The organism is Streptomyces sp. NPDC086554 (assembly GCF_040686095.1).
Classification (GTDB): domain Bacteria; phylum Actinomycetota; class Actinomycetes; order Streptomycetales; family Streptomycetaceae; genus Streptomyces.
This window is the reverse complement of record NZ_JBFBJK010000005.1, coordinates 114920-170022: the sequence shown is the minus strand read 5'-3', so window position 1 is coordinate 170022 and position 55103 is coordinate 114920. Positions and strand designations below refer to the sequence as shown.

Below are 55103 nucleotides of genomic sequence, written 5' to 3'. Positions count from 1 at the left end.
TGAGTATCCACTCACCCTTTCGTCAAGCTTGCTTGGACGGCACATGCAGCTGAAGCCCACCCGGGCCCGCATCCTCGACGCGGCCCATGAACTCATGCTCACCGTCGGCCTCTCCCGTGCCACCACCAAGGAGATCGCCAAAGCGGCGGGCTGCTCCGAAGCGGCGCTCTACAAGCACTTCGCCAGCAAGGAAGAGCTGTTCGTGGGCGTCCTCCAGGAGCGGCTGCCCCGCCTGGGTCCGCTGCTGCACCGCCTCGCCGAGGACCCGGGGGAGCGCACGGTGGAGGAGAACCTCGCCGAGATCGCCCGCCTGGCCAGCCACTTCTACGCCGAGAGCTTCCCGATCGCCGCGTCCCTCTACGCCGAGACCAAGCTCAAGCGCCGCCACGAGGACTCCATGCGGGAGATGGGCACGGGCCCGCACATGCCCATCGAGGCCCTCGACGCCTATCTCCGCGCCGAACGCGACGCCGGCCGCATCGACCCGGGGGCCGACACCTTCGCCGCCGCCTCACTGCTCCTGGGCGCCTGCGCCCAGCGTGCCTTCGCCTACGACTCCACGGTCGGCAAGCGGCCCCCGCAGCCCGTCGACGAATTCGCCGCCGCCCTGGCCCGCACCCTCCTGGCGGGCATCAGCCGCTGAGCCACTCCTGGATCCCGGACAGCAGCTTCTCCTGTACGTCGGCGGGGGCCGCCGAGCCGCGGACCGACTGCCGGGCCAGTTCGGCGAGCTCGGCGTCCGAGAAGTCGTGGTGCCGGCGCGCGATCTCGTACTGGGCGGCGAGCCGCGACCCGAAGAGCAGCGGGTCATCGGCCCCGAGCGCCATCGGCACCCCGGCGTCGAACAGCGTCCGCAGCGGCACGTCCTCGGGCTTCTCGTAGACGCCGAGCGCGACGTTCGACGCCGGGCAGACCTCGCACGTCACGCCTCGGTCCGCGAGCCGCTTCAGGAGCCGCGGGTCCTCGGCGGCCCGCACCCCGTGCCCGATCCGCGCCGCGTGCAGGTCGTCCAGGCAGTCCCGCACTGAAGCGGGCCCGGTCAGCTCACCGCCGTGCGGCGCCGCGAGCAGACCGCCGTCGCGCGCGATCGAGAAGGCCCGGTCGAAGTCCCGTGCCATGCCCCGGCGTTCGTCGTTCGAGAGCCCGAAGCCGACGATGCCCCGGTCCGCGTACCGCACCGCGAGCCGCGCCAGCGTGCGGGCGTCCAGAGGGTGCTTCATGCGGTTCGCGGCGACCAGCACGCGCATTCCGAGGCCGGTCTCCCGCGAGGCGCTCTCGACGGCGTCCAGGATGATTTCCAGGGCCGGGATGAGCCCACCGAGCCGCGGCGCGTACGACGTCGGGTCGACCTGGATCTCCAGCCACCCCGACCCGTCCCGCAGATCCTCCTCGGCGGCCTCCCGCACAAGGCGCCGGATGTCCTCGGGCTCGCGCAGACAGGAGCGCGCGGCGTCATAGAGCCGCTGGAAGCGGAACCAGCCGCGCTCATCGGTAGCCCGGAGCTTCGGCGGCTCCGCGCCGGTCAGCGCCTCCGGGAGCCGCACGCCGTACTTGTCGGCGAGTTCGAGCAGGGTCGTGGGCCGCATCGACCCGGTGAAGTGCAGGTGCAGATGGGCCTTCGGCAGCTCTCTTACGTCTCGTACACGCTCCATCCAAGGATCTTGCCGTACGCACACGGCGTCCCGGTAGCGCCTTTCCACCTTCGGGACCTTCCCCGAACGAAGAAACGGGCCGCCTCTCCCAGAGGAGAGACGGCCCGCACGCGCGCGTGGAGCGCGAAAACCGGCGGCCCCTAGTCGCGGGCCTCGGCCAGCAGCTTCTGGATCCGCGAGACGCCCTCGACGAGGTCCTCGTCACCCAGGGCGTACGAAAGACGCAGGTAACCCGGCGTCCCGAAGGCCTCACCCGGAACGACCGCGACCTCGGCCTCCTCCAGGATCAGCGCGGCAAGATCGACGGAGTTCTGCGGGCGCTTGCCGCGGATCTCCTTGCCGATGAGGCCCTTCACCGAGGGGTACGCGTAGAAGGCGCCCTCGGGCTCCGGGCAGAACACGCCGTCGATCTCGTTCAGCATCCGCACGATGGTCTTGCGGCGCCGGTCGAAGGCCTCGCGCATCTTCTCGACGGCGGTCAGATCACCGGAGACGGCGGCGATGGCGGCCACCTGCGCGACATTGGAGACGTTCGACGTCGCGTGCGACTGGAGGTTCGTCGCGGCCTTCACGACGTCCTTCGGGCCGATGATCCAGCCCACCCGCCAGCCGGTCATCGCATACGTCTTGGCCACGCCGTTGACCACGATGCACTTGTCGCGCAGCTCGGGCAGGAGCGCAGGCAGCGAGGTGAACGTCGCGTCTCCGTAGACGAGGTGTTCGTAGATCTCGTCGGTCAGGACCCACAGGCCGTGCTCGAGGGCCCAGCGGCCGATCGCCTCGGCGTCGGCCCTGTTGTAGACGGCGCCGGTCGGATTGGAGGGCGACACGAAGAGGACGACCTTCGTGCGCTCCGTGCGGGCGGCCTCCAACCGCTCCACCGAGACGCGGTAGCCGGTGGTCTCGTCGGCGACGACCTCGACCGGCACACCGCCCGCGAGACGGATCGACTCCGGGTACGTCGTCCAGTACGGAGCCGGGACGATGACCTCGTCGCCCGGGTCGAGGATCGCGGCGAACGCCTCGTAGATGGCCTGCTTGCCGCCGTTCGTCACCAGGATCTGGGAGACCTCGGGCTCGTACCCGGAGTCGCGCAGCGTCTTCGCGGCGATCGCGGCCTTGAGCTCGGGAAGCCCGCCCGCCGGCGTGTAGCGGTGGTACTTCGGGTTCTTGCAGGCCTCGATGGCGGCCTCGACGATGTAGTCGGGCGTCGGGAAGTCGGGCTCGCCCGCACCGAAGCCGATCACGGGCCGTCCTGCGGCCTTGAGGGCCTTCGCCTTGGCGTCTACGGCGAGGGTCGCGGACTCGGAGATCGCGCCGATGCGGGCGGAGACCCGGCGCTCGGTGGGAGAAGTGGCAGCGCTCATGACCCCATCGTTCCAGACCCGAAACGGCCCCGGCACGCACGTTTCCATGACCACCGGATCTGAAGCTGTTCGACGGAGCGCCGCTGAGCACGTACACTCACTGCTCGTTGGCCCTCACCGGCCGCGCCCTCTCAACGCACTCTGTGCACCGGGACGGATGCGGTAGGTTGGGGGAAATCAAAGGGTCGTAGCTCAATTGGTAGAGCACTGGTCTCCAAAACCAGCGGTTGGGGGTTCAAGTCCCTCCGGCCCTGCTACACACACCTCTCGCCAGGATGTGTGCGCATGTACGTACTGCATTGCACCGCCGTGCGGCTCAACCGGGCGCGGCACGGCCACGACCCGGAATCAGGTGAGGACGAGTGACGGACGCCGTGGGCTCCATCGACATGCCTGATGCCCAGGACGAGGCGCCGGAGTCCAAGAAGAAGGCCCGCAAGGGTGGCAAGCGCGGCAAGAAGGGCCCCTTCGGCCGTCTCGCGCTCTTCTACCGCCAGATCGTCGCGGAACTCCGCAAGGTCGTCTGGCCGACTCGCAGTCAGCTCACGACGTACACCACCGTGGTGATTGTCTTCGTCGTCATCATGATCGGCCTCGTGACCGTGATTGACTATGGGTTCAACCAGGCCGTCAAGTACGTCTTCGGCTGAGCCGAGAGCGAAGGGCGCCGTTCCCGGCGCCCGTTTCGCGCGTTCCACCCCTCTGTATCCAGGAAGAAGCAGCCACCGTGTCTGACCCGAACCTGAACGACGCCATCGAGTCGGCGGAGTCCGTGGAGGACCAGCTCGACATCGTCGAGGCGGCGGACGCCGAGGACCCGGACCAGGCCGAGGCTGCCGACGCCGCCGCGGGCGCACCCGCCGAGGAGGCGGCCCTGCACGTCGAGACCGAGCCCGGTGACGAAGCCGACGCCGAGGTCGACGAGGCCGTCGCCGAGGACGAGACCGAAGAGGCCGGCGAAGCCGCTGAGGCCGCCGAGTCCGTCGAGGACGAGGAGGAGGCCGAGCCGGTCGACCCGATCGTCGCCCTGCGCGAAGAGCTCCGCACCCTCCCCGGCGAGTGGTACGTCATCCACACGTACGCCGGTTACGAGAACCGCGTGAAGACCAACCTCGAGCAGCGTGCCGTCTCGCTGAACGTCGAGGACTTCATCTTCCAGGCCGAGGTGCCGCAGGAAGAGGTCGCGCAGATCAAGAACGGCGAGCGCAAGACGATCCGTCAGAACAAGCTCCCCGGCTACGTCCTGGTGCGCATGGACCTGACGAACGAGTCCTGGGGCGTCGTCCGCAACACCCCCGGCGTCACCGGCTTCGTGGGCAACGCCTACGACCCGTACCCGCTGACCCTGGACGAGATCGTCAAGATGCTCGCCCCGGAGGCCGAGGAGAAGGCCGCCCGCGAGGCCGCCGAGGCCGAGGGCAAGCCCGCTCCGCAGCGCAAGGTCGAGGTCCAGGTCCTGGACTTCGAGGTGGGCGACTCGGTCACCGTCACCGACGGCCCGTTCGCGACGCTGCAGGCGACGATCAACGAGATCAACGCCGACTCGAAGAAGGTCAAGGGCCTCGTCGAGATCTTCGGCCGCGAGACCCCGGTCGAGCTCAGCTTCGACCAGATCCAGAAGAACTAGCCTTCGCGGTTTCCTCTGGAACACACGCTTCCGACCAGGTCAGACGGGCTGTCAAAGCCGGTCTGACCTGCTCGGTTTTTAGCTGCACGACGATACCCGTTATCGTTGTGCGGTATGCCTCCATCCGGATGACCGGACGGCGGCTGAAAACTCTCACTAGGACCCGGAGAGAGCAATGCCTCCCAAGAAGAAGAAGGTCACGGGGCTCATCAAGCTCCAGATCCAGGCCGGCGCCGCCAACCCGGCTCCGCCGGTCGGCCCCGCGCTGGGCCAGCACGGCGTCAACATCATGGAGTTCTGCAAGGCCTACAACGCCGCGACCGAGTCGCAGCGTGGCTGGGTCATCCCGGTGGAGATCACGGTCTACGAAGACCGCTCCTTCACCTTCGTGACCAAGACTCCGCCGGCCGCCAAGATGATCCTCAAGGCCGCGGGTGTCGAGAAGGGCTCCGGCGAGCCGCACAAGACCAAGGTCGCCAAGATCACCGAGGCGCAGGTCCGCGAGATCGCCACCACCAAGATGGAAGACCTCAACGCCAACGACCTGGACGCCGCGTCGAAGATCATCGCCGGCACCGCCCGCTCCATGGGCATCACGGTCGAGGGCTGAGAACCTCCCCCGTCTGACCTTTCTCAGTGGTAGGGCCAAGCGCTGGTCCGCACCACGACTCCATACCTGAACCAACAGGAGCAGAAGTGAAGCGCAGCAAGACTCTCCGCGCTGCGGACGCCAAGATCGACCGGGAGAAGCTGTACGCCCCGCTCGAGGCCGTCCGTCTCGCCAAGGAGACCTCCGCGACCAAGTTCGACGGTACCGTCGAGGTCGCCTTCCGCCTGGGTGTCGACCCGCGCAAGGCCGACCAGATGGTCCGTGGCACCGTGAACCTCCCGCACGGCACCGGCAAGACCGCCCGGGTCCTGGTCTTCGCGACCGGTGACCGTGCTGCGGCCGCGGAAGCCGCTGGGGCCGACATCGTCGGCGCCGACGAGCTGATCGACGAGGTCGCGAAGGGCCGCCTGGACTTCGACGCCGTCGTCGCCACCCCGGACCTCATGGGCAAGGTCGGCCGCCTCGGCCGCGTGCTCGGTCCGCGTGGTCTGATGCCGAACCCGAAGACCGGCACCGTCACCCCCGACGTCGTGAAGGCTGTCAACGACATCAAGGGCGGCAAGATCGAGTTCCGCGTCGACAAGCACTCGAACCTGCACTTCATCATCGGCAAGGTGTCCTTCGACGACACCAAGCTGGTGGAGAACTACGCCGCGGCGCTGGAGGAAGTCCTCCGTCTGAAGCCGTCGGCCGCCAAGGGTCGTTACATCCGGAAGGCCGCCCTCACCACCACGATGGGCCCCGGCATTCCGCTGGACAGCAACCGCACCCGCAACCTCCTCGTCGAGGAGGACCCGGCCGCCGTCTGAAACTGACGGCAGCCGCGTCGCGTACGCGTTCTGTGGACGGGCCCCGCAACCTTTCGAGGTGCGGGGCCCGTCCTCGTATTAGCGCATGTCCGTCAGAGCTGTCAGAGGACTGCGCTAGCGTGCAGGCTTCAGACGAGTACAAGGGGTGGGACGGCATGAACAGCACGACCATGCGACGTGCGGGTCTCTCGATCGCGGTGGCCGCCGCGCTGACCGGGGTCGCGGCCTGCGGCTCCTCCGGCGGCTCCGGGGGCGGTGAAGGCGAAGGCAAGGGCAAGGGGAAGGGCTCGGTGGCCCTCAGCCCGATAGCCGCCCTGCGCACCATCGAGAACAAGACCGACGACGCCGACTCGGCCAAGGTCGAGGGCAAGACGGTGATGGGCACCCAGATGTCGATGGACATGGACGGGGAGATGGCCTGGAAGGACGGCATCACCGGGAACGTCACCGCGACGCTCACGGGTGGCACCCAGGCCGAGCAGATGAAGCAGATGGGGCAGTCGGAGATCGACTACCGCTATCTCAAGAGCGGCTTCTACGCCAACATGGGCGACGAGTTCGCGGCCAAGGCGGGCGGCGGCAAGCACTGGATCGAGTACGACTACGCCACGCTGGCCGAGATGGGCGGCGCCGCGGGCGATGCCTTCAAGGACCAGATGCAGAACACCACCCCGAACCAGTCGGTCAAGATGCTGCTCGCCTCGGGCGACGTGAAGCGCGTGGGCGAGGAGACGGTGCGCGGGACCAGGACGACGCACTACTCCGGAGAGGTCGACGTCGCCGACTTCACCGGCAAGAACGCGGACCTTGACGCGGGTCAACTGGCCGAGCTGAAGAAGCAGTTCAGCCAGGCCGGCATGAGCACCGAGACGATCGACATCTGGGTCAACGACGACGATCTGCTGGTCAAGAAGACCGAGAAGGCCGACATGAAGACCGGCGCCTTCTCCCAGACGGTCTACTACAGCGACTACGGCACCCCGGTCACCGTCGAGAAGCCCCCGGCCTCGGACACGGTGAGCTTCAAGGACCTCATGAACCAGCAGCCGCAGGCCTGACCTCGAAGGTCAGGTAGTCTCGCCACGAAATATGTCGTTCATGTGTTCCTAGGGGTGGGGTCATGACTGTTGTTTCCGTACGTGGGGACAAGGGACGTAAGAGAGTGGCGGGCGCCGTGCTCGCCACCGCGCTGCTCTGCACCGGCGCGGTGGCCTGCCAGGGCTCCGACAGCAGCAAGAAGACCAAGGGGGCGGGCTCGGGGGAGACCCAGTCCCGGTCGCAGGTGACCGAGGTCATCACTGCCGCGTACAAGAAGACGTCGGCTGCCAAGTCGGCCAAGGTCGAGATGACCATGTCGGCGCCGGCCTCGATGGGCGGCGAATCCGGCGAGATGAAGATGTCCGGCGTCATGGGCTGGGACCCGACCGTCATGGATGTGACGATGACGGGCTCCGCGCTCACGGCGGGCGACCCGGACGCTCCGGAGAAGGTCCGGATGCTCTGGCGCGACAACGTGATGTACATGGACATGGGCGAGGCCGCGGCCAAGGGCATGGGCATGGACGGCAAGCGCTGGATGAAGATGGACCTCAACGCCATCGCAGAGCAGGCCGGTGACAAGAAGCTCGCGAAGCAGATGACCGGCGGCCTGGACAGCATGAACCAGGACCCGGCGCAGCAGCTCGCGCTGCTCCTGGACTCGCCGAACCTGAAGCACGTCGGCTCCGCGAAGGTCGACGGCGTACAGACGCAGCGCTACAAGGGCCGGCTCACCGTCAAGGAAATGATGGAGAGCAACAAGGGGCTCGACGACGTGCTCAGCAAGAGCGAGCGCGATGAGCTCTTCAAGGGCATCGAGAAGTCCGGGATCAAGGGGTACGACACCGAGGTCTGGGTCAATGAGGACGACTACCCCGTCCGCATGGACATCGACGTCAAGAGCCCCGAGGGCACGATGAAGACCTCGCAGAAGTTCTCCGACTACGGCTCCGCCGCCAAGGTGACCGCGCCGCCGGCCGGGGAGACCTTCGATCTGATGGAGATGTTCAAGGAGCTCGGCGACCTCGGCAAGGACGGTGCCGGCTCCGGAGCCGACAGCGGCTTCTGAGCGAGCTTCTGACCGATTTGCTTGACGCGAACCCGTTCGCGTACTCTTCCACAGAAGCCAAAGACCGCTGGTCGTTGCCGTGCGCTCGCAAGAGAGTGCGGTGGCCGAAGGATCCGCTGAAACTGCGGACGACCCGCGCAGGTGACTGTGGAAGTGCTCCCGGACGGGATTCCGTCAGGTCGAGCTCACGCCCCGTGCACCTGTGCCGGGGCGTTTTGTTTTGTCAGCCCCTTCTGAGCGGTCCTCATCACCCGGAAGGAGGCCGACGCTCTATGCCGACGCCCGACAAGGCTGCCGCGGTAGCCGAGCTCACGGACAAGTTCCGCAGCTCGAACGCCGCCGTGCTGACCGAGTACCGGGGTCTCACCGTGGCCCAGCTCAAGCAGCTGCGCCGTTCGCTCGGTGAGAACTCCGAGTACGCCGTGGTGAAGAACACGCTGACCAAGATCGCGGCCAACGCTGCCGGGATCACCACGCTCGACGACCAGTTCAACGGTCCGACGGCGGTTGCCTTCGTCACCGGTGACCCGGTGGAGTCGGCGAAGGGTCTTCGTGACTTCGCCAAGGAGAACCCCAACCTCATCATCAAGGGCGGTGTCCTTGACGGTAAGGCGCTGACCGCCGATGAGATCAAGAAGCTCGCGGACCTCGAGTCCCGCGAGGTTCTGCTCGCCAAGCTGGCGGGCGCCATGAAGGCCAAGCAGTCCCAGGCTGCCGCGGTCTTCCAGGCGCTTCCCTCGAAGTTCGTCCGCACCGCGGAGGCGCTTCGTGCCAAGCAGGCCGAGCAGGGCGGTGCCGAGTAATTCGGCTCGCGCATTGATCGACGCCCGCTAGGGCGCCGGTCGCAGCGGGCCCAACGTACGCCCGCCTTCATATACACCCGGCACCAGCCGAATTAGTGGAAGGATCGCCCATCATGGCGAAGCTCAGCACCGAAGACCTGCTTGCCCAGTTCGAGGAGCTCACCCTCCTTGAGCTCTCCGAGTTCGTGAAGGCGTTCGAGGAGAAGTTCGACGTCACCGCCGCCGCTCCGGCCGCCGTTGCCATCCAGGGTGGCGCTGCCGCTCCGGCCGAGGCCGAGGCCGAGCAGGACGAGTTCGACGTCATCCTCACGGGCGCCGGCGAGAAGAAGATCCAGGTCATCAAGGTCGTGCGCGAGCTGACCTCCCTGGGTCTGAAGGAGGCCAAGGACCTCGTCGACGGCACCCCGAAGCCGGTCCTCGAGAAGGTCGCCAAGGACGCCGCGGAGAAGGCCGCCGAGGCCCTCAAGGGCGCCGGCGCCTCCGTCGAGGTCAAGTGACCTCGCGAGTCGTCTGACTCCTTTTGAGCGTCGCTCAGGCGACGCTTGCCAAGGGCGATCACCCATCTGGGTGGTCGCCCTTCGGCGTTCCCCGGCGCACCCCGACGGCTACCTTGCGCTGCCCGTCGCGACGAGTATGGTGATCTTCGTTGTGCCTCGGGACAGCCGTGACGGTGACGCCCTGAGAGCCAAGTCTGGGCAGGGGGGCCTTGACGAACCGCACGCAGCGCGCAATTCTCAGGACGCGTCGTCACAACGATCCGCATCCGAGGCATGGATCGGCGACGAAGAGGGCAGTATCGATGTGCGTTGAGGACGTGGCTTGCCGCAGGTGTTGAGAAAAACGAGGGTCTCCCAAAACCCGCACTGGACATCAGTGGGCCGAGTGGCTACACTGACCCTTTGCGCTGCCTGTTAGCTGCCTCCTGCCCGTCACCAGGGGCATGCCCATGCTTGAGCACTGTGGATCAGATCTTCCCTGACCTGGCCAAATAGCCAATCAGGAGGGTCTGTCTCTGTGCCCAGCCTGGGACCGGTACGCGCGTAGTGAGTCCGAGCCCTCGGAAGGACCCCCTCTTGGCCGCCTCGCGCACTGCCTCGACCGCGAATACGAACAACGGCGCCAGCACCGCCCCGCTGCGCATCTCCTTTGCAAAGATCAAGGAGCCCCTCGAGGTTCCGAACCTTCTTGCGCTGCAGACCGAGAGCTTTGACTGGCTGCTCGGCAATGAAGCGTGGAAGGCTCGTGTCGAGGCGGCTCTGGACAGCGGACAGGACGTCCCCACCAAGTCCGGTCTGGAAGAGATCTTCGAGGAGATCTCTCCGATCGAGGACTTCTCTGGGTCGATGTCGCTGACGTTCCGCGACCACCGTTTTGAGCCTCCGAAGAACTCCATCGACGAGTGCAAGGAGCGCGACTTCACGTTCGCCGCCCCGCTCTTCGTCACGGCTGAGTTCACCAACAACGAGACCGGCGAGATCAAGTCCCAGACGGTCTTCATGGGCGATTTCCCGCTCATGACGAACAAGGGCACCTTCGTCATCAACGGCACCGAGCGTGTCGTCGTGTCGCAGCTGGTCCGTTCGCCGGGTGTCTACTTCGATTCCTCGATCGACAAGACGTCCGACAAGGACATCTTCTCCGCCAAGATCATCCCGTCCCGGGGTGCCTGGCTGGAGATGGAGATCGACAAGCGCGACATGGTCGGTGTGCGCATCGACCGCAAGCGCAAGCAGTCGGTCACCGTTCTGCTCAAGGCTCTCGGTTGGACGACCGAGCAGATCCTCGAGGAGTTCGGCGAGTACGAGTCCATGCGCGCCACCCTGGAGAAGGACCACACCCAGGGCCAGGACGACGCGCTGCTCGACATCTACCGCAAGCTGCGTCCGGGCGAGCCGCCGACCCGTGAGGCCGCCCAGACGCTTCTTGAGAACCTCTACTTCAACCCGAAGCGCTACGACCTCGCGAAGGTCGGCCGCTACAAGGTGAACAAGAAGCTGGGTGCGGACGCTCCGCTCGACGCGGGCATCCTCACGGTCGAGGACATCATCGCCTCGATCAAGTACCTGGTGAAGCTGCACGCGGGTGAGACCGAGACCGTTGGCGACAGCGGCATGTCGATCGTCGTCGAGACCGACGACATCGACCACTTCGGCAACCGTCGTCTGCGCAACGTCGGCGAGCTCATCCAGAACCAGGTCCGTACGGGTCTGGCTCGTATGGAGCGCGTCGTCCGTGAGCGCATGACGACTCAGGACGTCGAGGCGATCACGCCGCAGACCCTGATCAACATCCGGCCGGTCGTCGCCTCCATCAAGGAGTTCTTCGGCACCAGCCAGCTGTCGCAGTTCATGGACCAGAACAACCCGCTGTCGGGTCTCACCCACAAGCGCCGTCTGTCGGCGCTTGGCCCGGGTGGTCTCTCCCGTGAGCGGGCCGGCTTCGAGGTCCGTGACGTTCACCCGTCCCACTACGGCCGCATGTGCCCGATTGAGACGCCTGAAGGCCCGAACATTGGTCTGATCGGTTCGCTCGCCTCGTACGGCCGCGTCAACGCGTTCGGCTTCGTCGAGACGCCGTACCGCAAGGTCGTCGAGGGCGTCGTCACCGACGACGTCGACTACCTGACGGCCGACGAAGAGGACCGCTTCGTTATCGCCCAGGCCAACGCCGTCCTTGGCGAGGACATGCGCTTCACCGAGTCGCGCGTCCTCGTCCGCCGTCGTGGCGGCGAGATCGACTACATCCCCGGCGACGACGTCGACTACATGGACGTCTCGCCGCGCCAGATGGTGTCGGTCGCGACCGCGATGATCCCGTTCCTCGAGCACGACGACGCCAACCGTGCCCTCATGGGCGCGAACATGATGCGTCAGGCCGTGCCGCTGATCACCGCCGAGGCTCCCCTCGTCGGCACCGGCATGGAGTACCGCTGTGCGGTCGACGCCGGTGACGTGATCAAGGCCGAGAAGGCGGGTGTGGTCCAGGAGGTCTCCGCGGACTACGTCACGGTCACCAACGACGACGGCACGTACACCACGTACCGCATCGCCAAGTTCTCCCGGTCGAACCAGGGCACCTCCGTCAACCAGAAGGTTGTCGTCGACGAGGGCGCCCGCGTGATCGAGGGCCAGGTTCTGGCCGACGGTCCCGCGACCGAGGAAGGCGAGATGGCGCTGGGCAAGAACCTGCTCGTCGCCTTCATGCCTTGGGAGGGTCACAACTACGAGGACGCGATCATCCTGTCGCAGCGCCTCGTGCAGGACGACGTCCTCTCCTCGATCCACATCGAGGAGCACGAGGTCGACGCCCGTGACACCAAGCTCGGCCCGGAGGAGATCACCCGGGACATCCCGAACGTCTCCGAGGAGGTCCTCGCCGACCTCGACGAGCGCGGCATCATCCGTATCGGTGCCGAGGTCGTCGCCGGCGACATCCTCGTCGGCAAGGTCACGCCCAAGGGTGAGACCGAGCTGACGCCGGAGGAGCGCCTGCTCCGCGCGATCTTCGGTGAGAAGGCGCGCGAGGTGCGCGACACCTCGCTGAAGGTGCCGCACGGTGAGATCGGCAAGGTCATCGGCGTACGCGTCTTCGACCGTGAAGAGGGCGACGAGCTGCCGCCGGGCGTGAACCAGCTGGTTCGTGTCTACGTGGCGCAGAAGCGCAAGATCACGGACGGTGACAAGCTCGCCGGTCGTCACGGAAACAAGGGCGTCATCTCCAAGATCCTCCCGATCGAGGACATGCCCTTCCTTGAGGACGGCACGCCCGTCGACATCATCCTCAACCCGCTGGGTGTCCCGTCCCGAATGAACCCGGGTCAGGTCCTGGAGATCCACCTCGGCTGGCTCGCCAGCCAGGGCTGGGACGTCTCCGGTCTCAGCGAGGACTGGGCGCAGAGCCTGCAGCGCATCGGCGCCGACCAGGTCGACCCGCGGACGAACGTCGCGACTCCGGTCTTCGACGGCGCCCGCGAGGACGAGCTGTCCGGCCTCCTCGAGCACACCATCCCGAACCGCGACGGCGACCGCATGGTCCTCCCGTCCGGCAAGGCGCGGCTGTTCGACGGGCGCTCCGGCGAGCCGTTCCCGGACCCGATCTCGATCGGGTACATGTACATCCTCAAGCTGCACCACCTGGTCGACGACAAGCTGCACGCCCGCTCGACCGGTCCGTACTCCATGATCACCCAGCAGCCGCTGGGTGGTAAGGCTCAGTTCGGTGGGCAGCGCTTCGGTGAGATGGAGGTGTGGGCGCTTGAGGCTTATGGCGCCGCGTACGCACTCCAGGAGCTGCTGACGATCAAGTCCGACGACGTGACCGGCCGCGTGAAGGTCTACGAGGCCATCGTCAAGGGCGAGAACATCCCCGAGCCCGGCATTCCTGAGTCCTTCAAGGTGCTCATCAAGGAAATGCAGTCCCTGTGCCTCAATGTGGAGGTGCTGTCCTCGGACGGCATGTCCATCGAGATGCGTGACACCGACGAGGACGTCTTCCGCGCTGCGGAAGAGCTCGGCATCGACCTGTCCCGGCGCGAGCCGAGCAGCGTCGAAGAGGTCTGACGGGTCTGGCCGGGACCTCCTCGTGAGGTCCCGGCCCCGCCCCGGACCCGTACAGACCATGATTGAGACACGACCCCGAAAGAGGGATTGACGACAAGTGCTCGACGTCAACTTCTTCGACGAGCTGCGGATCGGCCTTGCCACCGCGGACGACATCCGACAGTGGTCGCACGGCGAGGTCAAGAAGCCGGAGACCATCAACTACCGCACGCTCAAGCCCGAGAAGGACGGACTCTTCTGCGAGAAGATCTTCGGTCCGACCCGGGACTGGGAGTGCTACTGCGGTAAGTACAAGCGTGTCCGCTTCAAGGGCATCATCTGCGAGCGCTGCGGCGTCGAGGTCACTCGCGCCAAGGTGCGTCGTGAGCGGATGGGCCACATTGAGCTGGCCGCCCCTGTCACGCACATCTGGTACTTCAAGGGCGTTCCGTCGCGTCTCGGCTACCTGCTTGATCTCGCCCCGAAGGACCTCGAGAAGGTCATCTACTTCGCGGCGTACATGATCACGTTCGTGGACGAGGAGCGCCGTACGCGTGACCTGCCCTCCCTGGAGGCGCACGTCTCCGTGGAGCGTCAGCAGGTCGAGAACCGTCGCGACTCCGACCTCGAAGCCCGCGCCAAGAAGCTCGAGACCGACCTGGCCGAGCTCGAGGCCGAGGGCGCCAAGGCCGACGTACGCCGCAAGGTGCGCGAAGGTGCCGAGCGTGAGATGAAGCAGCTGCGTGACCGTGCGCAGCGCGAGATCGACCGTCTCGACGAGGTGTGGAACCGCTTCAAGAACCTCAAGGTCCAGGACCTGGAGGGTGACGAGCTGCTCTACCGCGAGCTGCGTGACCGCTTCGGCACGTACTTCGACGGTTCGATGGGTGCCGCTGCTCTGCAGAAGCGCCTTGAGTCGTTCGACCTGGATGAGGAAGCCGAGCGGCTTCGCGAGATCATCCGTACCGGCAAGGGCCAGAAGAAGACCCGTGCGCTCAAGCGCCTCAAGGTCGTCTCCGCGTTCCTGCAGACCAGCAACAGCCCCAAGGGCATGGTGCTCGACTGCGTGCCGGTCATCCCGCCGGACCTGCGTCCGATGGTGCAGCTGGACGGTGGCCGCTTCGCGACCTCCGACCTGAACGACCTGTACCGCCGCGTCATCAACCGCAACAACCGCCTGAAGCGGCTTCTCGACCTCGGTGCTCCCGAGATCATCGTGAACAACGAGAAGCGCATGCTTCAGGAGGCCGTGGACGCCCTCTTCGACAACGGTCGTCGTGGTCGCCCGGTCACCGGTCCCGGTAACCGCCCGCTGAAGTCCCTGAGCGACATGCTCAAGGGCAAGCAGGGTCGATTCCGTCAGAACCTTCTCGGTAAGCGTGTGGACTACTCCGCGCGTTCCGTGATCGTCGTCGGTCCGCAGCTGAAGCTGCACCAGTGTGGTCTCCCGAAGGCCATGGCACTGGAGCTCTTCAAGCCGTTCGTGATGAAGCGCCTGGTCGACCTGAACCACGCGCAGAACATCAAGAGCGCCAAGCGGATGGTCGAGCGCGGCCGCACGGTCGTGTACGACGTCCTGGAAGAGGTCATCGCCGAGCACCCGGTTCTCCTGAACCGTGCGCCCACGCTGCACCGCCTCGGCATCCAGGCCTTCGAGCCGCAGCTGGTCGAGGGCAAGGCCATTCAGATTCACCCGCTCGTCTGCACCGCGTTCAACGCGGACTTCGACGGTGACCAGATGGCCGTGCACCTGCCGCTCTCCGCGGAGGCGCAGGCCGAGGCCCGCATCCTGATGCTGTCCTCGAACAACATCCTGAAGCCGGCCGACGGCCGCCCGGTGACGATGCCGACGCAGGACATGGTCCTGGGTCTCTTCTTCCTCACCACGGACGAGGAAGAGCGCAAGGTCATCGGCGAGGGCCGGTCCTTCGGCTCCACGGCCGAGGCGATCATGGCGTTCGACGCCAAGGAGCTCTCGCTCCAGGCGAAGGTCGACATCCGCTTCCCGGTGGGCACCATCCCGCCGCGCGGCTGGACCCCGCCGGCCGTCGAGGAGGGGGAGCAGGAGTACCAGCAGGGCGACAGCTTCCGTCTCCGTACGACGCTGGGCCGTGCGCTCTTCAATGAGCTGCTGCCCGAGGACTACCCGTTCGTCGACTACTCGGTGGGCAAGAAGCAGCTCTCCGAGATCGTCAACGACCTGGCCGAGCGCTACCCCAAGGTCATCGTGGCGGCGACGCTCGACAACCTGAAGGCGGCGGGCTTCTACTGGGCGACCCGTTCCGGTGTCACCGTGGCCATCTCCGACGTCGTGGTCCCCGAGGCCAAGAAGGCGATCGTCGCTGGCTACGAGGCGCAGGACGAGAAGGTCCAGAAGCAGTACGAGCGCGGTCTGATCACCAAGGACGAGCGCACGCAGGAGCTCATCGCGATCTGGACCAAGGCGACCAACGAGGTTGCCGAGGCGATGAACGCGAACTTCCCCAAGACGAACCCCATCTTCATGATGGTTGACTCGGGTGCCCGAGGAAACATGATGCAGATGCGTCAGATCGCCGGTATGCGTGGTCTGGTGTCGAACGCCAAGAACGAGACGATCCCGCGCCCGATTAAGGCCTCCTTCCGTGAGGGCCTGTCGGTGCTTGAGTACTTCATCTCGACTCACGGTGCTCGTAAGGGTCTTGCGGACACGGCTCTCCGTACCGCCGACTCCGGTTACCTCACCCGTCGTCTGGTCGACGTCTCGCAGGACGTCATCATTCGCGAGGAGGACTGTGGCACCGAGCGCGGTCTGAAGCTGAAGATCGCGGTCAAGGGCGAGGACGGTGTGCTCCGCAAGACGGAGAACGTCGAGACCTCGGTGTACGCCCGCATGCTGGCCGAGGACGTCGTCATCGACGGCAAGGTCATCGCGCCGGCGAACGTCGACCTCGGTGACGTGCTCATCGACGCCCTGGTCGCCAACGGCGTGGAGGAGGTCAAGACCCGCTCGGTCCTGACCTGTGAGTCCGCGGTCGGCACCTGTGCCTTCTGCTACGGCCGTTCGCTCGCCACCGGCAAGCTGGTCGACATCGGTGAGGCGGTCGGCATCATCGCCGCCCAGTCCATCGGTGAGCCCGGTACCCAGCTGACGATGCGTACCTTCCACACCGGTGGTGTGGCCGGTGACGACATCACCCAGGGTCTGCCCCGTGTCGTCGAGCTCTTCGAGGCTCGTACGCCGAAGGGTGTCGCCCCGATCTCCGAGGCCGCGGGCCGTGTCCGCATCGAGGAGACCGAGAAGACGAAGAAGCTCGTCGTGACCCCGGACGACGGCAGCGACGAGACGGCGTTCCCGATCTCGAAGCGTGCCAAGGTCCTGGTGCGCGAGGGTGACCACGTCGAGGTGGGCCAGAAGCTCACCTTCGGTGCCACCAACCCGCACGACGTGCTGCGGATCCTCGGTCAGCGCGCGGTCCAGGTCCACCTGGTCGGCGAGGTCCAGAAGGTCTACAACTCGCAGGGTGTGTCGATCCACGACAAGCACATCGAGATCATCATCCGGCAGATGCTGCGCCGCGTGACGATCATCGAGTCCGGCGACGCGGAGCTGCTGCCGGGCGAGCTCGTCGAGCGCTCGAAGTTCGAGACCGAGAACCGTCGGGTCGTGACGGAGGGTGGCCACCCGGCCTCCGGCCGTCCGCAGCTGATGGGTATCACCAAGGCCTCGCTGGCGACGGAGTCGTGGCTGTCCGCGGCTTCCTTCCAGGAGACGACCAGGGTCCTGACGGACGCGGCGATCAACGCCAAGTCCGACTCCCTGATCGGCCTCAAGGAGAACGTCATCATCGGTAAGCTCATCCCGGCCGGTACGGGCCTGTCCCGCTACCGCAACATCCGGGTGGAGCCGACCGAAGAGGCCAAGGCAGCGATGTACTCGGCCGTCGGCTACGACGACATCGACTACTCGCCGTTCGGCACGGGCTCCGGCCAGGCTGTTCCGCTGGAGGACTACGACTACGGGCCTTACAACCAGTAGGAGTGGCTCCTCTTGAGCGAGTGAGTCGCTTGAGTTGAGTTGAAGGGCGGTCACCCCGGTTCGTACGGGGTGGCCGCCCTTCGGCGTTTCCCGACCGGGCCGGTCACAGGTACGGGCGTAGACGGTGGATGCGGGTCGGGTAGTCGGGATGCGTGGAGAGCAGTTGGTCCAGCAGCCTGGGGGCGGCGAGCTTGTGCCCGGCGGCGGCCATGGCCTGCCGTTTGGCTTCGGTCTCGGTCGCGTGCATGGCCTGCAGCACCTGGGCCAGCATGGGGGCGAATCCGAGCGCGGCGGCGTGCTGATCCGCGCGAAGCTCGGCCCGCCGACCGACGGCGGCGATCAGATAGGGAGTGACGAGCAGCAGCAGCGGCAGCCCGTACAGGCGGGTGATTGTGGTGTAGCTGATGATGCAGATCACGAGCACCAGCGCTGCTGTCGCCACCCAGGAGAAGTAGCTGGTGAACGCCAGGGCGTAGGCGACGATCAGTCGGATCGCGTACCAGGCCGCACGCCCCGGCAGCGCGTACCAGTAGCCGAGCAGCGAAACCCAGACGTGGCCGCCAGTGTGATGGCCCAGCTCGTGGGCGAGTACGGCTGCGAGCTGCGAGCTCGGCAGCCGGTCGAGTGCGAACCGGGTGACCCCGACGATGTGACCGCCTGCGGCATAGGCGTTGAGGTCGTCGCTGTCCTCGACCCAGAGTTCGTAGGCCTGGCCGTCGACGCCCGCGCGTGCGGTCACCTCGCGCCAGACCGGAGCGAGACGCGCGTACTCCTCGGGCATCGGACGCTGCAGTCGCAGCAGATACCGGGCGAAGAAGTCTTCCGTGGGGCGGTGGAAGACCATGGCCCCGGACAGCAGCCAGACCAGCGGCAGTATCCAGAACGGAATGCCCAGCCAGGCATCCAGACCGCCGGATATCAGGAGCAGGACCAACAGGCTCATGAGCGTGCCGGGCAGATGCAGGACGAGCTGGCCGAAGGCCGTGGCGTCGAGCCCGCGCTGATGGGCGGTGAAGTGGAGACGGCCGCCGCGGTGCCGGTAGTCCAGGTCGTCAGGGGCAGGCGTGTCGTCGTCAGGGGGTTCGGGCTGTTGTGGTGAGGGTGGTCGAGCCATGGTCAGCCTCCGGGAGAGGGGCAGTCAGCCGATGAGGAGGGATGTGGGGAGCAGCACCGCGGCGATGGTGAAGGCGATCAGGCCCGTGCGTACCCACTGGTGCTTGCGCTGGGCGATACGGCTGGTCGTGGACAGGGCCGCGATCGCGTCGGCCGTCGGATCGAGCTCGGTGTCGGCCAGTGCTTCTGCCAAATGGCCGCTGCGTGCAGCCCGTTGGATGTCGCCGAAGTACGACAAGGGGGCACCAGGTGTCCATTTGCTCGTGGCGTAACGCGGCAGAACGGCCATGAGGAGCGCGAGCAGCGTCAGGGCGAGTGCGAGAAGCCCCGCCCACCACGTCGAACTGGCGGGCATCGAGAGGGAGGCGGGCGTCCACTCGCGTCGGGCGAGCAGACCGCTGAAGACGCCCGCCATCACGCCGAGTGCTGCCACAAGCACCGCGGCCTTGGCATCCGCGCGGGCGATCTCGGTGCGCAGATCGTTGAGAAGACGTTCGGCCGTCCTGGCTCCGGGCGCGGCGTCGGGCGGCAGGGGCGCGTGAGGGCGGGCGCCGGTCACGGGGCGAGGTTCCCTTGCTCGTCGCCGTCACGCTGCGGTGGCGACGCACTCGGTGAGCTGCCGTAGCCCGGGGGCGGTTGCCAGCCGGGGAAGGTGCCGGTCTGCTCTGTGGGTGTGGGTGTGGGTGTGGTTGCCTGGTCTGACGCTGCTTCCGTGCCCGACTCCTCGTTCGAGTGCGCCGGCTGCGATGGGGACTGGTTCCGGGAGATTCCCGGTATGTGCTGGCCGAAGATCTTGGATATGACGTCCAGGGCCCGTCGCTTGGGCTCTTCCAGCTCGTAGTCCTCCGCGCTGTCGCCGCTGAGGAGTTCCCTCGCCAGCTCCAGCTCGGCGAGGATCAGGCGGAGTTGGTCCTCGCGCATGCTGTCGACGACGAGCCGTGAATCCTGCGGGTTCTTGGCGAGATGCATGGCCCAGGCCACCACGCCCCCCTGCTCCAGATACTCCTGGTAGAACGCGATCTTCTCGGCCTCGAGCTGCCGGAGATCCGCCTCGTGGCGGGCCCGCAGTTGGTCCTGCTCCTGCTGCCACACCTGCCGCTGGAGCGCGAGCTCGTGGTCGAGCCGTCCGTATTCCGTGGCCCGCCCCGCCTGGAGCGCGTCCTGCCGACGGGTCCGCCGGTCGAGCTCGATGTCGTACGCCACGCCCTGCTGTTCGGTGCGTATCTGCTCGGCGGCGTTGTGGTCGATGGCCTTGAGCCGCCGCTGGTGGTCGATGTTCTGCTGGTCGCGGCGCAGCCGCAGAGTCCAGAGCACCTGCAGGCCCGCGGCCGTGCCGAGCGGCGCCTGGCCGGAGAGCGCGTGCAGCAGCTGTCGCTCGGCGCGCGCACTGTCGTGGATGGCGAACCGGCGCGTGAGGGACCGAGCGGCCTGCTGCAGTTCGCCGAGAAGCAGGGCCGGTACGTTCCGGTGGCCGCTCCTGACGAAGTCGGCGGGGGCTAGGACCTGCCACGACAGGTCGACCGCGGCGATGAACTCGAAGGCGTCGTTGTCGCTGGGCAGGGGGATCTCGGCCTGGTGCGGGTGGACGCCCATGTCCACCTCGTACACCGATGTGTACCGTTTCGCCGCCACCTCGCCACGGCTCGGGCGCAGGGGCGGCAGATAGGCCTCGTACCCACCCTTGGAGGTCGAGAAGACCAGGGCGTGGTCGATCCGGGTCAGCGACTTGCGGGCGAATCCGAACCGCGAGAGCTGCCGAACGGTGATGACGGGATCGATCAGGGACGTGTGCCGGTCGGCTGATTGATCCCAGTCCGGCGGCCGGCGGAAGTCGGGCATGGCGTCTCCTTCAGGGGTTCGGTCCGTGGCTCAGCGACGGTTCGGCAGCACGGTCAGCAGGCGGGTCGCGACGGGAGGCGGGGCAGCGCCGTCCTCGCCGCGCACGGTGCGCAGGAGGTGACTCAGCCGTTGGCGTTCGGAGGCCGTGGTGACCAGGGCCGGGAGGAGGCCGGCAAGCGCCCACTCCGTCGCCGGGTCGTGGTCGGCGGCGCGTACCCAGTCACCCAGCTCCTCCAGCGCGGCCCTCGTGCGTCTGCGATCGTCGAGCGCCGAACGCCAGAGCCGTGCGATCCCGCCGGCCGCGCGGCCTCCGTCGGCCGCCGATGTCGCGTACCAGTCGAGGATCAGTGGCCGTCCGTCACGCGCGTCGTCCTTCCGGCGCGCGCAGGCGCTGAGAAAGCCGCGCAGGGCGAGATCGTGTACGGCCCGGTCCTGGTCGAGTCTGTGCAGCAGTTCCGCGAGGACCTGCTCGCCGGCCGGTGAGAGCAGCAGCAGTTCCACGGACTGCGCGAGCTGTTTCACCATGACCTCGTCGATGTCTTCCTCGTCGCCGTCCTCGTCGAGGAGGGGTTCGTACTCCTTGCGGACGGCGCTCCACAGAGCGGCGAGGGTCTGTTCCGGCCGCTCCGCGCCGATCAGGCCGTACGCGCGGATGGCCACCCAGCGCATCGCGGGATCCTCGCTCTCGCACCAGGAGTCGAGGATGCTCGGAATGTTGGGCGCCTCCAGGAGGTGCGCGAGCGTCAGTGAGTTGACCGCGACGAGACGGTGGCGGAACAAGTGGGACGTCGCCCATGGCTCGATGACGAGCGCCATGGTGGAGGGCAGATCCGCGTACGCGAGGACGGCGACGGTGGACGCCGCGCGGGTGCGCACCAGGGGCCTTCCGTCACCGGCGAGCTGTTGGAGCCAGTGCACGAGCGCGGGCCTCGCCGAGGGGTGCCCGGTCCATACCTCGCGCAGCAGGACCAGCGAGACCCGGTTGTCGAGGAAAGCGGCCTTGGACTGTGTGACCGGCCCCCACTCTGTGTTCTCCTCCTCCAGATAGCCCTGGGCGCGGGCGAGTTGGAGACGCTTGCCGATGTGGGTGCCGAAGACGGGGACCTGTGGCTGCAGAGCGGAGTCCGCGGTGTCCTGCAGGAAGGCGTAGAGCAGGTCGCTCAGTTCGGCCGTGAGTGCGTAGGGGCCTCCGTCGAAGGCGGCCAGAGCGATGAGGAACGCCTTGTCCCGTAGCGGAATCAGCTCCTCGTTCTCGTCGAACCACTCCTGGACCTGGCTTTCCAGGGTGAACAGCGAGAAGGTTCCGACGGCCTCTTCGGTGACTTCTCCGTCCGCGTACCGCTTGAGGTGCTTCGCGAAGGACGCCACTTCGCGCAGCTGGTGGTCACGCTCCAGGAATGTCGAGACAGCGGGCAGCGCAAGGAGTCGGTCCGTGGTCGCCTCGCCGGTCAGCTCCAGCAGGTGCCTCTTCAGTACGTCGGCGGGGCTCGGCGGCTTCCATTCGACGGCGGCGATGTCCTCCAGGGCGGCCATCGGGCCGACCGTGATGACCAAGTACGCGTCGTCCTCGGCGAGTTGGTCGCGCGCGGCGAGGAGATGTGGTTCCCGGAGCGGCTGGTCACGGCGGGTGGTCAGGTCGCACAGCACGTACCCCTTGGCCGAGTGCTGGCCGCCGAGCTGCTGGACGAGCTGTGCGGGTGTGGTGTCGCGGACGAGGGAGCGGATCGGGGAGACACCCAGACGGCGGAGCAGCATCAGCGCGGCGGTTCGGCGCCCGGTGAAGTGCGGACCGGAAAGCACGATGACCCGCTCCGTGCGCAGCCGCGACAGGAGGCTCTCGAAGAGGGACTCGTCGGTCACGAAGTACGGGGCAAGGCGGTCCAGTGTCGACACCGGCACCTCGCCGGAGCCGTGGCTCGTGGTGGAGACCCCGGAGACCCCGAAGTGGTAGACCTCCGTCTTGCTGCCCATGATGACGTCGCCTGCGACCAGGCCGCCGCTCACGCCGTGCTGATCACCCGCGACCAGGCTGCCGCCGAAGCGCGCGTTGTCACCGACGCCCATCGCCTTGGGGCTGTGGTCGACCAAGTCCCTGCGGGCGGACCACGCGTCCTGCGGCTGGTCCTGTTCTTCCTGCTTGTCCTCTGCCTCAGCGGCCTCGGGCCCTGTCTGCTGCGGGCTGTCGGCGGCGTCTTTGTCGCTTGACTGCTGCCGTGGGCCGGCTGCCCCCTGGCGGGGGCCCGGCTCGCCCGCGCTCACTCCCGCTCACCGCGCCTGGCAGCGCCGCCGCCTCCGAGGTGCACGTCGCCGTAGACCGTGCCGTTTCCGGATACGCCGTGCTGGTCGCCGGCCACGTAGCTGCCGCCGAAGGAGGCGTTGCTGAGATCGACGGGGCTCGGAGGTGTGGCCCTGGTGCCTGCCGCGGGGGTCGACGCCGCGCCCTCCTCCGGCCTGCTCGTCACGTCGGGGCTCTGCATGTCCTTCGGCGTGGGCCCGTGCAGCCAGGCCCGCAGCGGCCCGTTCTTGCTCCGCACCGTGATGGCGTGGAACTCGTCCTTGGGAACACCCGGGTAGTCGTGCTGGACGATCCCGTGGTGCACGCTCTGCGAGACGCACAGGACGAAGTCGTCCGGGCGTTCCCGCAGAGCCAGGCGCAGCACGTCGGCGTCGAGCAGCCGGCAGGCATGGTTGAGGTCGGTCCCCACCCAGCCGTCGAGATCGTCGACGGTGACGTATCCGGTGGCGACTACGGCCCGCAACCTGATCTGCGCGGACTTTGAAGCCATCCGGTTCACGGCGTGCAGCTCCGTGGGTGCCTCGGTCAGCAGGGCCCGCAGAAGCGCTGTCACCGACGCACTGGCGTCGATCAGCTCCATCACCGAGTCGCCTCGGTCGGCACGCAGCCGCCGGGTCTCGTCGATGCCCGAGCTCTCCAGGACGCGGTCGGCGATGTTGTAGAGCATGCGCCGCAGGTACGCCTGCTCGACGTTGTCGCGGTCGCTGTACTTCTCGATGTCGAGCAGAAGGATCGTCCGGCTCACGGGGTCGGTCATGGCCACCTCTCGAGTGGGGGGTCGTGCCAGGCAGAAGCAGCTTGGCGACGACGGGACCGTGGCCGTGAGGGCAGATGACGCACTCGAACTGTGACCGTGTGCACAGAACCGCGCTGCCGACGCGGAACGCCGAGAGGTGTCAGAGGTCCGGGTGTTCGGCGCGTGCGATCCGGCGCAGGATGTCCGGTCGAACGATCAGCAACGCCCTGCGCCCGGTCACCACCACCTCGCGTGTACGCAGCTCCTTCAGGAGGCGCTGGACCATTTCCCGGGACGCGCCGACGGAACCCGCGAGCTCCTGCTTGCTCAGGGGTACGGAGAGCTCTATGCCCTCGTCGGTACGGCGCCCATGGGTGCGGGCCAGGTCGAGCAGCAGAACGGCGAACCGCTCCCGCACGTTCATCGAGGCGAACTCGAGGCGCCGCCGGTCGGCGGCGCGGGTGCGGTCGGACGTGAGCCCCAGGAGGGCGAACGAAACGGCGGGGGAGTGGGCAAGGAAGTCGGTGAAGGCCTCGCGCTCCACTGCCAGGGCATGGACCTCCTCAAGAGCCGTCACGGTCGCCGACCTCGGCCGGCCGGTCAGCGCGGCGGACTCACCGATGATGTCGCCGGGACCCCGCAGGGCGAGCAGGGCCTCGTACCCGTTGGGTGCGGCAGCGGTCACCTTGGACCAGCCCTGCACGATCAACAGGACGTGAGACGACGGCTCGCGTTCGTGCAGGAGCTCGACGCGCGGCCCGAAACGCAGTTCGTGCCCCAGGTTCAGCAGCGCGGAGCGGTCCTCTCTCTCCAGCCTCGCGAGGAAGGGCACCTGGTCGTCCAAGCCTCCGCCTGGTAATCGCGCTCCCGCCATAGGCCCTCCTTGATCGTCACTCAACGGACAGATCAAGGTACTGACTGTGCGCATGACATCAAATGAGTACGTGTGGAGTGCCAAGACGGGCTGAAACACGTGGGGGCGCTTCGGGAGCATGAGGAGGGCGCTCCACCGTCACATCGGAAGCGAAAAGCCCGGCGTGTCGCCCCCCACCGCATTTGTTTTGACCGAACTCGATGAGGTAGGTACGCTCAGACCTTGTGCCTGGGGTGTGCCTGGGCTCGTGCGCGTGTCTTCAGCCGCAGTGCGAGTCCGAGAACGGCCACCGTAATCTGCGCCTCTTTCCGCCTTGCGGCGGGAGTCTGCAGCATTCGACACACCCGACCGCGTGGGTCGGCGACGTTCCAGGTTAGCTTTACTATTCGGCACACAGAAACCGGAGAAGTAGTGCCTACGATCCAGCAGCTGGTCCGGAAGGGCCGGCAGGACAAGGTCGAGAAGAACAAGACGCCCGCACTTGAGGGTTCGCCCCAGCGCCGCGGCGTCTGCACGCGTGTGTTCACGACCACCCCGAAGAAGCCGAACTCGGCCCTCCGTAAGGTCGCGCGTGTGCGTCTGACCTCCGGGATCGAGGTCACGGCCTACATTCCGGGTGAGGGACACAACCTGCAGGAGCACTCCATCGTGCTCGTGCGTGGTGGCCGTGTGAAGGACCTGCCGGGTGTTCGTTACAAGATCATCCGCGGCTCCCTTGACACCCAGGGCGTCAAGAACCGCAAGCAGGCCCGCAGCCGCTACGGCGCCAAGAAGGAGAAGTAAGAATGCCTCGTAAGGGCCCCGCCCCGAAGCGCCCGGTCATCATCGACCCGGTCTACGGTTCTCCTCTGGTGACCTCCCTCATCAACAAGGTGCTGCTGAACGGCAAGCGCTCCACCGCCGAGCGCATCGTGTACGGCGCCATGGAGGGCCTGCGCGAGAAGACCGGCAACGACCCGGTCATCACGCTCAAGCGCGCGCTCGAGAACATCAAGCCGACCCTCGAGGTCAAGTCCCGCCGCGTCGGTGGTGCGACCTACCAGGTTCCGATCGAGGTCAAGCCCGGTCGTGCCAACACGCTGGCCCTGCGCTGGCTGGTGGGTTACTCCCGCGCCCGTCGCGAGAAGACCATGACCGAGCGTCTGCTCAACGAGCTCCTCGACGCCTCCAACGGCCTTGGTGCCGCTGTGAAGAAGCGCGAGGACACCCACAAGATGGCCGAGTCCAACAAGGCCTTCGCGCACTACCGCTGGTAGTCGCTACCCACATCGAGACCGAGAGAAGACTGAGCCGATATGGCTACCACTTCACTTGACCTGGCCAAGGTGCGCAACATCGGCATCATGGCCCACATCGACGCGGGCAAGACGACGACCACCGAGCGGATCCTGTTCTACACCGGTGTCTCGTACAAGATCGGTGAGGTTCACGACGGTGCCGCCACGATGGACTGGATGGAGCAGGAGCAGGAGCGTGGCATCACGATCACCTCTGCTGCCACCACCTGTCACTGGCCGCTGAACGATGTCGACCACACCATCAACATCATCGACACCCCGGGCCACGTCGACTTCACCGTCGAGGTAGAGCGTTCGCTCCGTGTCCTCGACGGTGCCGTGACGGTGTTCGACGGCGTCGCCGGTGTTGAGCCCCAGTCCGAGACCGTGTGGCGTCAGGCGGACCGCTACGGCGTCCCGCGTATCTGCTTCGTCAACAAGCTCGACCGTACGGGTGCCGAGTTCCACCGCTGCGTCGACATGATCGTCGACCGCCTCGGTGCGACCCCGATCGTCATGCAGCTGCCCATCGGCGCAGAGGCTGACTTCAAGGGTGTCGTCGACCTCGTCACGATGAAGGCCTTCGTCTGGTCCGCCGAGACCAAGATGGGCGAGGCGTACGACGTCGTCGACATCCCGGACACGCACACCGAGGCTGCCGAGGAGTACCGCGGCAAGCTGCTCGAGGCTGTCGCCGAGAACGACGAGCAGATGATGGAGCTGTACCTCGAGGGCCAGGAGCCCACCGAGGAGCAGCTGTACGCGGCGATCCGTCGCATCACCATCGCCTCCGGCAAGGGCGGCGACACCACCGTCACCCCCGTGTTCTGCGGCACCGCGTTCAAGAACAAGGGCGTTCAGCCCCTGCTCGACGCGGTCGTGCGTTACCTCCCGTCGCCCCTGGACGTCGAGGCCATCGAGGGCCACGACGTCAAGGACCCCGAGGTCGTCGTCAAGCGCAAGCCTTCGGACGAGGAGCCGCTTTCGGCTCTCGCGTTCAAGATCGCGTCCGACCCGCACCTCGGCAAGCTCACCTTCGTCCGGATCTACTCCGGTCGCCTGGAGGCCGGCACCGCGGTGCTGAACTCCGTCAAGGGCAAGAAGGAGCGCATCGGCAAGATCTACCGCATGCACGCGAACAAGCGTGAGGAGATCGACTCGGTGGGCGCCGGCGACATCGTCGCCGTCATGGGCCTGAAGCAGACCACCACCGGTGAGACGCTGTGTGACGACAAGAAGCCGGTCATCCTGGAGTCCATGGACTTCCCGGCGCCGGTCATTCAGGTCGCCATCGAGCCCAAGTCCAAGGGTGACCAGGAGAAGCTGGGTGTAGCCATCCAGCGTCTCTCGGAGGAGGACCCCTCCTTCCAGGTCCACTCGGACGAGGAGACCGGCCAGACCATCATCGGTGGTATGGGCGAGCTTCACCTCGAGGTGCTCGTCGACCGCATGAAGCGCGAATTCCGCGTCGAGGCGAACGTCGGCAAGCCCCAGGTCGCGTACCGCGAGACGATCCGTCGGGCCGTCGAGCGCGTGGACTACACCCACAAGAAGCAGACCGGTGGTACCGGTCAGTTCGCCAAGGTGCAGATCGCGATCGAGCCCATCGAGGGCGGCGAGGCGTCGTACGAGTTCGTGAACAAGGTCACCGGTGGCCGTATCCCGCGGGAGTACATCCCGTCGGTGGACGCCGGTGCGCAGGAGGCCATGCAGTTCGGCATCCTGGCGGGCTACGAGATGACTGGTGTTCGCATCACGCTTCTCGACGGCGCCTACCACGAGGTCGACTCCTCCGAGCTGGCCTTCAAGATCGCCGGTTCGCAGGCCTTCAAGGAGGCCGCGCGTCAGGCCAAGCCCGTGCTGCTCGAGCCGATGATGGCCGTCGAGGTCACCACGCCCGAGGACTACATGGGCGATGTCATCGGTGACATCAACTCCCGCCGTGGCCAGATCCAGGCCATGGAGGAGCGCAGCGGCGCTCGCGTCGTGAAGGGCCTCGTGCCCCTCTCGGAGATGTTCGGCTACGTCGGAGACCTCCGCAGCAAGACGTCGGGTCGCGCAAGCTACTCAATGCAGTTCGACTCCTACGCCGAGGTTCCGCGGAACGTCGCCGAGGAGATCATCGCGAAGGCCAAGGGCGAGTAACTCACCCGAGTTCACGCTTTAGGCTTGACTCCGGAGCCTCCGGGGCATTCCGGCCCTCTTCGGGCCGGGTGTCCCGGGCCCCGGGCATCCCAGCAAAGATCACCTGGCGCCGATGAAGCAAGGCGTACAGAACCACTCCACAGGAGGACCCAGTGGCGAAGGCGAAGTTCGAGCGGACTAAGCCGCACGTCAACATCGGCACCATCGGTCACATTGACCACGGTAAGACGACCCTCACGGCCGCCATTACCAAGGTGCTGCACGACGCGTACCCCGAGCTGAACGAGGCCTCGGCCTTCGACCAGATCGACAAGGCTCCCGAGGAGCGCCAGCGCGGTATCACGATCTCGATCGCGCACGTCGAGTACCAGACGGAGACCCGTCACTACGCCCACGTCGACTGCCCCGGTCACGCGGACTACATCAAGAACATGATCACGGGTGCCGCGCAGATGGACGGCGCCATCCTCGTGGTCGCCGCCACCGACGGCCCGATGCCGCAGACCAAGGAGCACGTGCTCCTGGCCCGCCAGGTCGGCGTTCCGTACATCGTCGTCGCCCTGAACAAGGCCGACATGGTGGACGACGAGGAGATCCTGGAGCTCGTCGAGCTCGAGGTCCGTGAGCTCCTCTCCGAGTACGAGTTCCCGGGCGACGACCTGCCGGTCGTCAAGGTCTCGGCGCTCAAGGCGCTCGAGGGCGACAAGGAGTGGGGTGAGTCCGTCCTCAACCTGATGAAGGCTGTCGACGAGTCCATCCCGGAGCCCGAGCGTGACGTCGACAAGCCGTTCCTGATGCCGATCGAGGACGTCTTCACGATCACCGGTCGTGGCACCGTCGTCACCGGTCGTATCGAGCGTGGTGTCCTCAAGGTCAACGAGACCGTCGACATCATCGGCATCAAGACCGAGAAGACCACCACCACGGTCACCGGCATCGAGATGTTCCGCAAGCTGCTCGACGAGGGCCAGGCCGGTGAGAACGTCGGTCTGCTCCTCCGTGGCATCAAGCGCGAGGACGTCGAGCGCGGCCAGGTCATCATCAAGCCCGGTTCGGTCACGCCGCACACCGAGTTCGAGGCCCAGGCCTACATCCTGTCGAAGGACGAGGGTGGCCGTCACACCCCCTTCTTCAACAACTACCGCCCGCAGTTCTACTTCCGCACCACGGACGTGACCGGCGTCGTGACCCTCCCCGAGGGCACCGAGATGGTCATGCCGGGCGACAACACTGAGATGACCGTTGAGCTCATCCAGCCCGTCGCGATGGAAGAGGGCCTGAAGTTCGCCATCCGTGAGGGTGGCCGGACCGTCGGCGCCGGCCAGGTCACCAAGATCAACAAGTAAGCTCGCTTGCTTGAAGATCGGGGAGACCCGGTCGCTCTGAACTGAGCGCAGCGAAGAGCCCCGTTCACCTTCGGGTGGGCGGGGCTCTTTGCATGGACTCTTTGCGTACGCGATTCAGGCCGTGGCAGCTTGACAGTTCGGTCGATTGGCCTTCGGCATCCCACGTGTGGCACACTGTCCAGGTTGCTCGGTTGAGTGCCGATGCTGCGCGCCTCCCGCCGGGAGGACCGGAAGCGAGTCCCACAGTACTCGTCGCCCCATCTGCCGTAAGGCAGCGCTGGAGCGGACGTACGGGAATCTTCTGGGAAGTGCAGTGCGGAGGCTCAGCCAGGCACCCGGTGGGTTTCTTCCCCCGGACCCGCGGTCATCTGGGCCGCAGCCCCTAGCAGGGAAATCCTTCGGGAAATCTCCGTGAGCGGGACTGCGACACGCCCGACCGCGTGGGTCGGAGGAGGTAGAAAAAAGGGCCTTCCGGGAGCCAGAGCGTTCGAGACAAAGGACTACCAAGTAGCCATGGCGGGACAGAAGATCCGCATCCGGCTCAAGGCCTACGACCACGAGGTCATCGACTCCTCGGCGAAGAAGATCGTCGAGACGGTGACGCGTACTGGTGCGTCGGTCGCGGGCCCGGTGCCGCTGCCCACTGAGAAGAACGTGTACTGCGTCATCAAGTCGCCGCACAAGTACAAGGACTCGCGCGAGCACTTCGAGATGCGCACGCACAAGCGCCTGATCGACATCCTCGACCCGACGCCCAAGACCGTTGACTCGCTGATGCGCCTGGACCTTCCGGCCGGCGTTGACATCGAGATCAAGCTCTGAAGGGCGCGGAGAAGATGACCAAGCAGATCAAGGGCATCCTGGGCGAGAAGCTCGGCATGACCCAGGTCTGGGACGAGAACAACCGCATCGTCCCGGTGACCGTGGTCAAGGCCGGGCCCTGCGTCGTTACCCAGGTCCGTACGAATGACAGCGACGGCTACGAGTCGGTCCAGATCGCCTTCGGCGAGATCGACCCGCGCAAGGTGAACAAGCCCCTCAAGGGTCACTTCGCCAAGGCCGACGTGACCCCCCGTCGCCACCTCGTCGAGATCCGTACCGCTGGTGCCAGCGAGTACACCCTCGGCCAGGAGCTGACTGCCGAGACGTTCGAGGCCGGTATCAAGGTCGACGTCACCGGCAAGAGCAAGGGCAAGGGCTTCGCCGGTGTCATGAAGCGTCACAACTTCGCCGGTGGCAAGGCCTCGCACGGTGCCCACCGTGTGCACCGCAAGCCCGGTTCCATCGGTGGCTGCGCCACGCCCGGCCGTGTTTTCAAGGGCCAGCGCATGGCCGGTCGCATGGGCAACGAGCGGGTCACCACCCAGAACCTGACCGTCCACGCCGTTGACGCGGAGAAGGGTCTGCTGCTCATCAAGGGCGCGGTTCCTGGTCCGAACGGCGGCCTCGTCCTGGTCCGTACCGCGGCCAAGGGGGCCTGAGGTAACCCATGAGCACCATTGACATCCTTTCGCCGGCAGGCGACAAGACCGGGACGGTCGAGCTCCCCGCGGAGATCTTCGACGTCGAGAAGATCAGCATCCCGCTGATCCACCAGGTCGTCGTCGCCCAGCTGGCCGCTGCCCGACAGGGCACGCACAAGACCAAGCGCCGTGGCGAAGTCCGCGGTGGTGGCAAGAAGCCTTACCGCCAGAAGGGCACCGGCCGCGCGCGCCAGGGTTCGACCCGTGCGCCGCAGTTCGCCGGCGGTGGCGTCGTCCACGGCCCGCAGCCGCGTGACTACTCGCAGCGGACCCCGAAGAAGATGAAGGCCGCGGCCCTGCGCCACGCCCTCACCGACCGGGCCCGCAACGCTCGTATCCACGTTGTCACCAACGTGGTCGAGGGCGAGATCTCCACCAAGGCCGCGAAGACGCTGCTCGGCAAGGTCAGCGAGCGCAAGAACGTGCTCCTGGTCATCGACCGTGCGGACGAGACTTCGCTGCTCTCCGCCCGCAACCTGCCCCAGGTGCACATCCTGGAGCCGGGCCAGCTGAACACGTACGACGTGCTCGTCTCGGACGACGTGGTCTTCACCAAGGCCGCCTTCGAGTCCTTCGTGTCTGGCCCCAAGGCCAATGAGACCGAAGGGAGCGAAGCCTGATGGCTATTCGTCACCAGAGCATCGCGCCCAAGGCTGCGAAGGCCGCCAAGGCCGCGCGTGTCGCCAAGGCGAAGCGCATCGCGACCGAGGGCAAGATCGCTGTTGAGCCCACCCCGCTGAGCAAGTCCTTCTCGGACCCGCGCGACGTCCTCGTCAAGCCGGTCGTCTCCGAGAAGTCGTACGCGCTGCTCGACGAGGGCAAGTACACGTTCATCGTGGCCCCCGGCTCCAACAAGACCCAGATCAAGCAGGCCGTCGAGGCGGTCTTCTCGGTCAAGGTCACCGGGGTCAACACGATCAACCGTCAGGGCAAGCGGAAGCGTACGCGCACCGGTTTCGGCAAGCGTGCCGACACCAAGCGCGCCATCGTGACCCTCGCTGAGGGCGACCGTATCGACATCTTCGGCCAGGCCTCCTAACGGAGCGCCCGGTCCGAATATCGGACGAGGACTGAGAAATGGGAATCCGCAAGTACAAGCCGACTACGCCGGGCCGTCGTGGCTCCTCCGTAGCCGACTTCGTCGAGGTAACGCGGTCCACGCCGGAGAAGTCGCTGGTTCGCCCGCTGCACAGCAAGGGCGGCCGTAACAACGCCGGTCGGATCACCGTTCGCCACCAGGGTGGCGGACACAAGCGCGCCTACCGAGTGATCGACTTCCGTCGTCACGACAAGGACGGCGTGCCGGCGAAGGTCGCGCACATCGAGTACGACCCGAACCGCACTGCGCGCATCGCGCTCCTGCACTACGCCGATGGCGAGAAGCGCTACATCCTGGCCCCGCGTGGTCTGGGACAGGGTGCCCGGGTTGAGAACGGCCCTGGCGCCGACATCAAGCCCGGCAACAACATGGCGCTGCGCAACATCCCCGTCGGTACGACGATCCACGCCATCGAGCTGCGGCCCGGCGGCGGCGCGAAGTTCGCCCGCTCCGCGGGTGCCTCCGTGCAGCTGCTCGCGAAGGAGGGCTCCATGGCCCACCTCCGCATGCCGTCCGGTGAGATCCGCCTGGTCGATGTCCGCTGCCGCGCCACCATCGGTGAGGTCGGCAACGCCGAGCAGTCGAACATCAACTGGGGCAAGGCCGGCCGCATGCGCTGGAAGGGCGTCCGCCCGACCGTGCGTGGTGTCGTGATGAACCCGGTTGACCACCCGCACGGTGGTGGTGAAGGCAAGACCTCCGGTGGTCGTCACCCGGTCTCGCCGTGGGGCAAGAAGGAGGGTCGTACTCGTGATCGCAACAAGGCGAGCAACAAGTACATCGTCCGCCGCCGCAAGTCGAACAAGAAGCGCTAGGAGCGGGTTTAGATGCCGCGCAGTCTCAAGAAGGGGCCCTTCGTCGACGACCACCTCGTAAAGAAGGTGGACGCTCAGAACGAAGCCGGTTCCAAGAACGTCATCAAGACCTGGTCCCGTCGCTCGATGATCATCCCGGCCATGCTGGGTCACACGATCGCGGTGCACAACGGCAAGACCCACATCCCGGTGTTCGTCACCGAGGCGATGGTCGGCCACAAGCTCGGCGAGTTCTCGCCGACTCGCACCTTCCGCGGCCACGTCAAGGACGACCGGAAGTCGAAGCGCCGCTAGCGCGGGGTGGAACGACTATGACTTACACCGAAGGGACAACCATGGAAGCCAGGGCCCAGGCGCGGTACATCCGCGTCACGCCCATGAAGGCCCGCCGCGTGGTGGACCTCATCCGTGGCATGGATGCCACGGAGGCTCAGGCGGTCCTGCGTTTCGCCCCGCAGGCCGCGAGCGTGCCGGTTGGCAAGGTGCTGGACAGCGCCATTGCCAACGCTGCACACAACTACGACCACTCGGACGCCTCTTCGCTGTTCATCAGCGAGGCGTTTGTGGACGAGGGCCCGACCCTGAAGCGGTTCCGTCCGCGTGCTCAGGGCCGTGCCTACCGGATCCGTAAGCGGACCAGCCACATCACCGTGGTCGTCAGCAGCAAGGAAGGAACCCGGTAATGGGCCAGAAGGTAAACCCGCACGGGTTCCGGCTCGGCATCACCACGGACTTCAAGTCCCGGTGGTACGCCGACAAGCTGTACAAGGACTACGTCAAGGAAGACGTCGCCATCCGTCGGATGATGACGTCCGGCATGGAGCGCGCCGGCATCTCGAAGGTTGAGATCGAGCGCACCCGTGACCGCGTGCGTGTGGACATCCACACCGCACGTCCCGGCATCGTCATCGGCCGCCGTGGCGCCGAGGCCGACCGCATCCGCGGCGACCTCGAGAAGCTCACGGGCAAGCAGGTCCAGCTGAACATCCTCGAGGTCAAGAACCCCGAGGTCGACGCTCAGCTCGTGGCCCAGGCCGTGGCGGAGCAGCTGTCCTCCCGCGTCTCCTTCCGTCGCGCCATGCGTAAGAGCATGCAGTCGTCGATGAAGGCCGGCGCCAAGGGCATCAAGATCCAGTGTGGTGGCCGTCTCGGCGGCGCCGAGATGTCCCGCTCGGAGTTCTACCGCGAGGGCCGTGTGCCCCTGCACACCCTCCGTGCGAACGTCGACTACGGCTTCTTCGAGGCCAAGACGACCTTCGGCCGTATCGGCGTGAAGGTCTGGATCTACAAGGGCGACGTCAAGAACATCGCCGAGGTCCGCGCCGAGAACGCTGCGGCCCGTGCGGGTAACCGCCCGGCCCGTGGTGGCGGCAACGACCGCCCGGCCCGTGGTGGCCGTGGTGGCGAGCGTGGCGGCCGCGGCCGCAAGCCGCAGCAGCAGTCCGCGCCGGCTGCCGAGGCCCCCAAGGCCGAGGCTCCCGCCGCAGCTGCCGCTCCGGCTGAGAGCACCGGAACGGAGGCCTGACCGACATGCTGATCCCTCGTAGGGTCAAGCACCGCAAGCAGCACCACCCCAAGCGCAGCGGTATGTCCAAGGGTGGTACGCAGGTTGCGTTCGGCGAGTACGGCATTCAGGCCCTCACTCCGGCGTACGTGACCAACCGCCAGATCGAGGCGGCTCGTATCGCGATGACCCGCCACATCAAGCGTGGCGGCAAGGTCTGGATCAACATCTACCCGGACCGCCCGCTGACGAAGAAGCCCGCCGAGACCCGCATGGGTTCCGGTAAGGGTTCCCCCGAGTGGTGGGTCGCGAACGTCAAGCCCGGACGGGTGATGTTCGAGCTGTCCTACCCGAATGAGAAGACTGCGCGTGAGGCGCTTACCCGCGCTGCTCACAAGCTTCCGATGAAGTGCCGGATTGTTCGGCGCGAGGCAGGTGAGTCGTGATGTCGGCCGGTACCAAGGCGTCCGAGCTGCGCGAACTGGGCAACGAGGAGCTCCTCAACAAGCTCCGCGAGGCCAAGGAAGAGCTGTTCAACCTCCGTTTCCAGGCGGCGACCGGTCAGCTCGAGAACCACGGTCGGCTCAAGGCCGTCCGTAAGGACATCGCGCGGATCTACACCCTGATGCGTGAGCGCGAGCTGGGCATCGAGACGGTGGAGAGCGCCTGATGAGCGAGAGCAACGTGACTGAGACCAACACTGACCGCGGTTTCCGCAAGACCCGTGAGGGTCTGGTCGTCAGCGACAAGATGGACAAGACCGTCGTCGTCGCTGTCGAGGACCGCGTGAAGCACGCGCTGTACGGCAAGGTCATCCGCCGTACGAACAAGCTCAAGGCGCACGACGAGCAGAACGCTGCCGGCGTCGGCGACCGCGTCCTCCTGATGGAGACGCGTCCGCTGTCGGCGACCAAGCGCTGGCGCATCGTCGAGATCCTCGAGAAGGCCAAGTAATTCTCTGAGGTATCCCTCAGAGTTCGTTCCGCCAGGCTCGGCAGGGGCCCAACTCCCGTAAGGGATAAGGCCCCTGCCGGGAACCGGCAGACAAACAGGAGATAGACGTGATCCAGCAGGAGTCGCGACTTCGCGTCGCCGACAACACGGGTGCGAAGGAAATTCTCACCATTCGTGTTCTCGGTGGCTCGGGTCGCCGCTACGCGGGCATCGGTGACGTCATCGTCGCCACCGTCAAGGACGCGATCCCCGGTGGCAACGTGAAGAAGGGTGACGTCGTCAAGGCGGTCATCGTTCGCACCGTCAAGGAGCGCCGCCGTCCCGACGGCTCGTACATCCGCTTCGACGAGAACGCCGCCGTCATTCTGAAGAACGACGGCGACCCTCGCGGCACCCGTATCTTCGGCCCGGTGGGCCGTGAGCTGCGCGAGAAGAAGTTCATGAAGATCATCTCGCTCGCGCCGGAGGTGCTGTAAGCATGAAGATCAAGAAGGGCGACCTGGTCCAGGTCATCACCGGTAAGGACAAGGGCAAGCAGGGCAAGGTCATTGCCGCTTACCCGCGCGACGAGCGCGTCCTGGTCGAGGGTGTCAACCGGGTCAAGAAGCACACGAAGGCCGGCCCGACCGCCAGCGGTTCGCAGGCCGGCGGCATCGTGACCACCGAGGCCCCTGTCCACGTCTCCAACGTCCAGCTGGTCGTGGAGAAGGACGGCAACAAGGTCGTCACGCGTGTCGGTTTCCGCTTCGACGAAGACGGCAACAAGATCCGCGTTGCCAAGCGGACGGGTGAGGACATCTGATGACGACCACCACCACTCCGCGTCTGAAGACGAAGTACCGCGAGGAGATCGCGGCCAAGCTGCAGGAAGAGTTCTCGTACGAGAACGTCATGCAGACCCCCGGCCTGGTCAAGATCGTGGTCAACATGGGTGTCGGCGACGCCGCCCGTGACTCGAAGCTGATCGACGGCGCCATCCGCGACCTCACCACGATCACCGGCCAGAAGCCGGCCGTGACGAAGGCCCGGAAGTCCATCGCGCAGTTCAAGCTGCGCGAGGGTCAGCCGATCGGCTGCCACGTCACGCTCCGTGGCGACCGCATGTGGGAGTTCCTGGACCGCACCCTGTCGCTCGCGCTTCCGCGCATCCGCGACTTCCGTGGTCTGTCCCCCAAGCAGTTCGACGGCCGTGGCAACTACACCTTCGGTCTCACGGAGCAGGTCATGTTCCACGAGATCGACCAGGACAAGATCGACCGCGTCCGGGGTATGGACATCACCGTGGTCACCACGGCGACCAACGACGCTGAGGGCCGTGCCCTTCTCCGTCACCTCGGCTTCCCGTTCAAGGAGGCGTAAGCGAGATGGCGAAGAAGGCTCTTATTGCCAAGGCTGCTCGTAAGCCCAAGTTCGGTGTGCGCGCCTACACCCGCTGCCAGCGCTGTGGCCGTCCGCACTCCGTGTACCGCAAGTTCGGCCTCTGCCGCGTGTGCCTTCGTGAGATGGCTCACCGTGGCGAGCTGCCGGGCGTGACCAAGAGCTCCTGGTAATTCCCCTCTGTCCTTAGGGACTTGGGAATTACTGGAGGCTCTCGGTAAGTATCTGGTCGGTAGGTGGCCCACCTCTCCATGGCTTAGGCTAGGAGGGTTGGGCGCCTGCCGCCCTGACCGACTTACTACGCCGTAGGTCCCCGCGCCGCACCCGTCCCGCCTCTGAGTGGGGAGAGGGATGGCGCAGATAGGAAACCACGGCGAGAGAGGCCGAAGGCCAATTCATGACCATGACTGATCCGATCGCGGACATGCTGACTCGTCTGCGTAACGCGAACTCGGCGTACCACGACTCCGTGGCTATGCCGCACAGCAAGATCAAGTCGCACATCGCGGAGATCCTCCAGCAGGAGGGCTTCATCACGGGCTGGAAGGTCGAGGACGCCGAGGTTGGCAAGAACCTCGTTCTCGAGCTGAAGTTCGGCCCGAACCGTGAGCGCTCCATTGCGGGCATCAAGCGGATCTCCAAGCCCGGTCTCCGGGTTTACGCGAAGTCCACCAACCTGCCCAAGGTCCTCGGCGGCCTCGGCGTGGCGATCATCTCCACGTCGCACGGTCTTCTGACCGGACAGCAGGCAGGCAAGAAGGGCGTAGGTGGGGAAGTCCTCGCCTACGTCTGGTAGTCGGGAACGGAGGAATAGCTAATGTCGCGTATTGGCAAGCTCCCCATCACGGTTCCCGCCGGCGTGGACGTCACCATCGACGGCCGTACGGTCTCGGTGAAGGGCCCCAAGGGTTCCCTCTCCCACACCGTCGTCGCGCCGATCGAGATCGCTAAGGGTGAGGACGGCGTTCTCAACGTCACCCGCCCGAACGACGAGCGTCAGAACAAGGCCCTGCACGGCCTGTCCCGCACGCTGGTGGCGAACATGATCACCGGCGTGACCCAGGGTTACGTGAAGAAGCTCGAGATCAGCGGTGTCGGTTACCGCGTGCTCGCGAAGGGCTCCAACCTGGAGTTCTCGCTGGGCTACAGCCACCCGATCCTGGTCGAGGCCCCCGAGGGCATCACCTTCAAGGTGGAGTCCGCGACCAAGCTTTCGGTCGAGGGCATCGACAAGCAGAAGGTCGGCGAGGTTGCGGCCAACATCCGCAAGCTGCGCAAGCCCGACCCGTACAAGGCCAAGGGTGTCAAGTACGAGGGCGAAGTCATCCGCCGCAAGGTCGGAAAGGCGGGTAAGTAAGCCATGGCATACGGTACGAAGATCGCTAAGGGTGACGCTTACAAGCGTGCCGCGATCAAGCGTCGCCACATCCGGATCCGCAAGCGGGTCTCGGGCACGGCCGAGCGTCCTCGCCTGGTCGTGACGCGCTCGAACCGCAACATCGTCGCCCAGGTCATCGACGACATCCAGGGTCACACCCTGGCGTCGGCGTCGACCCTGGACACCACCATTCGTGGTGGCGAGGGCGACAAGTCGGCGCAGGCCAAGCAGGTCGGCGCCCTGGTCGCCGAGCGTGCCAAGGCCGCGGGCGTCGAGACCGTTGTGTTCGACCGTGGTGGTAACCAGTACGCCGGGCGCATCGCCGCCCTGGCGGACGCCGCCCGCGAAGCCGGACTCAAGTTCTGAGTCGGTTCCGTAGCTAGCGGAAACAGAGAGAGGTAATTCCAATGGCTGGACCCCAGCGCCGCGGAAGCGGTGCCGGTGGCGGCGAGCGGCGGGACCGGAAGGGTCGCGACGGTGGCGCTGCCGCCGAGAAGACCGCATACGTTGAGCGCGTTGTCGCGATCAACCGTGTCGCCAAGGTTGTCAAGGGTGGTCGCCGCTTCAGCTTCACCGCGCTGGTCGTGGTGGGCGACGGTGACGGCACCGTAGGTGTCGGTTACGGCAAGGCCAAGGAGGTGCCGGCCGCCATCGCCAAGGGTGTTGAGGAGGCCAAGAAGCACTTCTTCAAGGTCCCCCGTATCCAGGGCACCATCCCGCACCCGATCCAGGGCGAGAAGGCTGCGGGCGTCGTCCTGCTGAAGCCTGCTTCCCCCGGTACCGGTGTTATCGCCGGTGGCCCGGTGCGCGCCGTTCTGGAGTGCGCCGGCGTTCACGACATCCTGTCGAAGTCGCTCGGCTCCGACAACGCGATCAACATCGTGCACGCGACCGTGGCGGCCCTCAAGGGCCTGCAGCGTCCCGAGGAGATCGCGGCTCGCCGTGGTCTGCCCCTCGAGGACGTCGCCCCCGCGGCTCTCCTTCGTGCACGTGCCGGGGCGGGTGCGTAATGGCTCGCCTCAAGGTCACGCAGACGAAGTCGTACATCGGCAGCAAGCAGAACCACCGCGACACCCTGCGCTCCCTTGGTCTCAAGGGCATCAACACGCAGGTTGTCAAGGAGGACCGCCCCGAGTTCCGCGGAATGGTGCACACCGTCCGCCACCTCGTGACGGTTGAGGAGGTCGACTGACATGGCGGAGCAGAACCCGCTGAAGGTCCACAACCTCCGGCCCGCCCCGGGCGCCAAGACCGCCAAGACCCGTGTGGGTCGTGGTGAGGCGTCCAAGGGTAAGACCGCTGGTCGTGGTACCAAGGGCACCAAGGCCCGTTACCAGGTTCCGGAGCGCTTCGAGGGTGGCCAGATGCCCCTCCACATGCGTCTCCCGAAGCTCAAGGGCTTCAAGAACCCGTTCAAGACCGAGTTCCAGGTCGTGAACCTCGACAAGCTGAGCGCGCTGTTCCCCGAGGGTGGCGAGGTCACCGTCGAGGCCCTCGTGGCCAAGGGCGCGGTTCGCAAGAACAGCCTTGTCAAGGTCCTCGGCCAGGGTGAGGTCACCGTGGCGCTGCAGGTGACGGTTGACGCCGTCTCCGGCTCCGCCAAGGAGAAGATCACCGCCGCCGGCGGTACCGTCACCGAGCTCGTCTGAATTCACCAGGCTTCTCGATGACTTGAGCGATTCCCAGCCGGGGATGCCCCACAAAAGGGGCATCCCCGGTTGGTCGTTCCAAGGGGGGCACGGTCGCCGGTAAGGTGGCGTGCACTGTCCTAAGCTCCGTGCGGTCTGTCCGCGCGGTTTTTGTGACTGATACGTATTCGTCGATCCTCAGACCACTACCTCTGACGCACGCGCGCGGGGGTCGCAGGAGGCACCGTGCTCACCGCGTTCGCCCGGGCGTTCAAGACGCCCGACCTGCGCAAGAAGCTGCTCTTCACGCTCGGCATCATCGTGATCTACCGGATCGGTACGCATGTACCGATTCCCGGTGTCAGCTACAAGAACGTCCAGACCTGCATGGACGTCGCGAACACCAATCAGGGGCTGTTCGGTCTCGTCAACATGATGAGCGGCGGTGCCCTGCTGCAGATCACGATCTTCGCGCTCGGCATCATGCCGTACATCACGGCGAGCATCATTCTGCAGCTCCTGACCGTGGTGATCCCGCGGCTCGAGGCCCTCAAGAAGGAGGGCCAGGCGGGCACGGCCAAGATCACGCAGTACACGCGTTATCTGACTGTGGCGCTCGCGATCCTGCAGGGCACCGGCCTGGTGGCCACCGCCCGCACCGGTGCGCTCTTCTCCGGCTGCCCCGTCGCCAGTGAGATCGTGCCGGACCAGTCGATCTTCGTCACCGTCACCATGGTCATCACGATGACCGCGGGTACGGCCTGCGTGATGTGGCTCGGTGAGCTCATCACCGACCGCGGCATCGGCAACGGCATGTCGATCCTGATGTTCATCTCGATCGCCGCGACCTTCCCGAGCGCCCTGTGGGCCATCAAGCAGCAGGGCTCGCTGGCCGACGGCTGGATCGAGTTCGGCACGGTCATCGCGGTCGGTCTGGTCATGGTCGGCCTGGTGGTCTTCGTCGAGCAGGCGCAGCGACGCATTCCGGTTCAGTACGCGAAGCGCATGATCGGCCGCCGGTCCTACGGCGGTACGTCGACCTACATTCCGCTGAAGGTCAATCAGGCCGGAATCATCCCTGTGATCTTTGCCTCTTCGCTGCTCTATATTCCGGCTCTCGTCGCGCAGTTCGCGGGGGGCAACTCGGGGTGGAAGCAGTGGATCGAGGCGAACCTGACCAAGGGTGACCACCCGATCTACATCACGACGTACTTCTTGCTGATTGTGTTCTTCGCCTTCTTCTACGTGGCTATCTCGTTCAACCCCGAGGAAGTCGCGGACAACATGAAGAAGTATGGTGGCTTCATCCCGGGCATCCGGGCTGGCCGTCCGACCGCTGAGTATCTGAGTTACGTACTCAACCGGATCACTTGGCCGGGCTCGCTGTATCTGGGCCTGATCGCTCTCGTACCGACGATGGCGTTGGTGGGCTTCGGCGCGAACCAGAACTTCCCGTTCGGCGGGACAAGCATCCTCATCATCGTGGGTGTGGGTCTGGAAACCGTGAAGCAGATCGAGAGCCAGCTCCAGCAGCGCAATTACGAAGGGTTCCTCCGCTGATGCGTATCGTCCTCGTCGGGCCTCCTGGTGCTGGCAAGGGAACGCAGGCCGCGTTCCTTGCCAAGAACCTGTCGATCCCGCACATCTCCACGGGCGACCTCTTCCGCGCCAACATCAGCCAGGGCACGGAGCTCGGCAAGCAGGCCAAGGCGTTCATGGACGCGGGCAACCTGGTGCCGGACGAGGTCACCATCGGGATGGCCAAGGACCGCATGGAGCAGCCGGACGCCGTGAACGGCTTCCTGCTCGACGGCTTCCCGCGGAACGTCTCGCAGGCGGAGGCCCTGGACGCGTCGCTCAAGGCGGACGGCCAGCAGCTCGACGCGGTGCTCGACCTTGAGGTCCCCGAGGACGAGGTGGTCAAGCGCATCGCCGGCCGCCGCATCTGCCGGAACGATTCGAGCCACGTCTTCCACGTGTCGTACAGCAAGCCGAAGACCGAGGGCGTCTGTGACGTCTGCGGCGGCGAGCTCTACCAGCGCGGTGACGACAAGGAAGAGACCGTGCGCAAGCGGCTCGACGTGTACCACCGTGAGACCGAGCCGATCATCGACCACTACAAGGCCCAGGGCCTGGTCGTCACGATCTCGGCGCTCGGCAAGGTGGACGAGGTCACCAAGCGTGCGATGGACGCGCTCTCTCGCGAGGACGCGTAACTCAAGCAGTGATACGTGGGCCGCGGCATCCCCCAGGGGTGCCGCGGCCCACGTCGTGGACGGGGCGCGGGGAGGTCCGTCCCCGCCGTATCGTTGTGGATGTCCCGTCATCTCCCGTCATTGCAGGTTCAGAAAGGCTCAGGCCCCTTCATGGTGCAGATCAAGACCCCCGAGCAGATCGCGAAGATGCGTGAGGCGGGCCTTGTCGTCGCCGCCATTCACGCCGCGACGCGTGAGGCGGCGGTGCCCGGCGCCACGACCAAGGACCTGGACGAGGTCGCTCGCAAGGTGATCGACGAGCACGGCGCCAAGTCCAACTTCCTGGGGTACGGCGGCTTCCCGGCCACCATCTGCACCTCGGTCAACGAGGTCGTCGTACACGGCATCCCGGATGAGAAGACCGTCCTGAAGGACGGCGACATCATCTCCATCGACGCGGGCGCGATCATCGACGGCTGGCACGGCGACGCCGCGTACACCGCGTTCGTGGGCACCGGTCACGCTCCGGAGCTCATCGAACTCTCCCGGGTGACCGAGGAGTCGATGTGGGCAGGCCTCGCCGCCATGAAGCAGGGCAACCGCCTCGTCGACATCTCCCGCGCCATCGAGACGTACATCCGCCGGCAGCCGAAGCCGGGCGGCGGCAAGTACGGGATCATCGAGGACTACGGCGGCCACGGCATCGGCACCGAGATGCACATGGACCCGCACCTCCTGAACTACGTCGAGCGCCGCCGCGGCAAGGGCCCGAAGCTGGTCCCCGGCTTCTGCCTGGCCATCGAGCCGATGGTGTCCCTCGGCACGCCCCGCACGGAGGTCCTGGAGGATGACTGGACGGTCATCACGACGGACGGCACCTGGTCCTCGCACTGGGAGCACTCGATCGCGTTGACGGAGGAGGGGCCTCTGGTGCTGACTGCTCCTGACTGCGGCAAGGCGAAGCTGGCGGAGTACGGGGTTACGGTCGCGCCGGATCCTTCCCCAAGGTCTTAAGGACCAGGGGAGACCCCATCGGCTGAGTTGCTGTGGGCGCCCGGGTTGCTTAAGGATCTTCCTGATGGGGCATTCTTTCTCGATTCGTCTTTCCGGGTGGCCTGACGTAGACTGACGCGTCGGCTCTCGTGCATCCGTGTGTCTGCATGCGGTGCGTGAAGTCGATCAAGGTAGTCGATTCGAAGGGCGAAGCGTGGCCAAGAAGCAAGGTGCCATCGAGATCGAAGGCACTGTCGTCGAGTCTCTTCCGAACGCCATGTTCAAGGTGGAGCTCCAGAACGGCCACCAGGTCCTGGCACACATCAGCGGCAAGATGCGCATGCACTACATCCGTATCCTCCCTGACGACCGGGTCGTGGTGGAGTTGTCTCCGTACGACCTGACGCGTGGCCGGATCGTCTACCGGTACAAGTAGATCTTGCCCGCACCCCATTCACGTGGGGTGATGGCACTGACCCGGAGAACCTCACCCAATGAAGGTCAAGCCGAGCGTCAAGAAGATCTGCGACAAGTGCAGGGTGATCCGCCGTCACGGCCGGGTCATGGTTATCTGCGACAACCCGCGCCACAAGCAGCGCCAGGGCTGACGCACGACTGCAGTTCGCAGATTTTCGCGCGACGCAATTAAGCACATATGCAGGACCCGTCCCTCTTCAGATCCATCGGTAATGGAGGGCGACACCCCCGGTCGGAGGCCGGGGACCCAGGATGTACCTCATACGGCACCTGGGAACGGTTCTGCTGAAGACCTCCGAAAATCAACAGGAGCCTTGAATGGCACGCCTTGAAGGTGTTGACCTCCCGCGCGAAAAGCGCGTCGAGGTTGCCCTCACGTACGTGTTCGGCATTGGCCGCACGCTGTCCCAGCAGACGCTGGACGCCACCGGTGTGGACCGCAACACCCGTGTTCGCGATCTGTCCGAAGAGGACCTGATCAAGATCCGCGAGTACGTGGACGCCAACATCCAGACGGAGGGTGACCTCCGCCGCGAGATCCAGGCCGACATCCGCCGCAAGGTCGAGATCGGCTGCTACCAGGGTCTGCGTCACCGTCGTGGCCTGCCCGTCCGCGGTCAGCGCACCAGCACCAACGCCCGCACCCGTAAGGGCCCGCGTCGCGCCATCGCCGGTAAGAAGAAGCCGGGCAAGAAGTAGTCCTCAGCGGTCGATCGACAGCTGTCGCTGCAGGACCGACCACCTCGCGTAGGAGTTATAGATGCCCCCCAAGGGTCGTCAGGGCGCTGCCAAGAAGGTGCGCCGCAAGGAAAAGAAGAACGTCGCTCACGGGCACGCCCACATCAAGAGCACGTTCAACAACACGATCGTGTCCATCACGGACCCGACCGGCAACGTGATCTCCTGGGCCTCCGCCGGCCACGTCGGCTTCAAGGGCTCGCGCAAGTCGACTCCGTTCGCCGCGCAGATGGCCGCCGAGTCGGCTGCCCGTCGCGCGCAGGAGCACGGCATGCGCAAGGTCGACGTCTTCGTGAAGGGCCCGGGTTCGGGTCGCGAGACCGCCATCCGTTCGCTTCAGGCGACCGGTCTTGAGGTCGGCTCGATCCAGGACGTCACCCCCACGCCGCACAACGGCTGCCGTCCGCCCAAGCGCCGTCGCGTCTGACGTTCGTACGTCGCTTGTCTTGAGGATTCGGGCGGTACGGCTCTTCGGAGTCGTATCGCCCGTACCCTTGACTGCAATCAATATCGGGCTACCGCCCGGTGGATCAGGGCATCAAATAGTGGGTGCCCCTGACTGAAGGATCGCAACATGCTGATTGCTCAGCGTCCCTCGTTGACCGAAGAGGTCGTCGACGAATTCCGCTCCCGGTTCGTGATCGAGCCGCTGGAGCCGGGCTTCGGTTACACCCTCGGCAACTCCCTGCGTCGGACCCTTCTCTCCTCGATCCCGGGTGCGGCGGTCACGTCCATCCGCATCGACGGTGTCCTGCACGAGTTCACCACCGTGCCGGGCGTCAAGGAAGACGTCACCGACCTCATCCTCAACATCAAGCAGCTCGTCGTGAGCAGTGAGCACGATGAGCCTGTCGTGATGTACCTGCGCAAGCAGGGCCCGGGTCTCGTCACCGCCGCTGACATCGCGCCGCCGGCCGGTGTCGAGGTGCACAACCCCGACCTGGTCCTCGCCACGCTCAACGGCAAGGGCAAGCTGGAGATGGAGCTGACCGTCGAGCGCGGTCGCGGCTACGTCTCCGCCGTCCAGAACAAGCAGGTGGGCCAGGAGATCGGTCGTATTCCGGTCGACTCCATCTACTCGCCGGTTCTGAAGGTCACGTACAAGGTCGAGGCCACGCGTGTCGAGCAGCGCACCGACTTCGACAAGCTGATCGTCGACGTCGAGACCAAGCAGGCCATGCGTCCGCGTGACGCCATGGCTTCCGCTGGTAAGACGCTCGTTGAGCTCTTCGGGCTTGCCCGTGAGCTGAACATCGACGCCGAGGGCATCGACATGGGTCCGTCCCCGACGGACGCCGCCCTGGCCGCCGATCTGGCGCTGCCGATCGAGGAGCTCGAGCTCACCGTTCGGTCGTACAACTGCCTCAAGCGCGAGGGCATCCACTCCGTGGGTGAGCTCGTGGCCCGCTCCGAGGCGGACCTGCTCGACATCCGCAACTTCGGTGCGAAGTCGATCGACGAGGTCAAGATGAAGCTCAATGGCATGGGCCTTGCGCTGAAGGACTCGCCTCCCGGCTTCGACCCGACCGCTGCGGCTGACGCCTTCGGCGCCGACGACGACGCGGACGCCGGTTTCGTGGAGACCGAGCAGTACTGATTTTGACTGTGGCTGGTCGCGCCCGCGCGGCGGAGCCGCAAGTTGATACAGCCCCGCGCCCCTTACGGGGCGCGGTCCGCTGACCCCGGTACCTGATACGGCCGGGGCAGACATCAAGGAGAAACACCATGCCGAAGCCCACCAAGGGTGCCCGTCTGGGCGGCAGCGCCGCGCACGAGAAGCTTCTGCTGGCGAACCTTGCCAAGCAGCTCTTCGAGTACGGCCGCATCACGACCACCGAGGCGAAGGCCCGTCGTCTGCGTCCCTACGCGGAGCGTCTGGTCACCAAGGCGAAGAAGGGTGACCTTCACAACCGCCGCCAGGTGCTGTCCGTCATCACCGACAAGAGCATCGTGCACACGCTCTTCACGGAGATCGGCCCGCGCTACGAGAACCGCCCGGGTGGTTACACCCGTATCACCAAGATCGGTAACCGCCGTGGCGACAACGCGCCCATGGCGATCATCGAGCTGGTCGAGGCCCTGACCGTGGCACAGGCTGCCACCGGTGAGGCCGAGGCGGCCACCAAGCGCGCCGTCAAGGAAGACGCCCTCAAGAAGGACGCGCCCGTCGAGGACGCTCCGGTTGAGGCCGCCGAGGAGTCGAAGGACGCCTGAGGCATAGCGCTTCTGTGAGCGGGTCCGCCCCCTTCGGGGCGGGCCCGCTTTCGCATGTACCTGGTGCTGAGAGGATTGCGGTGTGAGTGAAGAGGTAGAGCCCGGGTTCGTGCGGGTGCGGCTGGATCTTTCGTACGACGGTAAAGACTTCTCCGGCTGGGCCAAGCAGCGCCAGGGGCAGCGGACCGTCCAGGGCGAGATCGAGAGCGCGCTGCGGACCGTGACGCGCTCCCAGGAGACGTACGAGCTGACCGTCGCCGGGCGGACCGACAGCGGGGTGCACGCCCGGGGGCAGGTCGCCCATGTGGATCTGCCGGAGAGCGTGTGGGCCGAGCATGCCGACAAGCTGCTGCGCAGGCTCGCGGGGCGGCTGCCGCACGATGTGCGGATCTGGAAGGTGGCCGAGGCTCCCGCCGGGTTCAACGCGCGGTTCTCCGCGGTGTGGCGGCGCTACGCCTATCGCGTGACCGACCATCCCGGCGGTGTCGACCCGCTGCTGCGCAGTCATGTGCTGTGGCACGACTGGGAGTTGGACCTCGATGCCATGAATGCCGCTGCGGAGAGGCTCATCGGCGAACACGACTTCGCGGCCTACTGCAAGAAGCGTGAGGGTGCCACGACCATTCGTACGCTCCAGGAGCTGCGGTGGGAGCGGCGGGACGACGGGATTCTCGAGGCGACGGTGCGGGCCGATGCCTTCTGCCACAACATGGTGCGGTCGTTGGTCGGTGCCATGTTGTTCGTGGGGGACGGGCATCGGCCCGTGGAGTGGCCCGGGAAGGTGCTCGCCGCCGGGGTGCGGGACTCCGCCGTGCATGTCGTGCGGCCGCATGGGCTCACGCTTGAGGAAGTCGGTTACCCCGCCGACGAGTTGCTCGCCGCGCGCAACAAGGAAGCGCGCAACAAGCGGACGTTGCCCGGCGCCGGGTGCTGCTGAGCCCCGACGGCCGGACTACTGCGGGGCGTTGGCGGCGGCGGAGGCCTGCGCCTCGCCCCGCCGATTGATCTGCTGGAAGGTGAAGCGGGCCAGGTCGTCGCCGACGGAGTAGACCTTGCGGTCCTGCTTCGTGACGTCCTTGTCGCTGGTGAAGCCGGTGGTCGTGAAGTAGGCGTAGCGGCCGTACGCGTTGTACGTGCCGCGGCAGACCGCCGTACGGCAGAAGCTGGGCACGCCCTTGCCGGGGAGCGAGACGACGAGGCCCTCCTCCGCCTGCTTGTTGACCTTCTCGGCCTGGGCCGCGGTGTCGAAGACGGCCACGCCGACCGTCACCGCGATGTTGTCCTTCACATAACTGGCGCGGTAGAGCGTCTTGCAGTCGTGCTTGGTGAGGAGCGCGCCCAGGGCGGCCTGGGTGACGCTCGCGCACTTCTTGGTGCCGCTCGTCGCGCCCTTCTTGTAGACGCTGTCGCCCGAGGTCAGCGTCTTGCCGGGGAAGAGGGTGTCGGCGCTGAGCGGCGCCTTGTCCTTCTTGGCGCTGGAGATGAACTCCTTGGGGTCCGGCGGGGGCGGCGGCGTCGTCTCCTCGAAGGACGGGCCGGGCTTCTCGCTCGCGCCCGGGATGTCCGCGGTCGTCGGCAGCTCGCTGGCCGGCTTGTTCGACGCGGAGGAGTTGTCGCTGTTCGCGGAGACCACCGCGACGGCGACGGCGGCCGCGACGGCGACCGTGGCGAGCGCGCCACCGCCGATCATCAGCCATTTGCGGCGCTTGGCGCGCGACTCGGACGCCTCGGCGAGCGCCGCCCAGTCAGGGGTCTGTCCATCGCCAGGACCCCACTGAGGTCCCCCTTGCCCAAAGCTCATGCGCCGCATCTTAGACGGGGAGTTGTGGATGTTGAGCCGGGGTCGGGGGAGGCATTCGACCTAGCCTGATCCGTATGAATACGGGCAAAGGGGCTCTTAGTGGGTGGTTGTCGCGGCCGGTGACCTGGCAGGCCTGGGTGGTGCTCGGGGCGGTGCTGCTCGCGGGGGTCGTCCGCGTGGGGCTGCGGGGTCCGGACGGCGGCATGGACAACGCGATCGTGGTGCGGGCCGCCGACGCGTGGCTCGAGGGGCGCTCGCCGTACGCCGACCGGCACTTCCTCTATCTCCCCGGAGCCGTGCTCGCCGCGCTGCCGCAGGCGCTGCTCCCTTCGGGCCTCGTGCGCTATCTCGTCCCGGCGGGGGTCACGGCCGGGCTCGCCTTCGGGTGGGCCTGTGCGCTGCGGATCCACGGGGTGGAGTGGCGCAGCCGGTTCGCGGTGCTCGGCCTGCTCGCGCTCGCCTTGGGGTTCGCCCCGTTCGGGCATCTCGTCGAGCTCGGCAACTGGACCGTGGCGTCGGTGGCCGCGCTGCCGCTCGCGCTGCTCCTCGTACAGAAGGGGAGATGGGTCGCGGCGGGCCTGGTGATCGGGGCCGCCGTCGCCGTGAAGCCGCTGCTCGCGCCCGTGGTGCTGCTCTTCGTCTTCGCGCGGCGGTGGCGGGCGCTGGGGGCGGCCGTGCTCGTGCCGGGGGCGGTGTCGGTCGGGGCGGCGCTGCTGATGCCGGACCCGGCGGGGTTCTTCACGCGGACGCTGCCCTTCCTGCTGCGGGGCGACGACCGCTTCGTACGTCTCTATGAGGCATCGCCCGCCGCGGTGCTCCCGCGGCTCGGGGTGCCGCAGGGGGCCGCTTCACTGCTCGCCGTCGTGGCCGCGGCTGCGGGGGTGTGGTGTGCCTGGCGGCGGTGGGGGAGCGGGGGCGCGGGGCCGCTGCGGGTGGTCGAGACGGCCGTGATGCTGATGCTCGCGGCCTTCCTGGTGTCCAGGCCGTCGTACGACCACTACCTCCTTGTCGTCGTGCCGCTGCTGCTCGCGGGGGCGCTCGTGCCGGGTGCGGTGGCCAGGGGGCCGTGGTTCTGGGTGGCGCTCGTGCCGCAGGTGCCAGGGTTCAGCTGGCCCTGGCTGGAGCCGGGCACCAGGCGGGCCTTCCGGGATTTCGTGACGCTCTGTGTGCTGGCGCTCACGGTCGCCCGGAGCCGCGTCCGGGCGGGCGGCGGGGTTACGGCTGGAAAGCGCAGCCGCGCCCGTGGTGGGGGAGTCGCCGGTGCCGGTCTCCAGAGCCGCGTTTTGACCCGTACGGGGAGGCGCGGGTAGTCTCGGGGATTGTTATGCGTATTGGCTTCGTCGTTCTCACGCGAAGGGCCCATACGTAGGTTCCCTGGAGCAGTTACCAGTGGCTCGCATACGGGCAGCGTCCCCGGCATTGTGTGCCCCAGCTGCATGATCGCTTCGATCGCTTCTGGGGTGCCGTGTGTCTGGACCCCATCCACTGAAGAAGCGAAGGCTACGAAGTGCGTACGTACAGCCCCAAGCCCGGCGATGTCACTCGCCAGTGGCACATCATCGACGCGCAGGACATCGTCCTGGGCCGTCTGGCGACTACGGCAGCGAACCTCCTCCGGGGCAAGCACAAGCCGACCTATGCGCCGCACATGGACATGGGTGACTTCGTCATCATCATCAACGCCGAGAAGATTCACCTCTCCGGCAACAAGAAGACCCAGAAGCTGGCTTACCGCCACTCCGGTTTCCCGGGCGGTCTTCGTTCGGTGCGCTACGACGAGCTGCTGGCGAAGAACCCCGAGAAGGCCGTCGAGAAGGCCATCAAGGGCATGATCCCCAAGAACACCCTGGGTCGTCAGATGCTCTCGAAGCTGAAGATCTACTCGGGCGACCAGCACCCGCACGCTGCGCAGCAGCCGGTGCCGTTCGAGATCACCCAGGTCGCGCAGTAGTTCCGGCCACACCCCCTAAGACGTAAAGAAAGATCTGAGGAGAATCGTGGCCGAGACCACCGTTGAGCAGCCGGTCGAAGAGACCGAGGTTGTTGACGTCGAGCAGTACACCACCGAGTCCGAGGCGCCCGTCGAGGGCGAGTACACCTCGGAGTCGAACGCCGCGCGCTTCGGCGACCCGCAGCCGGCCGCCGGCCTGGGCCGTCGCAAGAACGCCATCGCCCGCGTCCGGATCGTCCCGGGCACCGGCAAGTGGAAGGTCAACGGGCGCACGCTCGAGGACTACTTCCCGAACAAGGTCCACCAGCAGGAAGTCAACGAGCCCTTCAAGGTGCTCGAGCTCGACAACCGCTACGACGTCATCGCCCGCATCTCGGGTGGCGGCGTCTCCGGCCAGGCCGGTGCGCTCCGTCTCGGTGTCGCCCGTGCGCTGAACGAGGCCGACGTCGAGAACAACCGTGGCGCCCTCAAGAAGGCCGGTTACCTCAAGCGTGACGACCGTGCGGTCGAGCGCAAGAAGGCCGGTCTCAAGAAGGCCCGCAAGGCTCCGCAGTACAGCAAGCGCTAATCTGCCTGCTTGTACTTTTCGTTCGCCCCGGCGGCACGTTGTGTGCTGCCGGGGCGTTCGTTTATCGGGAACCCTGGTGATCCTGGTGATCCCAGGGCGGGACCCCGGTGATCCCGGGGTAGAAGTACGGAGGAGGACAGCAGTGGGACGACTCTTCGGCACGGACGGCGTGCGCGGTGTCGCCAACGCGGATCTGACGGCCGAGCTCGCGCTCGGGCTCTCCGTGGCGGCGGCTCATGTGCTCGGCGAGGCGGGCACGTTCGAGGGCCATCGGCCGGTCGCGGTGGTCGGACGAGACCCCCGCGCGTCAGGGGAGTTCCTGGAGGCCGCGGTGGTCGCCGGTCTCGCGAGCGCGGGCGTGGACGTCCAGCTCGTCGGTGTGCTGCCCACCCCCGCGGTGGCGCATCTCACCGGTGCGCTGGGCGCCGACCTCGGCGTGATGCTCTCCGCGAGCCACAACGCGATGCCGGACAACGGCATCAAGTTCTTCGCGCGCGGCGGCCACAAACTGGCCGACGAGCTCGAGGACCGCATCGAGTCCGTGTACGAGGAGCACCGCACCGGCGCTCCTTGGCAGCGCCCCACGGGCGCGGGCGTCGGCCGTGTGACGACGTACGACCAGGGCCTCGACCAGTACGTCGCCCACCTCATCGGTGTCCTGCCGAACCGCCTCGAAGGGCTGAAGATCGTCCTCGACGAGGCGCACGGCGCGGCCTCCCGTGTCTCGCCCGAGGCGTTCGCCCGAGCCGGTGCCGAGATCATCACGATCGGCGCCAAGCCGGACGGCCTGAACATCAACGACGGCTGCGGCTCCACGCACCTGGGCCTCCTGAAGGCTGCCGTCGTCGAGCACGGCGCCGACTTCGGTGTGGCGCACGACGGGGACGCGGACCGCTGCCTCGCCGTGGACCACACGGGTGCCGAGGTCGACGGCGACCAGATCCTCGCGGTGCTTGCGCTCGCCATGCGGGAGCAAGGCAAGCTGCGCTCGGACACCGTTGTCGCGACGGTCATGTCGAACCTGGGTTTCAAGCTCGCCATGGAGCGTGAGGGCCTGTCCCTCGTACAGACGGCCGTGGGCGACCGGTACGTCCTGGAGTCGATGAAGGAGCACGGCTTCGCCCTCGGCGGCGAGCAGTCGGGGCACGTGATCATCCTCGACCACGCGACGACCGGCGACGGCACGCTGACGGGCCTGCTGCTCGCGGCACGCGTCGCCGAGACCGGGCGTTCGCTCGCGGAGCTCGCCGGGGTCATGGAGCGGCTTCCGCAGGTCCTGATCAATGTGCCCGACGTCGACAAGTCGCGGGTCACGACATCCGCCGAGCTGACGGCCGCCGTCGCCGAGGCCGAGGCCGAGCTGGGCGCGACGGGGCGGGTGCTGCTGCGCTCTTCGGGCACCGAGCCGCTGGTGCGGGTCATGGTCGAGGCCGCCGACATCGAGCAGGCCAGGTCGGTGGCCGGGCGGCTCGCCGATGTGGTGAAGTCCGCGCTGGGCTAGGGCCTGTCCGATGGGTCAGGCCGGTCTTCGCGCCGGGTGCCGATTCAGCAGGGCCGAGCGGGCCCTGGTGCGTGCAGCTGCAAGGCGGAGGAGGGCGACAACGCGGAGCGTTGGCAACCGACGACAACGCCGCAGATGGGCGTGCCAGGGGTCGCGACCCCGGCAGGACCCATCGGACAGGCCCTAGGGCAGTTGTGACTTGGCGGTACGTTCGCGCTGGGTGGACCAGAGCAGCTTCTGGGCGAGCAGCGTGAGCGTGCCGGCGAGGGCGATGCCGAGCAGATTGAGCAGCAACTGCTCGGTGGAGCCCCACGCCTGCTTGTACTCGTCGTAGCTGAAGGCCACGGCCGCGTTCGCCGCCGCGGGCACCGTCGTCACCGAGATCGCGACGCCGACCAGGGCGCCCGACTTCGATGAGGTGAGGGACAGGGTGCCCGCCGCGCCCGCGAGGACCGCCACCACGAACGAGAACCAGTCGGGGCGGTAGATGAAGTTCGTGTTCGGTCGCTCCGACTTCAGGGCGCTGTCGCTGAACAGGTTCACCGCGTCCATGAAGTAGCTGAACCCGACTGTCACCACCATCGCCACCGCGAAGCCCACGAGCAGCGCGGTCAGTGAGCGCAGGGCCAGGCGCGGGGCGCGCTGCACAAGGGCCGTGCAGAAGCCCGCGAGGGGGCCGAACTCGGGGCCGACCGCCATCGCGCCCACGATCAGGATCGCGTTGTCGAGGACCACACCGCAGGCCGCGATCATCGTGGCGAGCGTGATGAAGGCGACGTACGTGATCGAGAGCGTCGACTCCTCGTGGGTCGCGTCCGTGAGCTGCTCCCACAGGACCGCGTCCGCGCCCTCGCCCGGCGCCTCGTTCTCCGCCTTGTCCGCGCGCAGGGAGAGCGACAGGTCGATGTTCTCCAGAGCGATCGAGCCGGTCTTGTCGATGTCGAGCGCGCGCAGACCGCCGATCAGGGTGTCGCCCGCCTCACGGGCGACATCGCACATCACGACGTCGCCCGCCGGGTTGCGGGCCGCGCCCGGCATGACGGTGAGGTGCGTGGCGCCGACCGTCTTCTCGATCAGGCGCACCACGGCGTCCGTCCTGTCGGCCGGGGTGATCAGGCGCAGATGCAGCATGCGCGCAGCGTAGCCGGGGAGTCGGGCGGCTACAGCTTGCGCAGGCTCAGGCGTTGCACCTTGTGGTCGGGGCCTTTGCGTACGACGAGGGTCGCGCGGCCCCGCGTGGGGGCCACGTTCTCCACCAGGTTGGGCTTGTTGATGGTCCGCCAGGTGGTGCGGGCGTAGTCGAGCGCCTCTTCCTCCGAGACCTGGGTGTACTTGCGGAAGTATGAGGACGGGTTCTGGAAGGCCGTCGCGCGCAGCTTGCGGAAGCGGTTCAGGTACCAGCGCTCGATGTCCTCCGTGCGCGCGTCCACGTACACGCTGAAGTCGAAGTAGTCGGCGAGGCCGACGCGGGTGCGGCCGTCCTTGCCGGGGAGGGCCGGCTGGAGGACGTTCAGGCCCTCGACGATGAGGATGTCGGGGCGGCGGACCGAGAGGCGCTGGCCGGGCACGATGTCGTAGATCAGATGGGAGTAGACGGGGGCGGTGACTTCGTCTTTTCCGGCCTTGATGTCCGCCACGAAGCGGGTCAGCGCGCGGCGGTCGTACGACTCGGGGAAACCCTTGCGGGACATCAGGCCGCGGGCCTCAAGCTCCTTGGTGGGGAGCAGGAAGCCGTCCGTCGTCACGAGCTCGACGCGGGGGTGCTCGGGCCAGCGGGAGAGGAGGGCCTGGAGGAGGCGGGCGACGGTGGACTTGCCGACCGCGACCGAGCCCGCGACCCCTATGACGAAGGGGGTTCCGGACTGGGACCCCTTCTCGCCGAGGAAGGTGTTGAGGGCGCCGCGCAGGCCGTCCGTCGCGCCCACGTAGAGGTTGAGGAGGCGGGAGAGCGGGAGGTAGATGTCCCGCACCTCGTCGAGGTCGATGACGTCACCGAGGCCGCGGAGCTTCTCCAGCTCTTCCGCTGTGAGGGGCAGGGGTGTCTTCTCGCGGAGTGCACTCCACTCGGCGCGGGTGAGGTCGACGTAGGGAGTCGCCTCCGGCTTGTGCCGGTGGGCGCTCCGGGGTGCCGTCGGGGGCACGGAGACCGAAGAGATCACAGTCCATTGTTACGGCTGTTTGAACGGGGCGGAGCGTGGGGTGCGTCACCCTGCGGGGCTCGGGCGGGGCTCTAGGCTGCTGCCCGTGATTATTGGGGTTGGTATCGACGTGGCCGAGATCGATCGGTTCGGTGCGTCGCTCGAGCGCACGGCCGGGATGGCCGAGCGGTTGTTCGTTGAGCGGGAGTTGTGGCTGCCGAGCGGGGAACGGCGGGGCACCGCGTCGCTTGCCGCGCGGTTCGCGGCGAAGGAGGCGCTGGCCAAGGCGCTGGGGGCGCCTGCGGGGCTGCGCTGGACGGACGCGGAGGTGTTCGTCGAGGAGAGCGGGCAGCCGCGGCTGCGGGTGAAGGGGACGGTGGCCGCGCGGGCCGCCGAGTTGGGGGTCCGGCAGTGGCATGTCTCGCTCAGCCATGACGCGGGGGTGGCTTCTGCTGTGGTGATAGCTGAGGGGTAGGGGTAGGGGTTTTGGCCGTTGGTTGATCGCTGCGGGACGTCTTGGCGGCTGACAGACTCGGGACATGCGTACTGCGTACAGAGTGGGGACGGTCAGGGCCGCCGAGCGGTCGTCGATGGCTCGGCTGCCGGAGGGTGCCTTGATGCAGCGGGCCGCCGCCGGGCTCGCGGTGGTCTGCGCCCAGGTGCTCGGCAAGGTGTACGGGGCCCGTGTCGTGCTGCTTGTGGGCAGCGGGGACAACGGGGGCGACGCGCTGTACGCCGGGGCCCGCCTTGCGCGGCGCGGGGCCGGGGTCAGCGCGGTGCTGCTCTCGCCCGAGCGGGCGCACGCGGGCGGGCTCGCCGCGTTCCGTGCCGCCGGGGGACGGGTGGCTGCCGCGGAGGGCGCGGCAGGCGCTCTTCGGGGTGTCGATCTTGTCGTCGACGGGATCGTGGGCATCGGGGGGAAGGGCGGGCTGCGGGCCGGGGCCGCTCAAGTGGTGGGCCTGGTGCGGGAGTCGGGGGTGCCCGTCGTCGCCGTCGATCTGCCGAGCGGTGTCGACGCCGACAGCGGAGAGGTGGCCGGGGATGCCGTGCGGGCGGACGTCACGGTGACCTTCGGGGCGTACAAGCCGGGGC

The 55103-nt window shown here is 66.8% G+C and carries 63 protein-coding genes and 1 tRNA gene (1 of these 64 cut by a window edge); 53 read left to right on the top strand and 11 right to left on the bottom strand.

The annotated features are described in order from the left end of the window. The first annotated feature begins 43 nt into the window (after positions 1-43). Complete coding sequence (locus AB0O76_RS10205; protein ID WP_365487406.1) at positions 44-643, top strand: TetR/AcrR family transcriptional regulator; 600 nt, start codon at positions 44-46, stop codon at positions 641-643. Here AB0O76_RS10205 and AB0O76_RS10200 read toward each other — a convergent pair. Both AB0O76_RS10200 and AB0O76_RS10195 read right to left on the bottom strand, forming a co-directional pair. Beyond that, positions 633-1652, bottom strand: a complete 1020-nt coding sequence (locus tag AB0O76_RS10200) for an adenosine deaminase (protein ID WP_365487403.1) — start codon at positions 1650-1652, stop codon at positions 633-635. The genes AB0O76_RS10205 and AB0O76_RS10200 overlap by 11 nt on opposite strands. A gap of 140 nt (positions 1653-1792) precedes the next feature. Beyond that, complete coding sequence (locus AB0O76_RS10195) at positions 1793-3019, bottom strand: pyridoxal phosphate-dependent aminotransferase (protein WP_365487400.1); 1227 nt, start codon at positions 3017-3019, stop codon at positions 1793-1795. A 181-nt stretch (positions 3020-3200) separates the two neighbouring features. Here AB0O76_RS10195 and AB0O76_RS10190 point away from each other — a divergent pair. The 11 genes from AB0O76_RS10190 to AB0O76_RS10140 all read left to right on the top strand — a co-directional run bounded on the left by AB0O76_RS10190 (position 3201) and on the right by AB0O76_RS10140 (position 17531). Further along, positions 3201-3273, top strand: a tRNA-Trp gene (locus AB0O76_RS10190). Positions 3274-3381: 108 nt separating this feature from the next. Continuing rightward, complete coding sequence (gene secE, locus AB0O76_RS10185) at positions 3382-3669, top strand: preprotein translocase subunit SecE (RefSeq protein WP_190084400.1); 288 nt, start codon at positions 3382-3384, stop codon at positions 3667-3669. A gap of 77 nt (positions 3670-3746) precedes the next feature. Beyond that, positions 3747-4646, top strand: a complete 900-nt coding sequence (gene nusG / locus AB0O76_RS10180) for a transcription termination/antitermination protein NusG (protein ID WP_365487395.1) — start codon at positions 3747-3749, stop codon at positions 4644-4646. Between the two features lie 175 nt (positions 4647-4821). Next, entirely contained in the window at positions 4822-5256 is a 435-nt protein-coding gene (rplK, locus tag AB0O76_RS10175) for a 50S ribosomal protein L11 (RefSeq protein ID WP_160506641.1), read from the top strand. 86 nt (positions 5257-5342) lie between these two features. Continuing rightward, positions 5343-6065 carry a 50S ribosomal protein L1 gene (rplA, locus tag AB0O76_RS10170; protein ID WP_365487392.1) on the top strand — a complete coding sequence of 241 codons (723 nt, stop codon included), beginning with the start codon at positions 5343-5345 and terminating at the stop codon, positions 6063-6065. Between the two features lie 155 nt (positions 6066-6220). After that, positions 6221-7123, top strand: a complete 903-nt coding sequence (locus tag AB0O76_RS10165) for a hypothetical protein (RefSeq protein ID WP_365487389.1) — start codon at positions 6221-6223, stop codon at positions 7121-7123. A 62-nt stretch (positions 7124-7185) separates the two neighbouring features. Then, positions 7186-8172 carry a hypothetical protein gene (locus AB0O76_RS10160; RefSeq protein ID WP_365487386.1) on the top strand — a complete coding sequence of 329 codons (987 nt, stop codon included), beginning with the start codon at positions 7186-7188 and terminating at the stop codon, positions 8170-8172. Between the two features lie 272 nt (positions 8173-8444). Further along, complete coding sequence (gene rplJ / locus AB0O76_RS10155; RefSeq protein ID WP_365487383.1) at positions 8445-8975, top strand: 50S ribosomal protein L10; 531 nt, start codon at positions 8445-8447, stop codon at positions 8973-8975. A gap of 113 nt (positions 8976-9088) precedes the next feature. After that, entirely contained in the window at positions 9089-9472 is a 384-nt protein-coding gene (gene rplL, locus AB0O76_RS10150; protein ID WP_365487380.1) for a 50S ribosomal protein L7/L12, read from the top strand. A 576-nt stretch (positions 9473-10048) separates the two neighbouring features. After that, a complete protein-coding gene (gene rpoB, locus AB0O76_RS10145; RefSeq protein ID WP_365487377.1) occupies positions 10049-13534 on the top strand; it encodes a DNA-directed RNA polymerase subunit beta in 3486 nt (1161 codons plus the stop codon). Between the two features lie 97 nt (positions 13535-13631). After that, complete coding sequence (locus tag AB0O76_RS10140) at positions 13632-17531, top strand: DNA-directed RNA polymerase subunit beta' (protein WP_365487374.1); 3900 nt, start codon at positions 13632-13634, stop codon at positions 17529-17531. A gap of 103 nt (positions 17532-17634) precedes the next feature. Here AB0O76_RS10140 and AB0O76_RS10135 read toward each other — a convergent pair whose 3' ends face one another. The 6 genes from AB0O76_RS10135 to AB0O76_RS10110 form a co-directional block, all read right to left on the bottom strand. Further along, positions 17635-18645 (bottom strand): M48 family metalloprotease, encoded by a 1011-nt coding sequence (locus tag AB0O76_RS10135; RefSeq protein WP_365487371.1) that lies wholly within the window; start codon positions 18643-18645, stop codon positions 17635-17637. Between the two features lie 24 nt (positions 18646-18669). Beyond that, positions 18670-19203: a Pycsar system effector family protein gene (locus AB0O76_RS10130; RefSeq protein ID WP_365487368.1), complete on the bottom strand. Its 534-nt coding sequence runs from the start codon at positions 19201-19203 to the stop codon at positions 18670-18672. Beyond that, a complete protein-coding gene (locus tag AB0O76_RS10125; RefSeq protein ID WP_365487365.1) occupies positions 19200-20483 on the bottom strand; it encodes a hypothetical protein in 1284 nt (427 codons plus the stop codon). Before AB0O76_RS10125 ends, AB0O76_RS10130 begins: the two co-directional genes overlap by 4 nt. Positions 20484-20513: 30 nt before the next feature. Further along, the gene (locus tag AB0O76_RS10120) at positions 20514-22742 is read right to left on the bottom strand and encodes a hypothetical protein (RefSeq protein WP_365487362.1); all 2229 of its coding nucleotides are present in this window, start codon (positions 22740-22742) and stop codon (positions 20514-20516) included. Continuing rightward, on the bottom strand, positions 22739-23536 hold the full coding sequence (locus AB0O76_RS10115; RefSeq protein ID WP_365487359.1) for a hypothetical protein: 798 nt from the start codon (positions 23534-23536) through the stop codon (positions 22739-22741). The genes AB0O76_RS10120 and AB0O76_RS10115 overlap by 4 nt, the downstream gene beginning before the upstream one ends. Before the next feature lie 139 nt (positions 23537-23675). Further along, positions 23676-24389: a Crp/Fnr family transcriptional regulator gene (locus tag AB0O76_RS10110; protein ID WP_365487356.1), complete on the bottom strand. Its 714-nt coding sequence runs from the start codon at positions 24387-24389 to the stop codon at positions 23676-23678. A gap of 411 nt (positions 24390-24800) precedes the next feature. On the opposite strand from AB0O76_RS10110, the gene rpsL reads away from it, so the two are divergent. From rpsL to truA, 35 genes are all read left to right on the top strand, one after another. Beyond that, positions 24801-25172, top strand: coding sequence for a 30S ribosomal protein S12 (gene rpsL, locus AB0O76_RS10105; RefSeq protein ID WP_003948652.1), 372 nt, complete (start codon positions 24801-24803; stop codon positions 25170-25172). 2 nt (positions 25173-25174) lie between these two features. After that, positions 25175-25645, top strand: a complete 471-nt coding sequence (gene rpsG / locus AB0O76_RS10100) for a 30S ribosomal protein S7 (protein WP_003974303.1) — start codon at positions 25175-25177, stop codon at positions 25643-25645. 39 nt (positions 25646-25684) lie between these two features. Next, on the top strand, positions 25685-27811 hold the full coding sequence (gene fusA, locus AB0O76_RS10095) for an elongation factor G (protein ID WP_365487353.1): 2127 nt from the start codon (positions 25685-25687) through the stop codon (positions 27809-27811). Positions 27812-27963: 152 nt separating this feature from the next. Then, entirely contained in the window at positions 27964-29157 is a 1194-nt protein-coding gene (gene tuf / locus AB0O76_RS10090; protein ID WP_360768512.1) for an elongation factor Tu, read from the top strand. Between the two features lie 513 nt (positions 29158-29670). Continuing rightward, complete coding sequence (rpsJ, locus tag AB0O76_RS10085; RefSeq protein ID WP_003948644.1) at positions 29671-29979, top strand: 30S ribosomal protein S10; 309 nt, start codon at positions 29671-29673, stop codon at positions 29977-29979. A 14-nt stretch (positions 29980-29993) separates the two neighbouring features. Continuing rightward, positions 29994-30638 (top strand): 50S ribosomal protein L3, encoded by a 645-nt coding sequence (gene rplC / locus AB0O76_RS10080; RefSeq protein WP_055553489.1) that lies wholly within the window; start codon positions 29994-29996, stop codon positions 30636-30638. An 8-nt stretch (positions 30639-30646) separates the two neighbouring features. Next, positions 30647-31300, top strand: a complete 654-nt coding sequence (rplD, locus tag AB0O76_RS10075) for a 50S ribosomal protein L4 (RefSeq protein ID WP_266869978.1) — start codon at positions 30647-30649, stop codon at positions 31298-31300. Next, a complete protein-coding gene (gene rplW, locus AB0O76_RS10070; RefSeq protein WP_365487348.1) occupies positions 31300-31719 on the top strand; it encodes a 50S ribosomal protein L23 in 420 nt (139 codons plus the stop codon). Before rplD ends, rplW begins: the two co-directional genes overlap by 1 nt. A 38-nt stretch (positions 31720-31757) precedes the next feature. Then, positions 31758-32594: a 50S ribosomal protein L2 gene (rplB, locus tag AB0O76_RS10065; protein ID WP_135332553.1), complete on the top strand. Its 837-nt coding sequence runs from the start codon at positions 31758-31760 to the stop codon at positions 32592-32594. A gap of 12 nt (positions 32595-32606) precedes the next feature. After that, on the top strand, positions 32607-32888 hold the full coding sequence (gene rpsS / locus AB0O76_RS10060) for a 30S ribosomal protein S19 (protein WP_361812456.1): 282 nt from the start codon (positions 32607-32609) through the stop codon (positions 32886-32888). Between the two features lie 41 nt (positions 32889-32929). Further along, a complete protein-coding gene (gene rplV, locus AB0O76_RS10055; protein ID WP_135332555.1) occupies positions 32930-33277 on the top strand; it encodes a 50S ribosomal protein L22 in 348 nt (115 codons plus the stop codon). Then, a complete protein-coding gene (gene rpsC, locus AB0O76_RS10050; RefSeq protein WP_135332556.1) occupies positions 33277-34119 on the top strand; it encodes a 30S ribosomal protein S3 in 843 nt (280 codons plus the stop codon). Before rplV ends, rpsC begins: the two co-directional genes overlap by 1 nt. A gap of 5 nt (positions 34120-34124) precedes the next feature. Beyond that, complete coding sequence (gene rplP, locus AB0O76_RS10045; protein ID WP_135332557.1) at positions 34125-34544, top strand: 50S ribosomal protein L16; 420 nt, start codon at positions 34125-34127, stop codon at positions 34542-34544. Further along, positions 34544-34768 carry a 50S ribosomal protein L29 gene (gene rpmC, locus AB0O76_RS10040; protein ID WP_010036720.1) on the top strand — a complete coding sequence of 75 codons (225 nt, stop codon included), beginning with the start codon at positions 34544-34546 and terminating at the stop codon, positions 34766-34768. Before rplP ends, rpmC begins: the two co-directional genes overlap by 1 nt. Next, complete coding sequence (gene rpsQ, locus AB0O76_RS10035) at positions 34768-35052, top strand: 30S ribosomal protein S17 (protein WP_360768521.1); 285 nt, start codon at positions 34768-34770, stop codon at positions 35050-35052. The genes rpmC and rpsQ overlap by 1 nt, the downstream gene beginning before the upstream one ends. A gap of 107 nt (positions 35053-35159) precedes the next feature. Beyond that, entirely contained in the window at positions 35160-35528 is a 369-nt protein-coding gene (rplN, locus tag AB0O76_RS10030) for a 50S ribosomal protein L14 (protein ID WP_003974257.1), read from the top strand. A 2-nt stretch (positions 35529-35530) separates the two neighbouring features. Further along, on the top strand, positions 35531-35854 hold the full coding sequence (gene rplX / locus AB0O76_RS10025; protein ID WP_055553504.1) for a 50S ribosomal protein L24: 324 nt from the start codon (positions 35531-35533) through the stop codon (positions 35852-35854). After that, positions 35854-36411: a 50S ribosomal protein L5 gene (gene rplE, locus AB0O76_RS10020; RefSeq protein ID WP_360768525.1), complete on the top strand. Its 558-nt coding sequence runs from the start codon at positions 35854-35856 to the stop codon at positions 36409-36411. The genes rplX and rplE overlap by 1 nt, the downstream gene beginning before the upstream one ends. Positions 36412-36416: 5 nt before the next feature. Continuing rightward, positions 36417-36602 carry a type Z 30S ribosomal protein S14 gene (locus AB0O76_RS10015; RefSeq protein WP_003956452.1) on the top strand — a complete coding sequence of 62 codons (186 nt, stop codon included), beginning with the start codon at positions 36417-36419 and terminating at the stop codon, positions 36600-36602. 224 nt (positions 36603-36826) lie between these two features. Beyond that, positions 36827-37225, top strand: a complete 399-nt coding sequence (gene rpsH, locus AB0O76_RS10010) for a 30S ribosomal protein S8 (RefSeq protein ID WP_030359017.1) — start codon at positions 36827-36829, stop codon at positions 37223-37225. A 21-nt stretch (positions 37226-37246) separates the two neighbouring features. Then, a complete protein-coding gene (gene rplF / locus AB0O76_RS10005; RefSeq protein WP_360768529.1) occupies positions 37247-37786 on the top strand; it encodes a 50S ribosomal protein L6 in 540 nt (179 codons plus the stop codon). A gap of 3 nt (positions 37787-37789) precedes the next feature. After that, positions 37790-38173 carry a 50S ribosomal protein L18 gene (rplR, locus tag AB0O76_RS10000; RefSeq protein ID WP_360768532.1) on the top strand — a complete coding sequence of 128 codons (384 nt, stop codon included), beginning with the start codon at positions 37790-37792 and terminating at the stop codon, positions 38171-38173. Between the two features lie 41 nt (positions 38174-38214). Then, on the top strand, positions 38215-38817 hold the full coding sequence (gene rpsE / locus AB0O76_RS09995; RefSeq protein WP_135332562.1) for a 30S ribosomal protein S5: 603 nt from the start codon (positions 38215-38217) through the stop codon (positions 38815-38817). Beyond that, on the top strand, positions 38817-38999 hold the full coding sequence (rpmD, locus tag AB0O76_RS09990) for a 50S ribosomal protein L30 (protein ID WP_055553514.1): 183 nt from the start codon (positions 38817-38819) through the stop codon (positions 38997-38999). Before rpsE ends, rpmD begins: the two co-directional genes overlap by 1 nt. 1 nt (position 39000) lies before the next feature. After that, positions 39001-39456 carry a 50S ribosomal protein L15 gene (gene rplO, locus AB0O76_RS09985; RefSeq protein ID WP_098244248.1) on the top strand — a complete coding sequence of 152 codons (456 nt, stop codon included), beginning with the start codon at positions 39001-39003 and terminating at the stop codon, positions 39454-39456. A gap of 225 nt (positions 39457-39681) precedes the next feature. Next, positions 39682-40995, top strand: coding sequence for a preprotein translocase subunit SecY (secY, locus tag AB0O76_RS09980; RefSeq protein ID WP_266869988.1), 1314 nt, complete (start codon positions 39682-39684; stop codon positions 40993-40995). Next, the gene (locus AB0O76_RS09975) at positions 40995-41651 is read left to right on the top strand and encodes an adenylate kinase (protein ID WP_360768539.1); all 657 of its coding nucleotides are present in this window, start codon (positions 40995-40997) and stop codon (positions 41649-41651) included. The genes secY and AB0O76_RS09975 overlap by 1 nt, the downstream gene beginning before the upstream one ends. A 150-nt stretch (positions 41652-41801) precedes the next feature. Continuing rightward, positions 41802-42644, top strand: coding sequence for a type I methionyl aminopeptidase (map, locus tag AB0O76_RS09970; RefSeq protein WP_365487334.1), 843 nt, complete (start codon positions 41802-41804; stop codon positions 42642-42644). 193 nt (positions 42645-42837) lie between these two features. Continuing rightward, on the top strand, positions 42838-43059 hold the full coding sequence (infA, locus tag AB0O76_RS09965) for a translation initiation factor IF-1 (RefSeq protein ID WP_003948620.1): 222 nt from the start codon (positions 42838-42840) through the stop codon (positions 43057-43059). A 58-nt stretch (positions 43060-43117) separates the two neighbouring features. Beyond that, positions 43118-43231, top strand: coding sequence for a 50S ribosomal protein L36 (gene rpmJ, locus AB0O76_RS09960; RefSeq protein WP_003974245.1), 114 nt, complete (start codon positions 43118-43120; stop codon positions 43229-43231). Between the two features lie 187 nt (positions 43232-43418). Continuing rightward, a complete protein-coding gene (gene rpsM / locus AB0O76_RS09955; protein ID WP_135332566.1) occupies positions 43419-43799 on the top strand; it encodes a 30S ribosomal protein S13 in 381 nt (126 codons plus the stop codon). A gap of 61 nt (positions 43800-43860) precedes the next feature. After that, entirely contained in the window at positions 43861-44265 is a 405-nt protein-coding gene (rpsK, locus tag AB0O76_RS09950; RefSeq protein WP_003948617.1) for a 30S ribosomal protein S11, read from the top strand. Positions 44266-44412: 147 nt separating this feature from the next. Continuing rightward, positions 44413-45435 (top strand): DNA-directed RNA polymerase subunit alpha, encoded by a 1023-nt coding sequence (locus AB0O76_RS09945; protein WP_016645160.1) that lies wholly within the window; start codon positions 44413-44415, stop codon positions 45433-45435. 128 nt (positions 45436-45563) lie between these two features. After that, positions 45564-46052 (top strand): 50S ribosomal protein L17, encoded by a 489-nt coding sequence (rplQ, locus tag AB0O76_RS09940; RefSeq protein WP_361812468.1) that lies wholly within the window; start codon positions 45564-45566, stop codon positions 46050-46052. Positions 46053-46134: 82 nt separating this feature from the next. Then, positions 46135-46989, top strand: coding sequence for a tRNA pseudouridine(38-40) synthase TruA (truA, locus tag AB0O76_RS09935; RefSeq protein WP_365487327.1), 855 nt, complete (start codon positions 46135-46137; stop codon positions 46987-46989). Positions 46990-47004: 15 nt separating this feature from the next. Here the strand turns inward: truA and AB0O76_RS09930 are convergent, their stop codons facing one another. Further along, a complete protein-coding gene (locus AB0O76_RS09930) occupies positions 47005-47853 on the bottom strand; it encodes a hypothetical protein (RefSeq protein WP_365487324.1) in 849 nt (282 codons plus the stop codon). A gap of 74 nt (positions 47854-47927) precedes the next feature. On the opposite strand from AB0O76_RS09930, the gene AB0O76_RS09925 reads away from it, so the two are divergent. The 4 genes from AB0O76_RS09925 (at position 47928) to glmM (ending at position 51873) form a co-directional block, all read left to right on the top strand. Beyond that, positions 47928-49163: a glycosyltransferase family 87 protein gene (locus AB0O76_RS09925; RefSeq protein ID WP_365487320.1), complete on the top strand. Its 1236-nt coding sequence runs from the start codon at positions 47928-47930 to the stop codon at positions 49161-49163. 197 nt (positions 49164-49360) lie between these two features. Continuing rightward, entirely contained in the window at positions 49361-49804 is a 444-nt protein-coding gene (gene rplM / locus AB0O76_RS09920) for a 50S ribosomal protein L13 (RefSeq protein ID WP_135336143.1), read from the top strand. Between the two features lie 46 nt (positions 49805-49850). Then, entirely contained in the window at positions 49851-50372 is a 522-nt protein-coding gene (rpsI, locus tag AB0O76_RS09915) for a 30S ribosomal protein S9 (protein WP_360768561.1), read from the top strand. 142 nt (positions 50373-50514) lie between these two features. Then, positions 50515-51873, top strand: a complete 1359-nt coding sequence (gene glmM, locus AB0O76_RS09910; RefSeq protein WP_365487316.1) for a phosphoglucosamine mutase — start codon at positions 50515-50517, stop codon at positions 51871-51873. A gap of 183 nt (positions 51874-52056) precedes the next feature. Here the strand turns inward: glmM and AB0O76_RS09905 are convergent, their stop codons facing one another. Together AB0O76_RS09905 and coaA are read right to left on the bottom strand one after the other, a co-directional pair. Further along, entirely contained in the window at positions 52057-53004 is a 948-nt protein-coding gene (locus tag AB0O76_RS09905; protein WP_365487313.1) for a DUF389 domain-containing protein, read from the bottom strand. A gap of 29 nt (positions 53005-53033) precedes the next feature. After that, positions 53034-54014 (bottom strand): type I pantothenate kinase, encoded by a 981-nt coding sequence (coaA, locus tag AB0O76_RS09900; RefSeq protein ID WP_360769024.1) that lies wholly within the window; start codon positions 54012-54014, stop codon positions 53034-53036. A 103-nt stretch (positions 54015-54117) separates the two neighbouring features. Between coaA and AB0O76_RS09895 the strand changes: the two genes are divergently transcribed. After that, positions 54118-54486, top strand: a complete 369-nt coding sequence (locus tag AB0O76_RS09895) for a holo-ACP synthase (protein ID WP_360768569.1) — start codon at positions 54118-54120, stop codon at positions 54484-54486. A 64-nt stretch (positions 54487-54550) separates the two neighbouring features. Further along, on the top strand, positions 54551-55103 hold the start of the coding sequence (locus AB0O76_RS09890) for an NAD(P)H-hydrate dehydratase (RefSeq protein WP_365487310.1). 905 nt of this gene lie beyond the right edge of the window; the window shows 553 of its 1458 coding nt (coding positions 1-553); it begins with the start codon at positions 54551-54553; the stop codon falls past the right edge of the window.

Excerpts from the sequence above, each read along its gene's own strand:
- rplO (WP_098244248.1), top strand. The coding sequence starts at position 39,001 with ATGGCGGAGCAGAACCCGCTGAAGGTCCACAACCTCCGGCCCGCCCCG.
- rplV (WP_135332555.1), top strand. The coding sequence starts at position 32,930 with ATGGAAGCCAGGGCCCAGGCGCGGTACATCCGCGTCACGCCCATGAAG.
- AB0O76_RS10015 (WP_003956452.1), top strand. The coding sequence starts at position 36,417 with ATGGCGAAGAAGGCTCTTATTGCCAAGGCTGCTCGTAAGCCCAAGTTC.
- AB0O76_RS10165 (WP_365487389.1), top strand. The coding sequence starts at position 6,221 with ATGAACAGCACGACCATGCGACGTGCGGGTCTCTCGATCGCGGTGGCC.
- rplX (WP_055553504.1), top strand. The coding sequence starts at position 35,531 with ATGAAGATCAAGAAGGGCGACCTGGTCCAGGTCATCACCGGTAAGGAC.
- AB0O76_RS10200 (WP_365487403.1), bottom strand. The coding sequence starts at position 1,652 with ATGGAGCGTGTACGAGACGTAAGAGAGCTGCCGAAGGCCCATCTGCAC.
- rplL (WP_365487380.1), top strand. The coding sequence starts at position 9,089 with ATGGCGAAGCTCAGCACCGAAGACCTGCTTGCCCAGTTCGAGGAGCTC.
- fusA (WP_365487353.1), top strand. The coding sequence starts at position 25,685 with ATGGCTACCACTTCACTTGACCTGGCCAAGGTGCGCAACATCGGCATC.
- rpmD (WP_055553514.1), top strand. The coding sequence starts at position 38,817 with ATGGCTCGCCTCAAGGTCACGCAGACGAAGTCGTACATCGGCAGCAAG.
- rpsM (WP_135332566.1), top strand. The coding sequence starts at position 43,419 with ATGGCACGCCTTGAAGGTGTTGACCTCCCGCGCGAAAAGCGCGTCGAG.
- AB0O76_RS10115 (WP_365487359.1), bottom strand. The coding sequence starts at position 23,536 with ATGACCGACCCCGTGAGCCGGACGATCCTTCTGCTCGACATCGAGAAG.
- rpmJ (WP_003974245.1), top strand. The coding sequence starts at position 43,118 with ATGAAGGTCAAGCCGAGCGTCAAGAAGATCTGCGACAAGTGCAGGGTG.
- AB0O76_RS10195 (WP_365487400.1), bottom strand. The coding sequence starts at position 3,019 with ATGAGCGCTGCCACTTCTCCCACCGAGCGCCGGGTCTCCGCCCGCATC.
- map (WP_365487334.1), top strand. The coding sequence starts at position 41,802 with ATGGTGCAGATCAAGACCCCCGAGCAGATCGCGAAGATGCGTGAGGCG.
- rpsK (WP_003948617.1), top strand. The coding sequence starts at position 43,861 with ATGCCCCCCAAGGGTCGTCAGGGCGCTGCCAAGAAGGTGCGCCGCAAG.
- rpsS (WP_361812456.1), top strand. The coding sequence starts at position 32,607 with ATGCCGCGCAGTCTCAAGAAGGGGCCCTTCGTCGACGACCACCTCGTA.
- AB0O76_RS10110 (WP_365487356.1), bottom strand. The coding sequence starts at position 24,389 with ATGGCGGGAGCGCGATTACCAGGCGGAGGCTTGGACGACCAGGTGCCC.
- rplW (WP_365487348.1), top strand. The coding sequence starts at position 31,300 with ATGGCTATTCGTCACCAGAGCATCGCGCCCAAGGCTGCGAAGGCCGCC.
- rpmC (WP_010036720.1), top strand. The coding sequence starts at position 34,544 with ATGTCGGCCGGTACCAAGGCGTCCGAGCTGCGCGAACTGGGCAACGAG.
- AB0O76_RS09930 (WP_365487324.1), bottom strand. The coding sequence starts at position 47,853 with ATGAGCTTTGGGCAAGGGGGACCTCAGTGGGGTCCTGGCGATGGACAG.
- rpsQ (WP_360768521.1), top strand. The coding sequence starts at position 34,768 with ATGAGCGAGAGCAACGTGACTGAGACCAACACTGACCGCGGTTTCCGC.
- AB0O76_RS09905 (WP_365487313.1), bottom strand. The coding sequence starts at position 53,004 with ATGCTGCATCTGCGCCTGATCACCCCGGCCGACAGGACGGACGCCGTG.
- rplJ (WP_365487383.1), top strand. The coding sequence starts at position 8,445 with ATGCCGACGCCCGACAAGGCTGCCGCGGTAGCCGAGCTCACGGACAAG.
- rpsG (WP_003974303.1), top strand. The coding sequence starts at position 25,175 with ATGCCTCGTAAGGGCCCCGCCCCGAAGCGCCCGGTCATCATCGACCCG.
- rplC (WP_055553489.1), top strand. The coding sequence starts at position 29,994 with ATGACCAAGCAGATCAAGGGCATCCTGGGCGAGAAGCTCGGCATGACC.
- rplE (WP_360768525.1), top strand. The coding sequence starts at position 35,854 with ATGACGACCACCACCACTCCGCGTCTGAAGACGAAGTACCGCGAGGAG.
- rpsJ (WP_003948644.1), top strand. The coding sequence starts at position 29,671 with ATGGCGGGACAGAAGATCCGCATCCGGCTCAAGGCCTACGACCACGAG.
- rplQ (WP_361812468.1), top strand. The coding sequence starts at position 45,564 with ATGCCGAAGCCCACCAAGGGTGCCCGTCTGGGCGGCAGCGCCGCGCAC.
- AB0O76_RS10125 (WP_365487365.1), bottom strand. The coding sequence starts at position 20,483 with ATGCCCGACTTCCGCCGGCCGCCGGACTGGGATCAATCAGCCGACCGG.
- AB0O76_RS10205 (WP_365487406.1), top strand. The coding sequence starts at position 44 with ATGCAGCTGAAGCCCACCCGGGCCCGCATCCTCGACGCGGCCCATGAA.
- AB0O76_RS10160 (WP_365487386.1), top strand. The coding sequence starts at position 7,186 with ATGACTGTTGTTTCCGTACGTGGGGACAAGGGACGTAAGAGAGTGGCG.
- rplF (WP_360768529.1), top strand. The coding sequence starts at position 37,247 with ATGTCGCGTATTGGCAAGCTCCCCATCACGGTTCCCGCCGGCGTGGAC.
- rplB (WP_135332553.1), top strand. The coding sequence starts at position 31,758 with ATGGGAATCCGCAAGTACAAGCCGACTACGCCGGGCCGTCGTGGCTCC.
- AB0O76_RS09945 (WP_016645160.1), top strand. The coding sequence starts at position 44,413 with ATGCTGATTGCTCAGCGTCCCTCGTTGACCGAAGAGGTCGTCGACGAA.
- rpsH (WP_030359017.1), top strand. The coding sequence starts at position 36,827 with ATGACCATGACTGATCCGATCGCGGACATGCTGACTCGTCTGCGTAAC.
- AB0O76_RS09975 (WP_360768539.1), top strand. The coding sequence starts at position 40,995 with ATGCGTATCGTCCTCGTCGGGCCTCCTGGTGCTGGCAAGGGAACGCAG.
- AB0O76_RS09925 (WP_365487320.1), top strand. The coding sequence starts at position 47,928 with ATGAATACGGGCAAAGGGGCTCTTAGTGGGTGGTTGTCGCGGCCGGTG.
- rplP (WP_135332557.1), top strand. The coding sequence starts at position 34,125 with ATGCTGATCCCTCGTAGGGTCAAGCACCGCAAGCAGCACCACCCCAAG.
- rpsC (WP_135332556.1), top strand. The coding sequence starts at position 33,277 with ATGGGCCAGAAGGTAAACCCGCACGGGTTCCGGCTCGGCATCACCACG.
- AB0O76_RS10135 (WP_365487371.1), bottom strand. The coding sequence starts at position 18,645 with ATGGCTCGACCACCCTCACCACAACAGCCCGAACCCCCTGACGACGAC.
- rplR (WP_360768532.1), top strand. The coding sequence starts at position 37,790 with ATGGCATACGGTACGAAGATCGCTAAGGGTGACGCTTACAAGCGTGCC.
- rplK (WP_160506641.1), top strand. The coding sequence starts at position 4,822 with ATGCCTCCCAAGAAGAAGAAGGTCACGGGGCTCATCAAGCTCCAGATC.
- rplD (WP_266869978.1), top strand. The coding sequence starts at position 30,647 with ATGAGCACCATTGACATCCTTTCGCCGGCAGGCGACAAGACCGGGACG.
- rpsE (WP_135332562.1), top strand. The coding sequence starts at position 38,215 with ATGGCTGGACCCCAGCGCCGCGGAAGCGGTGCCGGTGGCGGCGAGCGG.